Origin of the sequence: Streptomyces sp. NRRL B-24085 (assembly GCF_001282115.1) — a bacterium.
In the GTDB taxonomy this organism is placed as follows: domain Bacteria; phylum Actinomycetota; class Actinomycetes; order Streptomycetales; family Streptomycetaceae; genus Streptomyces.
Window position 1 is genome coordinate 1 of record NZ_LJBR01000125.1, and the last position, 55,924, is coordinate 55,924.

The 55,924-nt window shown below is 71.3% G+C and carries 55 protein-coding genes and 1 pseudogene; 38 read left to right on the top strand and 18 right to left on the bottom strand.

Annotation, left to right across the window (positions count from 1 at the left end):
* The first annotated feature begins 130 nt into the window (after positions 1-130).
* Both AOJ26_RS15745 and mycP read left to right on the top strand, forming a co-directional pair.
* Positions 131-934, top strand: a complete 804-nt coding sequence (locus AOJ26_RS15745; protein WP_053848959.1) for a hypothetical protein — start codon at positions 131-133, stop codon at positions 932-934.
* Positions 931-2,115, top strand: coding sequence for a type VII secretion-associated serine protease mycosin (gene mycP, locus AOJ26_RS15750; protein ID WP_053848908.1), 1,185 nt, complete (start codon positions 931-933; stop codon positions 2,113-2,115). Before AOJ26_RS15745 ends, mycP begins: the two co-directional genes overlap by 4 nt.
* 14 nt (positions 2,116-2,129) lie before the next feature.
* On the opposite strand, the gene AOJ26_RS15755 is transcribed toward mycP, so the two are convergent.
* Positions 2,130-3,134, bottom strand: coding sequence for a serine hydrolase (locus AOJ26_RS15755; protein WP_053848909.1), 1,005 nt, complete (start codon positions 3,132-3,134; stop codon positions 2,130-2,132).
* 150 nt (positions 3,135-3,284) lie between these two features.
* On the opposite strand from AOJ26_RS15755, the gene AOJ26_RS15760 reads away from it, so the two are divergent.
* Positions 3,285-4,016, top strand: a complete 732-nt coding sequence (locus tag AOJ26_RS15760; RefSeq protein ID WP_053848960.1) for an SseB family protein — start codon at positions 3,285-3,287, stop codon at positions 4,014-4,016.
* Between the two features lies 1 nt (position 4,017).
* Here AOJ26_RS15760 and AOJ26_RS15765 read toward each other — a convergent pair whose 3' ends face one another.
* Complete coding sequence (locus AOJ26_RS15765; protein WP_053848910.1) at positions 4,018-4,392, bottom strand: DUF1844 domain-containing protein; 375 nt, start codon at positions 4,390-4,392, stop codon at positions 4,018-4,020.
* A 344-nt stretch (positions 4,393-4,736) separates the two neighbouring features.
* Here AOJ26_RS15765 and infC point away from each other — a divergent pair.
* The 10 genes and pseudogenes from infC to AOJ26_RS15815 all read left to right on the top strand — a co-directional run bounded on the left by infC (position 4,737) and on the right by AOJ26_RS15815 (position 15,534).
* Positions 4,737-5,433: pseudogene (gene infC, locus AOJ26_RS15770) on the top strand (translation initiation factor IF-3).
* Between the two features lie 109 nt (positions 5,434-5,542).
* Positions 5,543-5,737: a 50S ribosomal protein L35 gene (rpmI, locus tag AOJ26_RS15775; protein ID WP_003977225.1), complete on the top strand. Its 195-nt coding sequence runs from the start codon at positions 5,543-5,545 to the stop codon at positions 5,735-5,737.
* A gap of 97 nt (positions 5,738-5,834) precedes the next feature.
* Positions 5,835-6,218, top strand: coding sequence for a 50S ribosomal protein L20 (gene rplT, locus AOJ26_RS15780; RefSeq protein WP_007380809.1), 384 nt, complete (start codon positions 5,835-5,837; stop codon positions 6,216-6,218).
* A gap of 92 nt (positions 6,219-6,310) precedes the next feature.
* Positions 6,311-7,156 (top strand): TrmH family RNA methyltransferase, encoded by an 846-nt coding sequence (locus AOJ26_RS15785; protein WP_053848912.1) that lies wholly within the window; start codon positions 6,311-6,313, stop codon positions 7,154-7,156.
* A 49-nt stretch (positions 7,157-7,205) separates the two neighbouring features.
* A complete protein-coding gene (locus AOJ26_RS15790; protein WP_053848913.1) occupies positions 7,206-8,324 on the top strand; it encodes a sensor histidine kinase in 1,119 nt (372 codons plus the stop codon).
* 139 nt (positions 8,325-8,463) lie between these two features.
* Positions 8,464-9,585, top strand: coding sequence for a phenylalanine--tRNA ligase subunit alpha (gene pheS, locus AOJ26_RS15795; protein ID WP_053848914.1), 1,122 nt, complete (start codon positions 8,464-8,466; stop codon positions 9,583-9,585).
* The gene (gene pheT / locus AOJ26_RS15800; RefSeq protein ID WP_053848915.1) at positions 9,585-12,083 is read left to right on the top strand and encodes a phenylalanine--tRNA ligase subunit beta; all 2,499 of its coding nucleotides are present in this window, start codon (positions 9,585-9,587) and stop codon (positions 12,081-12,083) included. Before pheS ends, pheT begins: the two co-directional genes overlap by 1 nt.
* A 298-nt stretch (positions 12,084-12,381) precedes the next feature.
* Positions 12,382-13,374: a PP2C family protein-serine/threonine phosphatase gene (locus AOJ26_RS15805; RefSeq protein ID WP_234358562.1), complete on the top strand. Its 993-nt coding sequence runs from the start codon at positions 12,382-12,384 to the stop codon at positions 13,372-13,374.
* Between the two features lie 204 nt (positions 13,375-13,578).
* Positions 13,579-14,919, top strand: a complete 1,341-nt coding sequence (locus tag AOJ26_RS15810) for a hypothetical protein (protein ID WP_053848917.1) — start codon at positions 13,579-13,581, stop codon at positions 14,917-14,919.
* 75 nt (positions 14,920-14,994) lie between these two features.
* Positions 14,995-15,534 carry an NUDIX hydrolase gene (locus AOJ26_RS15815; RefSeq protein WP_053848918.1) on the top strand — a complete coding sequence of 180 codons (540 nt, stop codon included), beginning with the start codon at positions 14,995-14,997 and terminating at the stop codon, positions 15,532-15,534.
* Positions 15,535-15,573: 39 nt separating this feature from the next.
* Here the strand turns inward: AOJ26_RS15815 and AOJ26_RS15820 are convergent, their stop codons facing one another.
* Both AOJ26_RS15820 and AOJ26_RS15825 read right to left on the bottom strand, forming a co-directional pair.
* Positions 15,574-15,831, bottom strand: a complete 258-nt coding sequence (locus tag AOJ26_RS15820; RefSeq protein ID WP_053848919.1) for a hypothetical protein — start codon at positions 15,829-15,831, stop codon at positions 15,574-15,576.
* A 209-nt stretch (positions 15,832-16,040) separates the two neighbouring features.
* Positions 16,041-16,940: a 3-hydroxybutyryl-CoA dehydrogenase gene (locus AOJ26_RS15825; protein ID WP_306300075.1), complete on the bottom strand. Its 900-nt coding sequence runs from the start codon at positions 16,938-16,940 to the stop codon at positions 16,041-16,043.
* Positions 16,941-17,097: 157 nt separating this feature from the next.
* On the opposite strand from AOJ26_RS15825, the gene AOJ26_RS15830 reads away from it, so the two are divergent.
* Positions 17,098-18,360, top strand: a complete 1,263-nt coding sequence (locus AOJ26_RS15830) for a glycoside hydrolase family 10 protein (protein ID WP_053848920.1) — start codon at positions 17,098-17,100, stop codon at positions 18,358-18,360.
* Here AOJ26_RS15830 and AOJ26_RS15835 read toward each other — a convergent pair.
* Both AOJ26_RS15835 and AOJ26_RS15840 read right to left on the bottom strand, forming a co-directional pair.
* Positions 18,329-18,529, bottom strand: coding sequence for a DUF1918 domain-containing protein (locus AOJ26_RS15835; protein WP_053848921.1), 201 nt, complete (start codon positions 18,527-18,529; stop codon positions 18,329-18,331). The two genes, AOJ26_RS15830 and AOJ26_RS15835, sit on opposite strands and share 32 nt — an antisense overlap.
* A 93-nt stretch (positions 18,530-18,622) precedes the next feature.
* Entirely contained in the window at positions 18,623-19,534 is a 912-nt protein-coding gene (locus AOJ26_RS15840; protein ID WP_053848922.1) for a DMT family transporter, read from the bottom strand.
* Here AOJ26_RS15840 and AOJ26_RS15845 point away from each other — a divergent pair.
* Entirely contained in the window at positions 19,533-20,966 is a 1,434-nt protein-coding gene (locus AOJ26_RS15845) for a PLP-dependent aminotransferase family protein (RefSeq protein WP_053848923.1), read from the top strand. The genes AOJ26_RS15840 and AOJ26_RS15845 overlap by 2 nt on opposite strands.
* On the opposite strand, the gene AOJ26_RS15850 is transcribed toward AOJ26_RS15845, so the two are convergent.
* Positions 20,963-21,466, bottom strand: coding sequence for a DUF6461 domain-containing protein (locus AOJ26_RS15850; RefSeq protein ID WP_143663560.1), 504 nt, complete (start codon positions 21,464-21,466; stop codon positions 20,963-20,965). The two genes, AOJ26_RS15845 and AOJ26_RS15850, sit on opposite strands and share 4 nt — an antisense overlap.
* A gap of 63 nt (positions 21,467-21,529) precedes the next feature.
* Here AOJ26_RS15850 and AOJ26_RS15855 point away from each other — a divergent pair, with 63 nt between their 5' ends.
* Both AOJ26_RS15855 and AOJ26_RS15860 read left to right on the top strand, forming a co-directional pair.
* Positions 21,530-21,970 carry a GNAT family N-acetyltransferase gene (locus tag AOJ26_RS15855; protein WP_053848925.1) on the top strand — a complete coding sequence of 147 codons (441 nt, stop codon included), beginning with the start codon at positions 21,530-21,532 and terminating at the stop codon, positions 21,968-21,970.
* A 73-nt stretch (positions 21,971-22,043) separates the two neighbouring features.
* A complete protein-coding gene (locus AOJ26_RS15860) occupies positions 22,044-22,643 on the top strand; it encodes a histidine phosphatase family protein (RefSeq protein ID WP_053848926.1) in 600 nt (199 codons plus the stop codon).
* Positions 22,644-22,714: 71 nt separating this feature from the next.
* Here the strand turns inward: AOJ26_RS15860 and AOJ26_RS15865 are convergent, their stop codons facing one another.
* Positions 22,715-23,191, bottom strand: coding sequence for a DUF6314 family protein (locus tag AOJ26_RS15865; RefSeq protein ID WP_053848927.1), 477 nt, complete (start codon positions 23,189-23,191; stop codon positions 22,715-22,717).
* Between the two features lie 140 nt (positions 23,192-23,331).
* Here AOJ26_RS15865 and AOJ26_RS15870 point away from each other — a divergent pair, with 140 nt between their 5' ends.
* The 7 genes from AOJ26_RS15870 (at position 23,332) to AOJ26_RS15900 (ending at position 33,473) form a co-directional block, all read left to right on the top strand.
* A complete protein-coding gene (locus AOJ26_RS15870; RefSeq protein WP_053848928.1) occupies positions 23,332-25,809 on the top strand; it encodes an alpha-L-arabinofuranosidase C-terminal domain-containing protein in 2,478 nt (825 codons plus the stop codon).
* A gap of 179 nt (positions 25,810-25,988) precedes the next feature.
* Positions 25,989-28,574 carry a YfhO family protein gene (locus tag AOJ26_RS15875; protein ID WP_078959912.1) on the top strand — a complete coding sequence of 862 codons (2,586 nt, stop codon included), beginning with the start codon at positions 25,989-25,991 and terminating at the stop codon, positions 28,572-28,574.
* Between the two features lie 65 nt (positions 28,575-28,639).
* Complete coding sequence (gene argC / locus AOJ26_RS15880; protein ID WP_053848929.1) at positions 28,640-29,668, top strand: N-acetyl-gamma-glutamyl-phosphate reductase; 1,029 nt, start codon at positions 28,640-28,642, stop codon at positions 29,666-29,668.
* Positions 29,665-30,816, top strand: a complete 1,152-nt coding sequence (gene argJ, locus AOJ26_RS15885; protein ID WP_053848930.1) for a bifunctional glutamate N-acetyltransferase/amino-acid acetyltransferase ArgJ — start codon at positions 29,665-29,667, stop codon at positions 30,814-30,816. Before argC ends, argJ begins: the two co-directional genes overlap by 4 nt.
* A complete protein-coding gene (gene argB, locus AOJ26_RS15890; protein ID WP_053848931.1) occupies positions 30,813-31,724 on the top strand; it encodes an acetylglutamate kinase in 912 nt (303 codons plus the stop codon). The genes argJ and argB overlap by 4 nt, the downstream gene beginning before the upstream one ends.
* Positions 31,721-32,908, top strand: coding sequence for an acetylornithine transaminase (locus tag AOJ26_RS15895; RefSeq protein WP_053848932.1), 1,188 nt, complete (start codon positions 31,721-31,723; stop codon positions 32,906-32,908). The genes argB and AOJ26_RS15895 overlap by 4 nt, the downstream gene beginning before the upstream one ends.
* A gap of 19 nt (positions 32,909-32,927) precedes the next feature.
* Positions 32,928-33,473, top strand: a complete 546-nt coding sequence (locus tag AOJ26_RS15900; protein WP_053848933.1) for an arginine repressor — start codon at positions 32,928-32,930, stop codon at positions 33,471-33,473.
* An 89-nt stretch (positions 33,474-33,562) separates the two neighbouring features.
* Here AOJ26_RS15900 and AOJ26_RS15905 read toward each other — a convergent pair whose 3' ends face one another.
* The 5 genes from AOJ26_RS15905 to AOJ26_RS15925 all read right to left on the bottom strand — a co-directional run bounded on the left by AOJ26_RS15905 (position 33,563) and on the right by AOJ26_RS15925 (position 38,427).
* On the bottom strand, positions 33,563-34,363 hold the full coding sequence (locus AOJ26_RS15905; RefSeq protein ID WP_234358564.1) for an FAD:protein FMN transferase: 801 nt from the start codon (positions 34,361-34,363) through the stop codon (positions 33,563-33,565).
* Entirely contained in the window at positions 34,356-35,147 is a 792-nt protein-coding gene (locus tag AOJ26_RS15910; RefSeq protein ID WP_053848935.1) for an FMN-binding protein, read from the bottom strand. The genes AOJ26_RS15905 and AOJ26_RS15910 overlap by 8 nt, the downstream gene beginning before the upstream one ends.
* Positions 35,148-35,175: 28 nt before the next feature.
* Complete coding sequence (locus tag AOJ26_RS15915) at positions 35,176-36,558, bottom strand: ferric reductase-like transmembrane domain-containing protein (protein ID WP_053848936.1); 1,383 nt, start codon at positions 36,556-36,558, stop codon at positions 35,176-35,178.
* Positions 36,559-36,635: 77 nt separating this feature from the next.
* The gene (locus tag AOJ26_RS15920) at positions 36,636-37,064 is read right to left on the bottom strand and encodes an FMN-binding protein (protein ID WP_053848937.1); all 429 of its coding nucleotides are present in this window, start codon (positions 37,062-37,064) and stop codon (positions 36,636-36,638) included.
* Between the two features lie 10 nt (positions 37,065-37,074).
* On the bottom strand, positions 37,075-38,427 hold the full coding sequence (locus AOJ26_RS15925) for a ferric reductase-like transmembrane domain-containing protein (RefSeq protein ID WP_053848938.1): 1,353 nt from the start codon (positions 38,425-38,427) through the stop codon (positions 37,075-37,077).
* 151 nt (positions 38,428-38,578) lie between these two features.
* Between AOJ26_RS15925 and AOJ26_RS15930 the strand changes: the two genes are divergently transcribed.
* Both AOJ26_RS15930 and AOJ26_RS15935 read left to right on the top strand, forming a co-directional pair.
* Positions 38,579-39,319 (top strand): response regulator transcription factor, encoded by a 741-nt coding sequence (locus AOJ26_RS15930; protein WP_053848939.1) that lies wholly within the window; start codon positions 38,579-38,581, stop codon positions 39,317-39,319.
* Complete coding sequence (locus AOJ26_RS15935; protein ID WP_053848940.1) at positions 39,316-40,758, top strand: sensor histidine kinase; 1,443 nt, start codon at positions 39,316-39,318, stop codon at positions 40,756-40,758. The genes AOJ26_RS15930 and AOJ26_RS15935 overlap by 4 nt, the downstream gene beginning before the upstream one ends.
* Position 40,759: 1 nt before the next feature.
* On the opposite strand, the gene AOJ26_RS15940 is transcribed toward AOJ26_RS15935, so the two are convergent.
* Positions 40,760-41,347 (bottom strand): pyridoxamine 5'-phosphate oxidase family protein, encoded by a 588-nt coding sequence (locus AOJ26_RS15940; RefSeq protein ID WP_053848941.1) that lies wholly within the window; start codon positions 41,345-41,347, stop codon positions 40,760-40,762.
* 121 nt (positions 41,348-41,468) lie between these two features.
* A complete protein-coding gene (locus tag AOJ26_RS15945; protein ID WP_053848942.1) occupies positions 41,469-42,335 on the bottom strand; it encodes a hypothetical protein in 867 nt (288 codons plus the stop codon).
* 220 nt (positions 42,336-42,555) lie between these two features.
* On the opposite strand from AOJ26_RS15945, the gene argH reads away from it, so the two are divergent.
* The 4 genes from argH (at position 42,556) to AOJ26_RS15965 (ending at position 47,207) form a co-directional block, all read left to right on the top strand.
* Entirely contained in the window at positions 42,556-43,980 is a 1,425-nt protein-coding gene (argH, locus tag AOJ26_RS15950; RefSeq protein ID WP_053848943.1) for an argininosuccinate lyase, read from the top strand.
* Positions 43,981-44,082: 102 nt separating this feature from the next.
* Positions 44,083-45,054 (top strand): aldo/keto reductase, encoded by a 972-nt coding sequence (locus tag AOJ26_RS15955; RefSeq protein ID WP_053848944.1) that lies wholly within the window; start codon positions 44,083-44,085, stop codon positions 45,052-45,054.
* An 84-nt stretch (positions 45,055-45,138) separates the two neighbouring features.
* Positions 45,139-45,687 (top strand): TetR/AcrR family transcriptional regulator, encoded by a 549-nt coding sequence (locus AOJ26_RS15960; RefSeq protein WP_053848945.1) that lies wholly within the window; start codon positions 45,139-45,141, stop codon positions 45,685-45,687.
* The gene (locus AOJ26_RS15965) at positions 45,684-47,207 is read left to right on the top strand and encodes an MFS transporter (RefSeq protein WP_053848946.1); all 1,524 of its coding nucleotides are present in this window, start codon (positions 45,684-45,686) and stop codon (positions 47,205-47,207) included. Before AOJ26_RS15960 ends, AOJ26_RS15965 begins: the two co-directional genes overlap by 4 nt.
* Positions 47,208-47,272: 65 nt before the next feature.
* On the opposite strand, the gene AOJ26_RS15970 is transcribed toward AOJ26_RS15965, so the two are convergent.
* Complete coding sequence (locus AOJ26_RS15970; protein WP_053848947.1) at positions 47,273-47,944, bottom strand: lysophospholipid acyltransferase family protein; 672 nt, start codon at positions 47,942-47,944, stop codon at positions 47,273-47,275.
* Positions 47,945-48,315: 371 nt separating this feature from the next.
* Here AOJ26_RS15970 and AOJ26_RS15975 point away from each other — a divergent pair, with 371 nt between their 5' ends.
* The 3 genes from AOJ26_RS15975 to AOJ26_RS15985 all read left to right on the top strand — a co-directional run bounded on the left by AOJ26_RS15975 (position 48,316) and on the right by AOJ26_RS15985 (position 50,607).
* On the top strand, positions 48,316-49,482 hold the full coding sequence (locus AOJ26_RS15975) for a glycerophosphodiester phosphodiesterase (protein WP_053848948.1): 1,167 nt from the start codon (positions 48,316-48,318) through the stop codon (positions 49,480-49,482).
* 75 nt (positions 49,483-49,557) lie between these two features.
* A complete protein-coding gene (locus AOJ26_RS15980; RefSeq protein ID WP_053848949.1) occupies positions 49,558-50,064 on the top strand; it encodes a sigma-70 family RNA polymerase sigma factor in 507 nt (168 codons plus the stop codon).
* Between the two features lie 45 nt (positions 50,065-50,109).
* Positions 50,110-50,607 (top strand): GNAT family N-acetyltransferase, encoded by a 498-nt coding sequence (locus tag AOJ26_RS15985; RefSeq protein WP_053848950.1) that lies wholly within the window; start codon positions 50,110-50,112, stop codon positions 50,605-50,607.
* Between the two features lie 63 nt (positions 50,608-50,670).
* Here AOJ26_RS15985 and AOJ26_RS15990 read toward each other — a convergent pair whose 3' ends face one another.
* Both AOJ26_RS15990 and AOJ26_RS15995 read right to left on the bottom strand, forming a co-directional pair.
* A complete protein-coding gene (locus tag AOJ26_RS15990) occupies positions 50,671-51,096 on the bottom strand; it encodes a hypothetical protein (RefSeq protein ID WP_053848951.1) in 426 nt (141 codons plus the stop codon).
* The gene (locus AOJ26_RS15995; protein WP_028807693.1) at positions 51,077-51,436 is read right to left on the bottom strand and encodes a hypothetical protein; all 360 of its coding nucleotides are present in this window, start codon (positions 51,434-51,436) and stop codon (positions 51,077-51,079) included. Before AOJ26_RS15995 ends, AOJ26_RS15990 begins: the two co-directional genes overlap by 20 nt.
* 69 nt (positions 51,437-51,505) lie before the next feature.
* On the opposite strand from AOJ26_RS15995, the gene AOJ26_RS16000 reads away from it, so the two are divergent.
* The 5 genes from AOJ26_RS16000 to AOJ26_RS16020 all read left to right on the top strand — a co-directional run bounded on the left by AOJ26_RS16000 (position 51,506) and on the right by AOJ26_RS16020 (position 55,922).
* A complete protein-coding gene (locus tag AOJ26_RS16000) occupies positions 51,506-52,156 on the top strand; it encodes an HAD family hydrolase (RefSeq protein ID WP_053848952.1) in 651 nt (216 codons plus the stop codon).
* A gap of 319 nt (positions 52,157-52,475) precedes the next feature.
* Positions 52,476-53,507 carry a methionine ABC transporter ATP-binding protein gene (locus tag AOJ26_RS16005; RefSeq protein WP_053848953.1) on the top strand — a complete coding sequence of 344 codons (1,032 nt, stop codon included), beginning with the start codon at positions 52,476-52,478 and terminating at the stop codon, positions 53,505-53,507.
* Positions 53,504-54,229 (top strand): methionine ABC transporter permease, encoded by a 726-nt coding sequence (locus tag AOJ26_RS16010; RefSeq protein ID WP_053848954.1) that lies wholly within the window; start codon positions 53,504-53,506, stop codon positions 54,227-54,229. The genes AOJ26_RS16005 and AOJ26_RS16010 overlap by 4 nt, the downstream gene beginning before the upstream one ends.
* Positions 54,230-54,295: 66 nt before the next feature.
* Complete coding sequence (locus AOJ26_RS16015) at positions 54,296-55,126, top strand: MetQ/NlpA family ABC transporter substrate-binding protein (RefSeq protein WP_053848955.1); 831 nt, start codon at positions 54,296-54,298, stop codon at positions 55,124-55,126.
* 157 nt (positions 55,127-55,283) lie between these two features.
* Complete coding sequence (locus AOJ26_RS16020; protein ID WP_053848956.1) at positions 55,284-55,922, top strand: GNAT family N-acetyltransferase; 639 nt, start codon at positions 55,284-55,286, stop codon at positions 55,920-55,922.
* Positions 55,923-55,924: the final 2 nt, after the last annotated feature.

Genomic DNA, 55,924 nt, shown 5'->3' on the forward strand with positions numbered 1-55,924 from the left:
GGGGCACGGAGGGCCGGGACCGCGTACGCCCCCACGGACGGCCGCCGCCCCTCTCACACCCGACCCCGCGCTCTCGTGGAGCGCCGCCGTGCCCCCGCACACCACAACTCCCGGCGGCGGGCGGCCCGTCGTGTCGTTCGGGGAGCCCGAGGTCGGGTACAGGGAGCGGTCGTGGGCGGTGCGGATCCCGCCCCGGATCGCCGCCGTGGCCGCGTGTGTCGTCCTCGGGCTGGGGCTCATCGGCGGTGCCGTGACCGGGAGTTGGCTGATCGGGGACTCCGGGGACGAGGCCGGCGGCGACACCTTCGCCCAGGCCGGCGAACTGTGGCACAGCGTGCCCGTCGACCGGCTGTTCCCGCCGACCGTGGACGGCCAGGGCGCCGGGCCCGGCGGAGCCGACCGCACCTGGACACGGATCGCCGTCGCCCCCGACAGCGGCTGCCAGGACGCCTTCGACCCCCTGCTGCGCAAGGCCCTCGCCCCCGTCGGCTGCGAACGCCTCCTGCGGGCCACCTACACGGACGCCACCCAGAGCTATGTCACCACCGTCGGCCTGCTCTTCACCGACGCCGACGCCACCGCCATGCGCGACCTGGACACCCGCTTCACCCGGGAGGGACTCGACACCCGCACCGACCTGATGCCCCTCCCGTACGCCGCGAAGGACACCCTCGCGGCGGGGTTCGGCGCCCGGCAGCGGGCCTCCTGGACGATCTCCGTCCTCACCGACGCCCCGGTCGTCGCCTACGCCGTCTCCGGCTGGGCGGACGGCCGGACGGTCGACAGCCCGGAGCCCGCCGAGAAGGCCATGCAGTCCGGCGACACCACCCCCGCCGCCCAGGCCGGCCTGGGCAACGAGGCCCAGGGCCTGGCCGACCGTGTCGAACGCGCCCTGCGCAAGACCGTCTCCTCGCCCCCGGAGCAGCCCTCATGAGCGTCACCACCCGCAGGGCAGGGTTCCTGGGCGTCCTCCTCGCCGCCTCCGTCGCCCTCGTCCCGCCCACCGCCGCCCACGCCGACGGCATCCGCGCCAAGCAGTGGGCGCTGGACGCCATGCACACCCAGCAGGCCTGGCAGACCACCAAGGGCGCCGGCGTCACCGTCGCCGTCCTGGACACCGGTGTGGAGAACGACCACCCCGACCTCGTCGGCAACGTCCTCACCGGCAAGGACATGATCGGCTTCGGCGCCACCCGCGGCGACCGCTCCTGGGCCCGGCACGGCACCGCCATGGCCGGCATCATCGCCGGTCACGGACACGGCGTCGGCAACGGCGACGGGGTCATGGGCATCGCACCCGAGGCCAAGATCCTCCCCGTCCGGGTGATCCTGGAGGACGGCGACCCGGCCCGCGCCAAGGCCCGCAACACCCGGGGCAACGCCCTCGCCGAGGGCATCCGCTGGGCCGCCGACCACGGCGCCGACGTCATCAACCTCTCCCTCGGCGACGACTCGGCCTCCGCGCACCCCGAGGCCGGTGAGGACGACGCCGTGCAGTACGCGCTCAAGAAGGGCGCCGTCGTGGTCGCCTCGGCGGGCAACGGCGGGGAGAAGGGCGACCACATCTCCTACCCGGCCGCCTACCCGGGCGTCATCGCCGCCACCGCCGTGGACAAGTTCGGCACCCGCGCCTCCTTCTCCACCCGCCGCTGGTACGCCACGGTCGCCGCACCCGGTGACGACGTGGTCATCGCCGACCCCGACCACAAGTACTACGAGGGGTGGGGGACCAGCGCGGCCTCCGCGTTCGTGTCGGGCGCGGCCGCCCTCGTCAAGGCAGCCCACCCCGAGCTGACGCCCGCGCAGATCAAGCGCCTCCTGGAGGACACGGCCCGCAACGCCCCCGCCGGCGGCCGCGACGACTCCCGGGGCTTCGGCTTCGTCGACCCGGCGGCCGCGCTCAAGGCGGCGGCCCGCCTCAAGCCGGAGGGCCTGCAACCGGCCTCCTACGGCGAGAAGTACTTCGGCTCCGGCCCCGACACCGCCGACTCGGGTGACGACACGGCCAGTTGGGCGGCCCCGCTGGCGGGCGGCTTCGGCGTCGCCCTGCTGGTCGTCGCGGTGGTCCTGTGGCGGGGCCGTCGCGGTCCCCGGCGGTCCCACGAGGGTTTCTGAGGCGGGAACGCAGCTCAGTCGGCCACCGCGGCCGCGCTGGTCGCGGAGGCGGACGTGGCCCCACCGGTGGGCTCCTCACCCGCGAACACCGACACCGCCGCCCTCGCCGCCGCCTCCACCAGCGAAATCCCCTTCGCCTGCGTGGAGTTGCCGTCGGACAGCACGGCCACCAGGCAGTCGCGCCCGGCCACCGTCACCCGCCCGATGCTGTTGACGTCCCACAGCCCGGTCGTGCTGCGTGGCAGCCACCCGTTCTTCAGCGCCCACCCGGACCCGTCGGCCGCCGCCGACACGCCCCAGCGCTGATCGGCCTCGATCTGCCCCATCAGCCCTTGGACGTACGACCGAGAGGTCTCGCTCAGCTCCGAGCCCTCCCCGAACACCTGCTGGAGCAGGGCGAGTTGGTCGGCGGCCGTGGTCCGGGTCAGCCCCCACAGCGCCCCGTCGCCGCCCTCGGTGCCGGTCAGCCCGAACCGCTCGTTGGCGGCGTCGAGCCCCGCGGCCCGCCCGATGACGTCCCACAGCGCGGACGCCGCGGTGTTGTCACTGTTCTCGATCATCGTCGTGGCGTACGCCTTCTCCCGCGCGCTCAGAGACGTTCCCGCCTCCTGGTGCCGGAGCAGCAGCGCCGCCAGGATGTCGACCTTCACGATGCTCGCCGTGTCGAAGACGCCGTCGCCGTGGACCGCGCTGTCGCCCGACTCCAGGTCGAGCACCGCCACCGAGACCCTCTGCTCGCCCGTCACGTCCACCGCCTTCATGGCGTCGGCCAGCAGTTCGTCGGGATCCACCACCGGTTCCGCCACGGCAGCCTCCTGGGTCGTGGTCGCCGACGAGGGCGAGAGCGACGGCGTCGCCGCTGACGATACGGCGCCCACCGGGGAGTGCGCCCGCGCCTTCACGTACACGGTCCCGCCGGCCGTGGCGCCCACGACGGCGACGACGGCGAGCGCGGTGTGCAGCACAGGCCGTCGACGGGATCTGCGGGCGCGGCGGCGGACGGCTCTGGAGGACTCCATGGCGCCGATGCTCGGGCCGCCGACTGTGCGGGCCGTTAGACGGACGTCAGAAGTGTGTCAACGAACGCTGAGAAACCCGTGAAAGCCGTCACGGGCCCGTTTCCGGGCCCGCACAACCGCAGCAGCAAGCCCCCTATAGGGTCGGTGACCGTGGCGAACAAGAACATTCCCGACCCCGGTTTCTCCGATGATGACGGCTCCGCCGATCCCCGGCTGAGCGCGGCGCTCGCGGCCTGGGCCGAGGACCGCGCCGCCGTGGGCCCCGTCCTGGAGGCCCTCAAGGACGCCCGGCTGCTCGTCCCCGTGGTCGCCGTGCTCGGCGAGGTCGAGGAGGACGAGAACGGACTGCGCCGCGAGAAGACCAGCGACATGGCCGTACCGACGCTGAAGGCCGGATCCCGGACCGCCCTGCCGGCCTTCACCTCCACCGACTCGCTGGCCCGCTGGGACCCCGAGGCCCGCCCCGTCGCCGTACCCCTGCACCAGGCGCTCCAGGCCGCCGCGCACGAGAAGGCCGACACCGTCGTACTGGATCTGGCGGGTCCGGTGCCCTTCGAGCTGACCGGTCCCGCGCTGCTCGCGCTCGCCGAGGGCCGCGTGGACGCCGACCCGCTGGCCGACCCGGCCGTGATCGGGGCCGTACGGGACGCCGTGGCCGCCGAGCCCGCCGTGCTCCGCGCCCACCTCGGGCCGGGGCAGGCCGACGGCACCCTGGCCCTCGTGCTGGAGCCGTCCGCCGCGCCCGCTGAGGCCGCGCGGGCCGTCGCCGAGCGCCTCGCCGCCGACGAGACACTGCGGGCCCGCCTGGTGCGCGGCCTCGACCTGGCACTGCTGCCGGCCGGGGCCACGCCTCCGGGCGAGCCCTTGTATGTACGGGGATGAGCTAGCCGTAGACCGGCCCGGTGTACTTCTCACCGGGGCCCTGGCCCGGCTCGTCCGGGACCAGGGAGGCCTCGCGGAAGGCGAGCTGGAGGGACTTCAGGCCGTCCCGGAGCGGGGCCGCGTGGAAGGAGCTGATCTCCGTCGCGCTGCCGTCCAGCAGACCGGCGAGGGCGTGGATCAGCTTGCGGGCCTCGTCCAGGTCCTTGTACTTGTCGCCCTCCTCGGTCAGACCGAGCTTCACGGCGGCGGCGCTCATCAGATTGACGGCGACCGTCACGATCACCTCGACGGCCGGGACCTCGGCGATGTCGCGGGTCATCTCGTCGAAGTCGGGGGAGCCGGGGGAGCCGGCGGACGGGGGAGGGGTGTCACTCATGCCCCACACGATAGGGCCCGGTGCACGCCGGTTCGCACCACCCCCTGGATGCTGCTAACCTTGTGTGACGACCGGCCGGACACGCATGTGTGAAAGTGTGACCGGCCCACAAGTGGAGGCTCCGATCTCCCACCCGACCGCCCCCTGGGACGGCGGGTCACCCCGGTCAGGCGGTCACCATCGTTCCGTACGGACGATGGAGTCGCCCGAAAGCGCGCCCCGCGGCATCGCGGCGGTGCTCCGGCAGTGTTTGGAGCCCCGTCTGTGATCGTCCGGGGCATTTTTTGTGCTTCGGCGCGGTTAGGTCTACGAAAAAGACATACGCGGCTGTCCGCCAGACCGCCGTGTGGTGCTAACCGAGGAGGATCCATCAGCGCCGAGCCCCGCATCAACGACCGGATTCGCGTTCCCGAGGTGCGACTTGTCGGTCCCAGTGGCGAGCAGGTGGGCATCGTCCCGCTGGCCAAGGCACTGGAGCTTGCGCAGGAGTACGACCTGGACCTGGTCGAGGTCGCGGCGAACGCCCGTCCGCCCGTGTGCAAGCTCATGGACTACGGGAAGTTCAAGTACGAGTCGGCCATGAAGGCCCGTGAGGCGCGCAAGAACCAGGCGCACACGGTCATCAAGGAGATGAAGCTCCGGCCGAAGATCGACCCGCACGACTATGACACCAAGAAGGGTCACGTCGTCCGGTTCCTCAAGCAGGGCGACAAGGTCAAGATCACGATCATGTTCCGTGGTCGCGAGCAGTCCCGGCCCGAGCTGGGCTACCGACTGCTCCAGCGGCTCGCGGAGGACGTGGCCGACCTCGGGTTCGTGGAGTCGAACCCGAAGCAGGACGGCCGGAACATGATCATGGTTCTCGGTCCGCACAAGAAGAAGACCGAGGCGATGGCCGAGGCCCGCCAGGCGCAGGAAGCCCGCAAGGCAGACGCGAAGGCCAACCCTGGCAAGTCGCAGAACGCCGCGGAGTCCGACCACGTCGAGGACGCGGCCGGAGCCGAGACCGAGGCCCCGGCAGAGGCTTCCGCCGAGGCGTGACCCCCGGGGACTCGCGTCCCCAGGACACAACCGATACAAGAGCGACGCTCACAGTGCCCGGTTCCAGGACCGGGCACCGGAGCGCCACCGACGAGGAGAGAACGGCGCTATGCCGAAGAACAAGTCGCACAGCGGTGCCAGCAAGCGCTTCAAGATCACCGGCTCCGGCAAGGTGCTCCGCGAGCGTGCCGGCAAGCGCCACCTGCTCGAGCACAAGTCGTCCCGCGTGACGCGTCGCCTCACCGGCAACGCCGAGATGGCCCCGGGCGACGCCGCGAAGATCAAGAAGCTTCTCGGCAAGTGAGGCCGGGCGCCCAGCGCCTGAAGCACCTCTAGACCGGGACCCAATCGATACCGGGTCGTGTGAGTCCAACCACGGCCCCGCTACAAGGAGTTAACAAGTGGCACGCGTCAAGCGGGCAGTCAACGCCCACAAGAAGCGCCGGGCGATCCTCGAGGCGGCCTCCGGCTACCGCGGTCAGCGTTCGCGCCTGTACCGCAAGGCCAAGGAGCAGGTCACCCACTCGCTGGTCTACAACTACAACGACCGCAAGAAGCGCAAGGGTGACTTCCGCCAGCTGTGGATCCAGCGCATCAACGCCGCTGCCCGCGCCAACGGCATCACGTACAACCGCTTCATCCAGGGTCTGAAGGCCGCGAACATCGAGGTCGACCGCAAGATCCTGGCCGAGCTGGCCGTCAACGACGCGACCGCGTTCGCCGCGCTGGTCGAGGTCGCGCAGAAGGCCCTGCCGGCGGACGTCAACGCCCCCAAGGCCGCGTGACGCTGTCGTAGGCCACGAGCCGACGTGACATGAGGGACCCGCAGGCTTTCGGGCTTGCGGGTCCTGTTGTGTAGTTATCGAAAGTGAGCGACATGCCCTCCGCCACCCCCGAGCTGATCTCCCCCCGTTCCCCTCGCGTCTCCGCCGCCAGGCGGCTCGCCAAGCGGAACTTCCGGGGCAAGGAGCGGCTGTTCCTGGCCGAGGGGCCGCAGGCCGTGCGGGAGGCCGCCGGGCACGGGCTGACGGAGCTGTTCGCCACCGTCGAGGTGGCGGAACGCTACGCCGACATCATCGGCGAGGCCCGGGCCGTGGGGGCCCGGGTGCACCTCGCCTCCGAGGACGTCATCGCCGACATCTCGACGACCGTGACCCCGCAGGGACTCGTCGGGATCTGCCGGTTCCTCGACACCCCCTTCGAGGAGATCCTCGCCGCCCGCCCCAAGCTCGTCGCCGTGCTCGCGAACGTGCGCGACCCGGGCAACGCCGGCACCGTCCTGCGCTGCGCCGACGCCGCCGGTGCCGAGGCCGTCGTACTGACCGACGCCTCCGTCGACCTCTACAACCCCAAGGCCGTACGGGCCTCCGTGGGCTCCCTGTTCCACCTGCCCGTCGCCGTCGGCGTGCCCGTGGAGGAGGCCGTCGAGGGGCTCAGGCGGGCCGGGGTGCGCATCCTCGCCGCCGACGGGGCCGGGACCGACGACCTCGACGACGAGCTCGACCAGGGCACCATGGGCGGCCCGACCGCCTGGGTGTTCGGCAACGAGGCCTGGGGGCTCCCGGAGGAGACCCGCGCACTCGCGGACGCCGTGGTGCGCGTCCCGATCCACGGGAAGGCCGAGAGCCTGAACCTCGCCACTGCGGCCGCCGTATGTCTCTATGCGTCGGCCCGTGCACAGCGCGCCCGCGGAGGGTGCCGCTCCGTCACCGAGAACCAGTAGGGTGACCAGCTCGGGGGCCCCTCAGACGCCTGAGAGGTGGGGTGCGGGGATGAGTGTCGGCACGAGGAGCGCGCGGGGCGCGTCCGAGGCCTGTGCCGGTGGTCTCGCCGAGCTCGGCATCGATCCCGACGAGCTGCCCGACGGCCTCGTCGTCGCGGACGAGCAGGGCCGTGTGATCTGCTTCAACGCCGCCGCGGCCCGGATCACCGCCCTGCCCGCCGGGGACGCCCTCGGCCAGCGGCTGGAGAAGGCCCTGCCGTTAGAGGACCTGGAGGGGCGGCGCTGGTGGCAGGTGACCGACCCGTACGGCGGGCTCGCGATCCGCAGGCGACAGCCCGAGCGGAACCTGCTGCTGCCCGGCGGCCGTGAGGTGCTGGTCGCCGCCCAGTACGTGCGCACCGAGCCGACGGGCCCCGTCCACCGGGTCGTGGTGACCCTCCGGGACACCGAGGCCCGCCGCCGCACCGAGCGCAGCCACGCCGAGCTGATCGCCACCGTGGCCCACGAGCTGCGCTCCCCGCTGACCTCCGTCAAGGGCTTCACCGCGACCCTCCTCGCCAAGTGGGAGAGGTTCACTGACGACCAGAAGCGGCTGATGCTGGAGACCGTCGACGCGGACGCCGACCGGGTCACCCGGCTCATCGCCGAACTGCTGGACATCTCGCGCATCGACTCCGGGCGACTTGAGGTCAGGCGCCAGCCCGTCGACATCGGCGCCGCCGTCGGCCGCCACATCCAGGCCTACGTCGCCGCGGGACTCGCCGCCGACCGCTTCCTGCTCCGGCTCGAACAGCCGCTCCCGGCGCTCTGGGCCGACCCCGACAAGATCGACCAGGTGCTCAGCAACCTGCTCGAAAATGCGGTGCGGCACGGCGAGGGAACCGTCACCATTGACATCACGCCCACGGCGTCCCCCCGCGAGGGGGAGGACACCGGCACGTCGGTCACGGTGAGCGACGAGGGTCCCGGCATCCCGGAGGAGTCCATGAACCGCGTCTTCACCCGCTTCTGGCGGGGCAGCAAGCGCGGTGGCACCGGCCTCGGGCTCTACATCGTCAAGGGCATCGTCGAGGCCCACGGCGGCACCATCACGGTCGGCCGCGGCCCCCAGGGCGGCGCCGAGTTCCGATTTACGTTGCCCGTGAGCGCTCCGGCCTATCTGAGCTGAGTGCCCGCGGGCGCATCCGTACATCCCCACCCCGTTAGACTCGGCCTTTGGCACCCATGTGTCCCATGGACGGCCCTCTGACCTCTGAGTGAGTCGGTGACGGGGACCTTCAGCCAGCCAATCGGAAGCACGGGAAGAGATGTCGGCACCGAACAAGTCGTACGACCCTGTAGAGGTCGAGGCCCTGAAACCGGAAGAGATCGAGCGCATGCGGGAGGAGGCGCTCGCCGCCTTCGCCGCCGCGGACTCCCTCGAAGCGCTCCAGGAGGCCAAGGTCGCCCACACCGGGGGCACCTCCCCGCTGGCCCTCGCCAACCGCGAGATCGGCGCCCTGCCCCCGCACGCCAAGGCCGCCGCCGGCAAGCTCGTCGGCCAGGCCCGGGGCGCGGTGAACAAGGCCCTCGCCGGCCGGCAGGCCGAACTGGAGGAGGAGCGCGACCAGCGGGTGCTGGTCGAGGAGGCCGTGGACGTCACCCTGCCGTACGACCGCGTACCGGCCGGCGCCCGCCACCCGCTCACCACGCTCTCCGAGCGCATCGAGGACGTCTTCGTGGCCATGGGCTACGAGGTCGCCGAGGGGCCGCAGGTCGAGGCCGAGTGGTTCAACTTCGACGCGCTCAACATCGGCCCGGACCACCCGGCCCGCGGTGAGCAGGACACCTTCTTCGTCGAGGGCCCCCAGGGCGGCACCGAGTCCGGAGTCGTGCTGCGCACCCACACCTCGCCCGTGCAGATCCGTTCGCTGCTCTCGCGCGACCTGCCCGTGTACGTGATCTGCCCCGGGGTCGTCTACCGCACCGACGAGCTGGACGCCACGCACACCCCGGTCTTCCGCCAGGTCGAGCTGCTGGCCGTCGACGAGGGCCTCACCATGGCCGACCTCAAGGGCACCATGGACCACATGGTCCAGGCCCTGTTCGGCGAGGGCATGAAGACCCGGCTGCGCCCGAACTTCTTCCCCTTCACCGAGCCGTCCGCCGAGATGGACATGGTGTGCTACGTCTGCCGCGGCGAGTCCGTCGGCAACCCCGACCGCCCCTGCCGCACCTGCTCCTCCGAGGGCTGGATCGAGCTGGGCGGCTGCGGGATGGTCAACCCCAAGGTGCTGACCGCCTGTGGCGTCGACCCGCAGAAGTACAGCGGCTTCGCCTTCGGGTTCGGCATCGAGCGGATGCTGATGTTCCGCCACAACGTCGAGGACATGCGAGACATGGTCGAGGGTGACGTCCGGTTCACCCGGCCGTTCGGGATGGAGATCTGATGCGGGTCCCGCTTTCTTGGCTGCGGGAGTACGTCGACCTGCCGGCGACCGAAACCGGCCGTGACGTCCAGGCCAAGCTCATTTCGGCCGGTCTGGAGGTCGAGTCCGTCGAGCACCTCGGCGCCGACCTCAAGGGCCCCCTGGTCGTCGGCCAGGTGCTGACCATCGAGGAGCTGGAGGGCTTCAAGAAGCCCATCCGCTTCTGCACGGTCGACGTCGGCCAGGCCAACGGCACCGGCGAGCCCCAGGAGATCGTCTGCGGCGCCCGGAACTTCGCCGTCGGCGACAAGGTCGTCGTGGTCCTCCCGGGCGCCACGCTGCCCGGCGGCTTCTCCATCTCCGCCCGCAAGACGTACGGCAGGACGTCCCACGGCATGATCTGCTCCAGCGACGAGCTGGGGATGGGCGACGACGGCACCAAGGGCATCATCGTGCTGCCGCCGGAGACCGAGGTCGGCAAGAACGCCATCGAGCTCCTGGAGCTGGTCGACGAGGTCCTCGACATCGCCGTCACCGCCAACCGCGGCGACTGCCTGTCCATTCGCGGTGTGGCCCGCGAGGCCGCCATCGCCTACGGCCTGCCGCTGCGCGACCCCGCCCTGCTCGACGTGCCGGGCCCGAACGCCTACGGCTACCCGGTGCAGGTCTCGGACCCGTTCGGCTGCGACCGCTTCACCGCGCGCACCGTCACCGGTCTGAGCCCCGAGGCCCGCTCGCCGATCTGGCTCCAGCGCCGGCTCCAGAAGGTCGGCATGCGCCCCATCTCGCTCGCCGTCGACGTCACCAACTACGTGATGACGGAGCTCGGCCAGCCCCTGCACGCCTACGACCGCTCGCTGGTCCAGGGCACCATCGGTGTGCGCCGGGCCGAGGAGGGCGAGCAGATCGAGACCCTCGACGGCGTGACGCGCAAGCTGCACACCGAGGACCTGGTCATCACGGACGAGCGCGGCCCCATCGGCCTCGCCGGCGTCATGGGCGGCGCCAACACCGAGATCGCCGACCACACCGAGGGTGAAGGCACCACCGACGTGGTCATCGAGGCGGCCCACTTCGACGCCGTCTCCATCGCGCGTACGGCCCGCCGCCACAAGCTGTCCTCCGAGGCGTCCCGGCGCTTCGAGCGCGGTGTCGACCCGCAGGCCGCCGCCGCTGCCGCGCAGCGCACGGTCGACCTGCTGGTGCTGCTCGCGGGCGGCACCGCCGAGGCAGGTGTCACCGAGGTCGTCGCCCCGTCGGCCCCGCACACCATCAGCGTCCCGGCGGACCACCCCGACAAGGTCGCGGGTGTCACCTACGGCCGCGAGACCGTCGTACGGCGTCTCCAGGAGGTCGGCTGCGACGTGTACGGGCAGGACGAGCTGATCGTCACCGTGCCGTCCTGGCGTCCCGACCTCCAGGAGATCAACGACCTGGCCGAAGAGGTCATCCGGCTGGAGGGCTACGAGAACCTGCCCTCCACGCTGCCCAAGCCGCCCGCAGGGCGCGGCCTGACCCACCGCCAGCGGCTGCACCGCCGGGCCGGACGGGTGCTGGCCGGTGCCGGGTACGTCGAGGCGCCGAACTACCCCTTCGTCGGTGAGCAGGTCTTCGACCAGCTGCTGCTGGACGCGGACGACCCGAAGCGCCGGGTCGTGAAGCTCACCAATCCGCTCAACGACGAGGAGCCCGCACTCCGTACGTCGCTGCTGCCGGGCCTGTTCGGCGCGCTGCGGCGCAACGACGGACGGGGCTCGCACGACCTGGCGCTGTTCGAGACCGGCCTGGTCTTCCTGCCGCGCGAGGAGCAGAAGATCGCCGCGGTGCTGCCGGTGGACCGGCGGCCGACCGACGAGGAGATCGCCGAGCTGGACGCCGCGCTGCCCGAGCAGCCGCGGCACGTGGCCGTGGTGCTCGCCGGTGCCCGGGAACAGGCCGGCTGGTGGGGCAAGGGCCGTCCGGCCGACTGGGCCGACGCGGTCGAGGCCGGTCGTCTGGTCGCACGGGAGGCGGGGGTCGAGCTGACCGTCCGCGGTGGCCAGTACGGGCCGTGGCACCCGGGGCGGTGCGCCGAGCTCGTCGTCGGGGACACCGTGGTGGGGCACGCGGGTGAGCTGCACCCGCGGGTCGTGAAGGCGTTCGGGCTGCCGGCGCGGACCTGTGCGATGGAGCTGGACCTGGACGTCCTGGAGGCGGCCGGCGACGACACCCCGCAGGCGCCCGCCATCTCCACGTTCCCGGTCGCCACGCAGGACGTCGCCCTGGTCGTCGACAAGTTCGTGCCGCACGCCGAGGTCGAGGCCGCGCTGCGTGCGGGCGCGGGTGAACTCCTGGAGGGCATCCGGCTGTTCGACGTGTACGAGAACGAGGAGCAGCTCGGCGACGGGAAGAAGTCGCTGGCGTATGCGCTGCGGTTCCGGGCCGGGGACCGGACTCTGACCGTGGATGAGGCTTCTGCGGCTCGGGACGCGGCGGTTGCCCTTGCCGGGGAGCGGACCGGGGCAGTGCTGAGGGCCTAGTCGCCGTGGGGGCTTCGGGCGTCTGGCGGCTGCGGCTCCATGGTGGCTTGTCGCGCGGTTCCCCGCGCCCCTGGGGGGTGTGGGGCTGCGCCCCAGCACCCCCCATATCCGGTCACCTCACTCGATAGGGTGAGTTCTCCCGGCGATCTGGCCCATCTGGGCCATGTGCTCGACAGAATCGGACCGGCCTTTCCAGGCCGGTCCGATCGCGTGTGCAGGGCCTAGTTGGGGGGCCATCGGCATGATGTGCTTCAAGGCAGCGGTTCCCCGGACGGGATCGCTGCGCCGAGTGCTCTCGATGGGGCTCCCCACCCTGTGGGGTGCCGTCGCGGTCACGTACAAACTGACCTGTCCGCTCGCCCAGCAGCACGGCCTGGGCGCGCGGGCCGTCACCAGTGCCGTGTTCTTCGCGGTGGGCACCGGGCTGATCCTCCATGTCCGGCGTGCCCTGCTGCGGGAGCTCCGGCAGGCCCGTCAGGTCGCGGGCACCGCTCAGAGCGTGCTGCTGCGGCCGTTGCCCCCGCGCATCGACGGGCTCGCCGTGGCCGCGGCCCAGATGTCCGCGGACCGGGGCGCCACCATCGGCGGCGACCTGTACGAGGCCGTCGCCACGGGCCACGGGGTGCGGGTCGTCATGGGCGATGTCCGCGGTCACGGCCTGGCCGCCATCGGTACGGCCGCCGCGGTACTCGGCAGCTTCCGCGAGGCCGTCCACGACGAGCCCGACCTCGGGGGAGTGCTGCGCCGACTCGACCGCGCCCTCGCCCGGCACCTGCGGGAGCGCGCCGAACGGGACGGCACGGCCGCCGAGGAGTTCGTCACCGTACTGCTGCTGGAGGTCGGTCCGGACGGCGAGCTGAGCGCCCTCAACTGCGGTCACCCGTGGCCGTATCTGCTCAGTGGCTCAGTGGTCGAGCCGTTGTCCTGCGCGGACCCGATGCCACCGCTGGGCCCGTTCCCGCTGCCCGCCGACCTGTCGGGGCCGGGGTGCGGTCATCTCCTGCCGGGAGAAAGCCTGGTCCTGTACACGGACGGTGCCGAGGACGCGCGGGACGCTCATGGCCGGTTCTTCTCGCTGCCGACGGTGCTTCGCGAGGCTGTGCACGGCACACCTCAGACCGTCCTGGGCGCGGTCCTCACCGCACTCCTGAACCACACGGGGCCGACACCCACCGACGACGTCGCCTTACTGGTTCTCCAGAACACACGCCGACACGGGCTGGGTTCAGGGGCGCGGGGAACTGCGCGACCAGCCACCACCTGCCCGCAGCCGACAACGCACCTCACCTGAACCCCGGTCCAGCCCACGGCCAGGCCACCGCACTGTACGAGGGGGAGCCGGCGGCCCGGCCGGCCTCTTGCGAGGCATTTCAGTCAACCGGCCGGGAACTCTCCGCAACAGTGCGCGCACGCTGCGGATTCGAGCACTCCGATCACACCCCGTGTGAAGCCGGACCCACTAATCTGACGGCACCGAGCCACCCGGGGGGCATATATGCAGCCCAACACTCTGCTCGACGCGATCCTCGACGAAGCCGGGATCTCGCACGCGGGGCTTGCCGCACACGTGAACCAGGCCGGCAGGGCACGCGGCCTCGCGCTCAGGTACGAACACACCGCCGTGGCGCGGTGGCTGAAGGGCCAGCGCCCGCGCGGCCAGGTGCCCGACCTGATCTGCGAGGTGCTCGCGGGACGCCTCCAACGCCCCGTCACCCTCGACGACATCGGCCTCGGCGTGCCCGGCGAGCCCTCCGCCCCGCACGGCACCTCGCTGTCCGGCTTCGTCGAGCGGGCCACCGCCCTGTGGCGCTCCGACGAACAGCAGCGCCCGCACATCCTGGGCGCCCCCGCGGTCACCGGGACACCCGCGGTCATGCCGGTGTGGGAGTGGGAGAACCCGCCCGAGGACGTCGACGTCTCCCGCGGCGGCCGGCACCGGGTCACCCCCGCCGACATCGAGATGCTCCGCGCGGCCCGCACCCACTACGAGCAGATGTACCGGAAGGCGGGCGGCATCGCGACCCGGACGCGGATCGTCGGCTTCCTCAACGCCGAGGCGGCCCCGCTGCTGCGCGGCAGCTACACCGACGAGACCGGCCGCCAACTGCACCGGGCCACCGGAGGACTGGTCGCCGTCGCCGGTATCTGCGCCTACGACTCCGACGCCCACGGCCTCGCCCAGCGCTACTTCCACCAGGCCCTCAGACTCGCCAAGGCCAGCGGGGACAGAGGACTCGGCGCGTATGTGATCGCGCTTCTCGTCAACCAGTCCCTGTTCATGCGGGAGCACCGCCAGGCCGTCGCCTTCGCCGAGGCCGCGCTCAGGGCCGCCGGCAAGCACATCACCCCGGCGCTCGCCTGCGACCTCTACGCGATGCAGGCCAAGGCGTACGCCCACCTCGGCGACGGCACGACCGCGCTGTCCTGCATCCGGCGGGCCGAGCAGGCCGCCGAACGCATCCGGCGCGGGTACGAGCCCGACGAGACCGGCTATGTCCAGCCGGGCCTCGTCAACGTCCAGGTGGCGGAGGCGCTCCTCAGTCTCGGCGAACTCGCGGCGGCGGCCGCGCACGCGGCGGCCGCCGTCGACAACCCGGCCCACGACCGCGGCCGGGTGCACCGGCTCGCCATGCTCAGCACGATCGAGCTGCGCCAGGGCAACGCCGACAAGGCGGTGGCCACCGCCGTGCAGATGGCGGAACAGGCGCGGGGAATGGAGTCACAGCGCCTGCGCGACAGACTCAGAGCGGTGCGCGAACACCTGGTCCGCAGCGGCTGCGCGGGCACGTCCGAGGCAGCCGAACTGATCGACGGCGCACTGCGCGTGCCCCTGTAGACCGGCACGCGGACGCCGACACCCCACAGTCCCTGCTGCGATATTGCCACTTACTCGACGGAAGGTGGCAGAACCGTGCAGTGGACGAAACAGAACGAACAAACTGTGTATGAAAACCGCTGGTTCAGCGTCAATCTCGCCGATGTCGAACTGCCGGACGGCCGGCATCTCGACCACTTCCTGATACGGCTGAGGCCCGTCGCCGTCGCCACGGTGGTGAACGAGGCCAACGAGGTCCTGCTGCTGTGGCGCCACCGCTTCATCACCGACAGCTGGGGCTGGGAACTCGCCGCGGGTGTGGTCGAGGACGGCGAGGACATCGCCGTCGCGGCCGCCAGGGAACTCGAGGAAGAGACCGGCTGGCGGCCGGGGCCGCTCCAGCACCTGATGAGCGTGGAGCCCTCCAACGGCCTCACCGACGCCCGGCACCACATCTACTGGGCCGACGCGGGCGAGTACATCGGGCACCCCGTGGACGACTTCGAGTCCGACCGCCGGGAATGGGTCCCCCTGAAACTCGTTCCCGACATGGTCGCCCGTGGGGAGGTCCCGGCCGCCAACATGGCGGCCGCGTTACTCCTGTTGCATCATCTGAGGCTCGGTCAGGACACCTAGGGCCTGCCCTGATCCCCCCCGCCCGGGTGCCCCGAGGCCTCAGTGACCGAAGGCCTGCCAGATCGCCACGACGAGCGCGCCCACGGCGGTGATCGCCGCTACCGCGGGAAGCGGCCAACGGGCGTGCTCCAGGGCGATGATCCGTGCGCTCAGATCGTCGATCTCCTTGTCCGTCTCCTCCGTACGGTGATGGAGCAGAGCGAGGCCTCCCTCGACGCGTGCGTACGCGACATCGAGGCGGCGCCGTAACTCTGCGAGTTCTCCATGGACCACGGGATGCTCCGGGTCGGCGGTCACGGGTCCGCTCCTTTCCGTAGTCGTCACATCCCTTGCATGCGCATGAAGAGTCAACTCGCCTGGTGGGCGCGTGGGGAGAGTGTGCGACAGGCATATGCGGGCCCGGCGCGCACACGGTGTGTGAATGACACGGGCCCGGCGCTCCGAGGAGTGCCGGGCCCGCGTTCGTCGCACTGTGTAATCAGCACCCTGGAACGGACAGGGTGCGGTCAGCCGTAGGTGTAGAACCCCGAGCCGGTCTTGCGGCCCAGCCGGCCCGCGTCGACCATGCGCTGGAGCAGCGGGGGAGCGGCGTACAGCGGCTCCTTGTACTCCTCGTACATGCTGAAGGCGACCGAGGCGACGGTGTCCAGGCCGATCAGGTCGGACAGCTTCAGCGGGCCCATCGGGTGGGCGCAGCCGAGCTCCATGCCGTTGTCGATGTCCTCGCGGCTCGCGATGCCCGACTCGAACATCCGGATCGCGGACAGGAGATACGGGATCAGCAGCGCGTTGACCACGAAGCCGGAGCGGTCCTGGGCGCGGATCGCGTGCTTGCCGAGCAGCTTCTCGGCGAACTGCTGGGCGCGGGCCAGGGTGCCCTCGGAGGTGGTGAGCGCCGGGATCAGCTCGACGAGCTTCTGCACCGGGGCCGGGTTGAAGAAGTGGATGCCGACGACCTGGTCGGGCCGCGAGGTGGCGACCGCCAGCTTCACCAGCGGGATCGAGGAGGTGTTGGAGGCCAGGATCGCGTCCGGGCGGGTCACCACCTGGTCGAGGACCTGGAAGATCTCCGTCTTCACCTGCTCGTTCTCCACGACGGCCTCGATGACGAGGTCGCGGTCCGCGAACTCGCCGAGGTCGGTGGTGAAGGAGAGCCGGGCCTGGGTGGCCGCCAGCTCGTCCTCCGTGATCTTGCCGCGTTCGGCGGCCTTGGTGAGGGAGTTGAACAGCCGGGTGCGGCCGATCTCCAGGGCCTCGCCGGTGGTCTCGGCGACCTTCACGTCCAGACCGGCGCGGGCGCACACCTCGGCGATGCCCGCCCCCATCTGGCCGCAGCCCACCACTCCGACGCGCGCGATGTCTCCCGCCGGGAAGTCCGTCACTTCGTCCCTTTCGCTGGTCTTCACCTGGTGGCAGTCCGGCGGTGGCCGGATCCTGCTCCGTTCGAGCACGTTACTCCCAAGTATCGATGATCGATCGTCTGGGGCCGTCCTCGTTCGTGCATTCTGGGGCGCGGAGACGATCCGTGACCGAGCGGATCCGTGGTGTAGGGGGAGTGTGCACATGGGACGTCTGTCGCGCCGGGCCTTCGCGCTGGCCGCGCTGTCCACCCTGACGACGGCCTCGGGAGCGGCCGCCGCACCGGGCCGTCCGAGGCGGCGGGCGGCGACCGAGATGCGGGGCGTGTGGCTCGCCACCGTGTCCAACCGGGACTGGCCCTCGAAGCCGGGGCTGAGCGCCGCACAGCAGCGCGCGGAGCTGATCGCCCACCTCGACCGGGCGGCGGCGGACCGCCTGAACGCGGTGATGTTCCAGGTGCGGCCCACCGCCGACGCCCTGTGGCCCTCGCCGTACGAGCCCTGGTCGCAGTACCTCACCGGGACGCAGGGCGGGGACCCGGGCTGGGACCCGCTCGGCACCGCCGTCACCGAGGCACACCGACGGGGACTGCAACTGCACGCCTGGTTCAACCCGTACCGCGTCGCCAACCACGCGGACCCCACCCGGCTGGCCGCCTCCCACCCCGCCCGCGAACACCCGGACTGGGTGGTGCCGTACGGCGGGAAGCTCTACTACAACCCCGGACTGCCCGAGGTCCGCACCTTCGTCGAGGACGCGATCCTCGACGCCGTGCACCGGTACCCGGTGGACGCGGTCCACTTCGACGACTACTTCTACCCGTACCCGGTGGCCGGCCAGACCTTCGACGACGACGCGGCCTACGACACGTACGGCGGCGCCTTCGCCAACCGGGCCGACTGGCGGCGGGACAACATCGACACGCTGGTCCTGGAGACCGCGGCCCGCATCAAGCGGATCCGGCCCATCGCACAGTTCGGCATCAGCCCCTTCGGGGTGTGGCGCAACGCGGCCACCGACCCGCTCGGTTCGGACACACGCGCGGGCGTGCAGTCGTACGACGACAACTTCGCGGACACCCGCAAGTGGCTGCGCGAGGGCTGGATCGACTACCTCGTGCCGCAGCTCTACTGGAACATCGGCTTCGCGGCGGCCGACTACGCCGAACTCCTGGCCTGGTGGGCGCAGCAGGCGCGGGGGAGCAGGACCAGGCTGTACCTCGGCGAGGCGCTCTACAAGGCCGGGGACCCGGCGCAGCCCGCGGCCTGGCAGGACCCCGCCGAGCTGTCCCGGCACCTCACACTGGCCCGCGACCACGCACAGGCACGCGGGCACGTCTTCTTCGCCGCGAAAGAGGTCGGCTCGGACCGGATCGGGGCGATGGCGCGGGTGGTCGCCGACCACTACCGGGAACCGGCGGCGCCCCCGCGCCGGATCACCGGCCCGTCTGCTGGAACCGGTGCCTGATCTCGGTGTCGGGGCCGGGTGAGCACACGCCCTCGTGCCCGTCCTCGAAGCGGACGCGGTACGGGGGGTTGCCCTCCTGGCCCATCACCTCGACGATCTCGCCGACCTTGTCCTGCTGTCCGACCACCCTGCCGTGCTGGACAAGCTGGTCGCCCACGGTTGCACGCATCGTCTGGGGCCTCCTCACCACGTGCGGGAGCAGCGGTCCGTGGCCCCGATTCTACGGCGCGGGGGCCTCGCCGGACCGGCGCGTGCACGCCGGTCAGCCCCGCGCCCGCTGGGTGACGGCGATGCACACGAGCACCGCCGCGGCCGTCAGCGGGGCGGCCACCGTCAGGTGCTCGCCGAGCAGCAGCACCGACCACACCAGTGTGAGCAGGGGCTGGGCCAACTGCAACTGGCTGGCCTTGGGGATCCCGATGGCCGCCATCCCCCGGTACCAGACGACCAGGCCGACGAACTGCGAGCCCGCGGCCACCCACAGCAGCCCGGCGACACTGTGCGCGGTGAGGTGCGCCGGCTCGTACGACAGCGCGAGCGCCGCCCCGGGCACGCTGAGCGGCAGGCACAGCACCAGCGCCCAGCCGATGACCTGCCAGCCGGGCATGAGCCGGGCCAGCCGGCCGCCCTCGGTATAGCCGGCCGCGCACACCAGCAGGGCGGCGAAGAGGTACAGGTCGGCCGTGGTCAGGGCGCCGCCGCTCTGCTGCACGGTGAACGCGACCACGGCGGCCGCGCCGGCGAGGGCCGCCGTCCAGAAGGTGCGTGAGGGGCGGGTGCCCATGCGCAGGGCCGACAGCAGCGCCGTCGTCAGGGGGAGCAGGCCCACCACGACCGCGGCGTGCGCGGTGGTCGACGTCTGGAGGGCGAGCGTGGTGAGCAGCGGGAAGCCGACGACGACCCCGGCGGCGACGACAGCGAGCCCCGGCCAGTCGCGACGGCCCGGCATCGGCACGCGCAGCACCAGCAGGCACCCGCCGGCGACGATCGCCGCGAGGACGCTGCGCACGGCGACCAGGGACCAGGGCCCGAAGCCCTCCAGGCCCCACGCGGTGGCGGGGAAGGTGAGGGAGAACGCGGCGACCCCCAGGGCGGCCTGCACGGTGCCGAAGGTCCTGGCGGGGGCGGGAACCGCTATCCCTGTCGGTGCGGTAGCGCTACTCTGTACTCTCATGCAAGAGCGTAGCAGCGTCACGGAACTGGCGGAACGTCTGCGGCAGGAGCTGGACCGCTACTCTCCCGGTGGAAAGCTCCCGTCGAGTCGGGTCCTCGTCGACCGCTTCCGGGTCAGTCCGGTGACCGTCTCCCGTGCCCTCGCCCAGTTGGCCGCGGAGGGCCTGGTGGTGACCCGCCCCGGCGCCGGCGCCTTCCGCGCGCAGAGCCGCACCGCCGCCGCCGCGGCCGGGGACACCTCCTGGCAGGAGGTCGCGCTGAGCGCGGACGGCGCCGCCGACCTCGTACCGCGCTCGGTGGACGCGTCCGGGGTCCTGGTCTCGCTGGCCGCCCCGCCGCCCGGGGTGGTCGAGTTCAACGGCGGCTATCTGCACCCCGCCCTCCAGCCGGAGCGGGCGATGTCCGCGGCCCTGGCCCGCGCCGGCCGCCGCCCCGGGGCGTGGGGGCGACCGCCGACGGAGGGGCTGCCGGAACTGCGCGAGTGGTTCGCGCGGAACATCGGCGGCGCGGTCACCGCCGCGGAGGTGCTGATCACCGCGGGCGGCCAGTCGGCGCTCACGACCGCGCTGCGCGCGCTCGCCCCGCCCGGCGCACCCGTGCTCGTCGAGTCGCCCACCTACCCCGGCATGCTGGCGATCGCGCGCTCGGCGGGCCTGCGCCCCGTCCCGGTCCCTGTCGACGCGGACGGGGTGCGGCCCGCCCTGCTCGCCGACGCGTTCCGGGCGCCCGGCGCCCGGGTGTTCGTCTGCCAGCCGCTGTTCCAGAACCCGACCGGCGCGGTGCTGGCCCCCGAACGCCGGGGCGAGGTGCTGCGGATCGCCCGCGAGGCCGGTGCGTTCGTCGTCGAGGACGACTTCGTTCGACGGCTCGTGCACGAGGACGCGGGCCCGCTGCCGCGTCCGCTGGCCGCCGACGACCCCGACGGTGTCGTCGTCCATGTGAGCTCGCTGACCAAAGCGACCTCGCCGAGCTTCCGGGTGAGCGCGCTCGCCGCGCGCGGGCCGGTGCTGGAGCGCCTGCGCGCGATCCAGGTCGTCGACACCTTCTTCGTCCCCCGGCCCCTCCAGGAGGCCGCCCTGGAACTGGTCGGCTCGCCGGCCTGGCCCCGTCATCTGCGCACGATCTCGGCCGAGTTGCGGACCCGCCGGGACACCATGACCACCGCCCTGCGCCTCGGCCTGCCCGAACTCGCCCTCCCGCACATCCCCTCCGGCGGCTACCACCTCTGGCTCCGCCTGCCCGACGGTACGGACGAGGCCGCCCTGACCGCGGCGGCCCTCCGCGCGGGCGTCGCGATCACCCCCGGCCGCCCGTACTTCAGCGCGGAACCCCCCGCGGGACACCTGCGGTTGAGCTTCGCGGCGGTGGCGGGACCGCAGGAGATCCAGGAGGGCGTACGGCGGCTCCGTGCGGCTTGCGAGGAGGTGCTCTAGCCGCGCGGCAGCGTCCCGCACCGGAACTCGGCGGTGGCGAACAGCTCCGGTGTCAGCCGGATGCCGGTCAGGCGGTGGGCGAGGGCGAAGGAGGCGCCGGTCAGGGCCGCGTAGTAGGCGTCGTGGTCGCCGTCCTCGTCGCGCTCGGCGAGGTCGAAGCCCGACTCCCGCATCTCGGCGAGGAGTTCGTCGGGGCGGCTGCCGTACCGCTCCTCGGCGAACAGGGGCTGGAAGTCCAGGCGCAGATCACCGTCCTCGTACCAGCAGAAGCGGTCCACGGCGTTGACATCAAGGAAGTGCGAGACGATCCGGCGGCCGCGGGAGAGGAGCAGCATGACCTGGTCGGTGACGCCGAGGCAGCCGTTGAACTCCACCGTCAGCGTCCAGCCATCCACGGCCGCGGCCCCGACGAACATCCGGGAGGGCCCGGAGAGTTCGTACGCCGGCCCGCTCAGCCCGTCCACCCCGACGATCCGCCCGTGCCCCATCGCACCCGGCACTGACAACGTCCTCGGGGGGAAAACCGTTCGACGCCGGTGTTCGTGGCCTGGAAACCTCCCGGCATGACCGACACCCCGCCCCTCGCCCAGGGCTACGAGATCTCCACCGACCCCGACCGCATCGACGCCGGGCGGGTGCACCACTGGCTGTCGACGGACGCGTACTGGGCGATCGGGCGGCCGAGGGAGAAGCAGGACCGGGCGATCGCCGGATCGCTCAACTTCGGGGTGTACGCGGCGGAATCGGGCGACCAGGTGGCGTATGCCCGAGTGATCACCGATCTGGCCACGTTCGCCTGGCTGTGCGATGTGTACGTCGACCGGTCGGTGCGAGGCCGGGGCATCGGTACGGCGCTGGTGGGGGCCGTGCGCGAGCACCTGCGCCCCCACGGTCTCAAGCGCGTTCTGCTCGCCACCCACGACGCCCACGACGTGTACGCCAGGCTCGGGTTCGCGCCGCTCGCCGAGCCGGACCAGTGGATGGCGCTGGCCTTCGGGCAGTGAGTCCCGAGGCACCCTCGGTAACTCCCCGGTAACGCCTCTTGACCTGCGCACTCTCGCGGCTCACGATCGCCGCATGCAACTTCGGGTCACGTTCGTCGCCGCCGCGCGCAGTTCCTCGCTGCTCGCCGAGCGGTTCGAGGACGACCGTCCGCTCGACCAAGTCGGCTGGGACGAGGTGCTGGCCGTGGCACACGACCTGCTGCCGCTCGCGGCGGCCGAGCTGCGGTACTGCTCGCCCGCGCCCCGCAGCCGTGCCACCGGCGACGCCCTCGGCTACGCACCCCTCGTCCAGCTCGGCCTGCGCGACTGCGACATGGGCCGTTGGCGGGGGCTGACCCTGGGCGAGGCGATGGCCCGCGAGCCGGAATCCGTGGACGCCTGGCTCGCCGACCCACGGGCGACCCCGCACGGCGGGGAGTCACTGATCGACTTCATCACCCGCGTCGGCGACTGGCTCGAGACCCGGCCCGTCGAGGACGGCGGCCGTGTCGTCGCCGTCGCGGAACCCTCCGTGATCCGCGCCGCGCTGGTGTACGCCCTGAAGGCACCGCCCTCCACCTACTGGAACATCGACGTGCGCCCCCTGTCGGCGACGACGGTGACCGGCAGATCCGGGCGTTGGAGCCTCCGCTTCGAGGGCGTCCCGACGCAGCCGGCGCGGACCAGGGGGTAGCTCCGCGGGGCGCCGGGTGCCGGCGTGGACCAGGAGGTAGCTCCGCGGGCACGGGGCGCCGTCCCGTCCTCTCAGTGGCCGGTCCGTCCCGCTCCCCGGCCGTCCTCCGTCCGGCGGGTGTACTCCGTCGTCAGGACCAGGTCCTTCGCCGGACCGCCGACCCGCCACACCGTGCGCCAGTGGTCCGCGTCCAGGACCGTGAACTCGCCCCGGTAGAGGTCCGCCGCGCAGGGGTGGTCGGCGACATGGTGGCCGGAGCCGAGGTCCAGCACGTGGAAGGGGCGTCCGTCGGCGAAGCGCACGTCCGCCGTGCCGCGAGTCCTGCCGGGGAGGAACCGGAGTGTGCGCTCGGCGGGGCGGGGGACGCCGTGCCAGACGAAGGTGCCCGTTTCCCGGGACAGCAGTCCGCCGCCCTCCAGCCGGCCGAAAGCAGTCGTACCGGAGAACCGCCCCTCGTCCCCGCTCGCCAGATCCCGCACGGTTCGCTCGGTCCGCCAGCTCCCCGCCAGGTACTCCAGCGCATCCGCCACTGGCCAGAACCCGCCCATCAGCCCCTGCCTTCCGACACTTTCGAAACCGCGCGACCCGTTGACGCTCCGGATCACCCTCCCTATCTTGCCGTTCGAAGTGCTGATCACCGTTTGGTATTTCGAACGTCACCGTCGACAGAGAGAGCCGCGGAGCATCCATGTCACGCACCCGCTGGAGACTCGGTCTCGGCGCCACCGCCCTCCTGGTGGCCGCCGGCCTGATCCCCGCCCCCGCCCATGCCGAGGACGTCACCGACTACGCGATCACCGTCGACCCGTCCGCCCAGGGCGCGAAGATCGACGACACCATGTACGGCGTCTTCTTCGAGGACATCAACCGGGCCGCCGACGGCGGTCTGTACGCCGAGCTCGTGCAGAACCGCTCCTTCGAGTACTCCACCGACGACAATGGGTCGTACACCCCGCTGACCTCCTGGACGGTCGACGGCACGGCCCGGGTCGTGAACGACGACGGCCGGCTCAACGCCCGCAACCGCAACTACCTCGCCCTGGGCGCCGGTTCGTCCGTCACGAACACCGGGTACAACACCGGCGTCCACGTCGAGGCGGGCAAGAAGTACGACTTCTCGGTGTGGGCCCGCGCGGACGCCGGCACCGCCCTCACGGTCTCCCTGCGGGACGCCGACGGCACCCTCGCCACCGCCCGCGAGGTCACCGTCACCAAGAGCGGCTGGGCCCGGTACAAGGCCGTCTTCACCGCCACCCGCACCAGTTCCGCGGCCCGTCTCACCGTGGCCTCGTCTGCCGCGGCTGCCCTCGACATGGTGTCCCTCTTCCCCCGCGACACCTACCGCGGTGAACCCAACGGGCTGCGCAAGGACCTCGCCGAGAAGATCGCCGCCCTGCACCCGGGCTTCGTGCGGTTCCCCGGCGGCTGCCTGGTCAACACGGGCTCGATGGAGGACTACAGCGAGGCCTCCGGCTTCCAGCGCAAGCGGTCCTACCAGTGGAAGGACACCATCGGCCCGGTCGAACAGCGTGCGACCAACGCCAACTTCTGGGGCTACAACCAGAGTTACGGCCTCGGCTACTACGAGTACTTCCGGCTCTCCGAGGACATCGGCGCCATGCCGCTGCCCGTCGTGCCCGCCCTGGTGACCGGCTGCGGCCAGAACAGGGCCGTCGTCGACGAGGCACTGCTCAAGCGGCACATCCAGGACACCCTCGACCTCATCGAGTTCGCCAACGGCCCGGCGAGCTCCACGTGGGGCAAGGTGCGGGCGAGGATGGGCCACCCCAAGCCCTTCCACCTCACCCACATCGAGGTCGGCAACGAGGAGAACCTGCCGAACGAGTTCTTCGCCCGGTTCAAGGAGTTCCGCGCCGCCGTCCAGGCGAAGTACCCGGACATCCAGGTGATCTCCAACTCCGGCCCCGACGACTCCGGGACGACCTTCGACACCGCCTGGCAGCTCAACAGGGACGCCAAGGTCGACATGGTCGACGAGCACTACTACAACAGTCCCCGGTGGTTCCTCCAGAACAACGACCGCTACGACTCCTACGACCGCAACGGCCCGAAGGTCTTCCTCGGCGAGTACGCCTCCCAGGGCAACACCTTCAAGAACGGCCTCACCGAGGCCGCCTTCATGACCGGCCTGGAGCGCAACGCGGACGTCGTCAAACTCGCCTCCTACGCGCCGCTGTTCGCCAACGAGGACTACGTCCAGTGGCGCCCGGACCTGATCTGGTTCAACAATCACGCCTCCTGGAACTCCGCCAACTACGAGGTCCAGAAGCTGTTCACGAACAACGTCGGCGACCGCGTGGTGCCCTCCACGGCCACCGGCACGCCCTCCCTGCTCGCCCCGATCACCGGCGCCGTGGGCCTGTCGACCTGGGCGACGACGGCGGCGTACGACGACGTGAGGGTCACGGATGCCGACGGGCGTGCCCTGCTCACCGACGACTTCTCCTCCGGCGCCTCGCAGTGGACGCACACCGGCGCCGGCGCCTGGAGCGTCCAGGACGGGCAGTACGTGCAGACGGACGTGAACGCCGAGAACACCATGGTCTCGGCCGGTGACCCGTCCTGGCACGACTACGACCTGAAGGTGAAGGCCACCAAGAAGGCCGGCAAGGAGGGCTTCCTCGTCGCCTTCGGCGTCAAGGACACCGGCAACTACTACTGGTGGAACATCGGCGGCTGGAACAACACCCAGACCGCCGTCGAACAGGCCGTGGACGGCGGCAAGTCCACGCTGATCTCCAAGGCCGGGTCGGTCGAGACCGGCCGTGCCTACGACATCGACGTCAAGGTGCGCGGCCGCCAGGTCACCCTCTACCTCGACGGACAGGAGTGGGGCGGCTTCACCGACGACAAGCCGGCCGAGCCGTTCCGCCAGGTCGTCACCAAGGACCGGAAGACCGGCGATCTGATCCTCAAGGTCGTCAACGCCCAGGACTCCGCGGCCCGTACGGCCGTCGACCTCGGCGGCGCCAAGGTCGCGTCCAGGGCCCGGGTGACCACCCTCGCGGCCGCCCAGGACGCCGTGAACACCGAGACGTCCACGGCGGTCGCCCCGGTGACGTCCACCTTCGACCGGGTCGCCGGGAAGTTCTCGTACACCTTCCCGGCGAACTCGGTCACCTTCCTGAGGATCAGGCAGAGGTAGCCGGTGGGGGGTGGGGTGGAGCGGCACTTCTCGTTCGCTTTCGTATAGCGCCGAATTCACCCCACCGCCATCGTCGGGAGCACAACCAAGCGAATTCACCCCCCGTCTAATTCGGCGCAGAAACAAAGCGCTGGGGCGAAGGCCCCGGACGGGGGCCTGAATTGACCAGCGACCAGGGCGTGCGACCGACCGTCCCGCCCGAACCGAAGACCCTGGACGACCGCACGGGAGAGCGGCCGCCGCCCGCCGGACCGGGGCGGGCCGCCCTGCTGGCGGCGACGATCACCGTGCTCGTGCTCTGCGCGGCCGACGCCGTCGCCCGCAGCTACCCGTTCGGCCCGCGCACCCGGAACGTCAACGACCTGGGCAACCAGTACGTGCCGTTCCACGCGCACCTGTGGGACCTGCTGCACGGGCGGGGCACCGGCGGCCTCCTCGTCAACTGGCAGTCGGGGTACGGCGCGAGCTTCCTGCCCGACCTCGGCACCTACCTCACTTGTCCGTTCGCGCTGCTCGTCGCCCTGTTCCCGAGGGACCGCATCGACCTCGCCGTGTACGTGATCACCTTGCTGAAGATCGCGTGCGCCGGTGCCGCCATGACGTGGCTGCTGCGGCGGCTGCGCCCCGGGCGCTGGTGGGCGGCGGGTCTGCTGGGCGCGTCCTACGCGCTGTGCGGCTGGACCGTGGCGACCGCCTCGTACAACCTCATGTGGCTCGACGGGCTGATCGCCCTGCCGTTGCTGTGCCTGGTCGGCGAGTGGGTCCTGAGCGACCGGCGCCCGCTTCTGGCGGTGCTGGTGGTGTCGGCCGCCTGGGTCGCCAACTTCTACACCGCCTACATGGCCACCCTGGCCGCCGCGCTGGTGTTCCTGCTGCGGCTGTGGCTGTCCGAGCTCCCGCGCCGGCGCAGGCTCACCGCGGCCGGCCGGGCCGCCGTGACCTTCGCTCTCGGCATCGGCCTGGCCGCGCCCCTGGTGACGGTCGTCTACTTCGGCAGTGCGCACGCCTCCGAGGGCCGCTTCACCCGGTTCGCGCCGGTGGGCACCGAGGACCTGCTGGCCCGGCTGCTGCCGACGACGTACAGCTACGGTTCCCCGGCGCTCTTCGTCGGCACCACGGCACTGCTGCTCGCCCTCGCCCTGCCCTTCCACCGGGCGGCGCCCCGACGGGTGCGGGCCGGATGGACCCTGCTCGTGCTCGTCGTGACCCTGTCGATGCAGTGGGGCCCGACCCACCTGATGTGGCACGCCTTCGCCGCACCGCAGGGCAGCTCGTACCGCCAGACCTTCGTGGTGTGCGCCCTGCTGGTGATCGCGGCCTGGCACACGCTGTCCTACGGCCCCCTGGACCGCCGGGCCCTGGGCGCGGCGGCCGGACTGCTCACCCTGATCGCGGCCGTCGCGAGCGGCAGCCAACTGGTCCGTTCCTACGCCTGGCCGGTGTTCCTCACGGCGGCCTTGGGCACGCTGCTCGGACTGGTCCTGCTCGGCCGTGAGCGTCCCGTGCTGCGGGTGGCCCCTGCCGTGCTCGGCGCGGTCCTGCTCGTCGGCGTGCAGATGGGCGAGGCCACCGCCACCGACGCCGTGGCCACCCGGATGCGGTTCGGGCACATGGACGACTACGCCCCCTGGGGCGACCGGCAGCAGCACCAGGCGGACGCGATCGACCGGACCGACGGCTGGCCCCGCTACCGCACCGACCCGGGCCGCGAGCAGACCGTCGGCAACGACCCGCTGGAGCTCGGCGGCCAGGGCGCCCAGTACTACAGCAGCCACACCTCCGCGGTGCTGAGCAGCACGCTCACCGCCCTCGGCTTCGGCTGGACCTCGGGCGGCCGCAGCCTCCAGAGCCTGGACAACGCGGTCACGGACGCCGTCTTCTCGGTGGGCGCCCGGGTGCACTCCCCGCCGGACCCGCACCAGAACTGGTTCCCGCAGGACGGCACCGGGGTGACCGTGACCCGCGAGGACGTCCCGCCCCTCGTGACGGTCCGGCCGTCCGCCGCGACCGGTGCCTTCGGCCCGTCGCCGTACCGCAACCAGGAGCTGCTGCTGGGCGCCCGGGTGTACAGCCTGCCCCGCGTCACCGTCCTCAACGGCGCCGGGAAGCGGCCGTACCGCAGCACCGACCGCCGCCAGGGCGTGCGGGTCGGGGCGAAGGCGACGATCACCGCCCGGTGCCGCGCGGGCAGCGAGGTCTACTTCTGGGCACCGCACTTCGCCGGCACCGCGCGGCTCTCCGGGCCCTCCGCCCATGGTCCGACCGGCCGGTTCCGGGCGGACTGGCGGCCCCTGACCAAGATCGCCGCCATGCAGCGGCTCGGCACGGTCCCGGACTCCGGGCGCCTGACGATCGAGCTGTCCGCGAGCCGGCTGGGGGTCGTGCCGGACCGGGCGGTCGGCTGCCTGGACACCGGGCGCCTGCACACCGTCGTCCGAGAGCTCCGGGCCACCGGCGCCTCGAAGGTGACCGTCTCCGGCTCCGGCGGCACGATCCGGGCGGACCTCCCGGCCGGCAGCAAGGGCGTCGCCGTCGTGGCCGCGCCCCGGATCGCCGGCTGGCGCTGCGCCGCCGGTGACGGGGTCCTCGTCCCCGCGAAGCAGTACCACGGGCTGATCGCCGTACCCCTCGACGGCACCTCGACGAGTGTGACCTGCGCCTTCCGGCCGCCCGGTCTGCGCCTGGGCACGGCGATCGGGGGTAGTTCCCTCGCGGTGCTCACCGGACTCGGCGTGTTCGGGGCGGTGCGCCGACGGAGGGCGTGAGTATGCAGTCGGTTGCATAAACGTGCAGCGAAACGTATAGTCATGCCATCCAGGAGGAGGATGACATGGCGGTACGGGCGGCAGTGGCCGGAGCGAGCGGATACGCGGGCGGTGAGGTCCTGCGACTCCTCCTCGCGCACCCCGGGGTCGAGGTCGGCGCGCTGACCGGCAACTCCAACGCCGGGCAGCAGCTCGGCGCGCTCCAGCCCCACCTGCTGCCGCTGGCCGACCGGGTGCTCCAGGAGACCACGGCCGACGTCCTCGCCGGACACGACGTCGTCTTCCTCGCCCTGCCCCACGGCCAGTCCGCCGCCGTGGCCGAACAGCTCGGACCGGACGTCCTCGTCGTCGACATGGGCGCCGACTTCCGGCTGAAGGACGCTGCCGACTGGGAGCGGTTCTACGGCTCCGCGCACGCCGGCACGTGGCCCTACGGCCTTCCCGAACTGCCGGGTGCCCGCGCCGCGCTGGAGGGGTCCAAGCGCATCGCGGTCCCCGGCTGCTACCCGACCGCCGTCACGCTCGCCCTCTTCCCGGCCTACGCCGCCGGCCTCGCCGAGCACGAGGCGGTGATCGTCGCCGCCTCCGGCACCTCCGGCGCGGGCAAGGCGCCCAAGCCCCACCTGCTGGGCAGCGAGGTCATGGGCTCCATGTCGCCGTACGGCGTCGGCGGCGGGCACCGGCACACGCCCGAGATGATCCAGAACCTCAGCGGGGTGGCCGGTTCCAGGGTGAGGGTCTCCTTCACGCCGACCCTCGCCCCGATGCCCCGCGGCATCCTCGCCACGTGCAGCGCCTCCGTGAAGCCCGGCGTCACCGCCGAGTCCGTCCGCGCCGCCTACGAGAAGGCCTTCGCCGACGAGCCCTTCGTGCACCTGCTGCCCGAGGGCCGGTGGCCCGCCACGGCGTCCGTCCACGGTTCGAACGGCGTTCAGGTGCAGGTCGCCCTCGACGAGTCCGTGGGCCGCATCATCGCGATCAGCGCCATCGACAACCTGACCAAGGGCACCGCCGGCGGTGCCGTCCAGAGCATGAACATCGCCCTCGGCCTCCCCGAGGAGCTCGGTCTTTCCACGATCGGAGTCGCACCGTGAGCGTCACGGCAGCCAAGGGATTCCAGGCGGCGGGCATCGCCGCCGGAATCAAGGAGAACGGCAACCCGGACCTGGCCCTCGTGGTCAACACCGGGCCCCGCCGCGCCGCCGCCGGTGTCTTCACCTCCAACCGTGTGAAGGCCGCGCCCGTGCTGTGGTCCGAGCAGGTCCTCAAGACCGGCGAGCTGACGGCCGTCGTCCTCAACTCCGGTGGCGCCAACGCCTGTACGGGGCCGAAGGGCTTCCAGGACACCCACGCCACCGCCGAGAAGGTCGCCGAGGTGCTGGAGATCGGCGCGGGCGAGGTCGCCGTCGCCTCCACCGGACTCATCGGGGTCCTGCTCCCGATGGACAAGCTGCTGCCGGGGGTCGAAGCGGCGGCCGCCCAACTGTCCGAGCACGGCGGTGAGAAGGCCGCCATCGCGATCAAGACCACCGACACCGTCCACAAGACGTCCGTCGTCACCAAGGAGGGCTGGTCCGTCGGCGGCATGGCCAAGGGCGCGGGCATGCTCGCTCCCGGCCTCGCCACCATGCTGGTCGTCCTCACCACCGACGCCGACCTGCCGAGTGACGTACTGGACAAGGCACTTCGGGCCGCGACCCGGACCACCTTCGACCGCGTCGACTCCGACGGCTGCATGTCCACCAACGACACCGTGCTGCTGCTCGCCTCCGGCGCCTCCGAAGTCACCCCCGAGTACGCGCAGTTCGCGGAAGCCGTACGGCAGGTCTGCGACGACCTGGGCCAGCAGCTGATCCGGGACGCCGAGGGCGCCAGCAAGGACATCAAGGTCGAGGTGATCAACGCGGCCTCCGAGGACGACGCCGTCGAGGTGGGCCGCTCCATCGCCCGCAACAACCTCCTCAAGTGCGCCATCCACGGCGAGGACCCCAACTGGGGCCGCGTGCTCTCCGCGATCGGCACCACGAAGGCCGCCTTCGAGCCCGACCGGCTCAACGTCGCCATCAACGGCGTCTGGGTCTGCAAGAACGGCGGCGTCGGCGAGGACCGCGAGAAGGTCGACATGCGCTACCGCGAGGTGCACATCGTCGCCGACCTCGCCGCCGGGTCCGAGACCGCCACGATCTGGACCAACGACCTCACCGCCGACTACGTCCACGAGAACAGCGCCTACTCCTCATGAGCAATCAGACGCGGAAGCACACCGCCCTGCCCAAGGCCCAGATCCTCATCGAGGCGCTGCCCTGGCTGGTCCGGCACAACGGCAGGACCGTCGTCATCAAGTTCGGCGGCAACGCCATGATCGACGAGGACCTGAAGGCCGCCTTCGCCCAGGACGTCGTCTTCCTGCACCACGCCGGGCTCAAGCCGGTCGTCGTGCACGGCGGCGGCCCGCAGATCAGCGCCGCCCTCGACAAGCACGGCATCGTCAGCGAGTTCAAGGCCGGCCTGCGCGTCACCACCGAGGACGCCATGGACGTCGTACGGATGGTGCTGGCCGGGCAGGTGCAGCGCGAGCTGGTCAACCTGCTCAACGAACACGGGCCGCTCGCCGTCGGACTGACCGGCGAGGACGCGCACACCATCACCGCCACCAAGCACCAGCCCGAGATCGACGGCGAGTTGGTCGACATCGGGCGGGTGGGCGAGATCACCGCGATCGACACGGGCGCGATCGAGGCACTGCTCGCCGACGGCCGCATCCCGGTCGTCTCGTCGATCGCCCGGAGCCAGGACGACGGACATGTCTACAACGTCAATGCTGACACGGCGGCTGCGGCACTCGCTGCTGCTCTTGGAGCGGAGACTCTCATGGTCCTCACGGACGTCGAGGGTCTCTACGAGGACTGGCCGCACAGCGACGAGGTGATCAGCCGCCTCACGGCTTCCCAACTGGAGAAGCTACTGCCGGAGTTGAGCTCCGGCATGGTCCCGAAGATGGAGGGCTGCCTGCACGCCGTGCGCAACGGCGTGCACACCGCCCGGGTCATCGACGGGCGGGTCCAGCACTCGATCCTGCTGGAGATCTTCACCGACGAGGGCATCGGCACGATGGTCGTGCCCGACGCGCAGGAGGGGGATGCCGTATGACCGACAACCAGGAGCTCACCCAGCGCTGGCAGGGCTCGCTCATGAACAACTACGGCACCCCGCGCCTGCCCCTCGTCCGCGGTGAGGGCCTCAAGGTCTGGGACAGCGAGGGCCGGCAGTACCTCGACTTCGTCGGCGGCATCGCCACCAACGCGCTCGGCCACGCCCACCCGGCGATCGTCGAGGCCGTGAGCAGACAGATCGCGTCCCTCGGCCACATCTCCAACTTCTTCATGGCGGAGCCGACCGTCGCCCTCGCCGAGCGGCTGCTCCAGCTCTTCGGCCGGGACGGCAAGGTCTTCTTCTGCAACTCCGGCGCCGAGTCGGTCGAGGCCGCCTTCAAGATCGGCCGGCTGACCGGGCGCACCCACATGGTCGCCACCGAGGGCGGCTTCCACGGCCGGACCATGGGTGCCCTCGCGCTCACCGGCCAGCCCGCCAAGCAGACCCCGTTCCTGCCGCTGCCCGCCGACGTCACGCACGTCCCGTACGGCGACCCGCAGGCCCTGGCCGCCGCGGTCACCGAGGAGACCGCACTGGTCGTCATCGAGCCCGTCCAGGGCGAGAACGGTGTCGTGGTGCCCCCGGCCGGCTACCTCAAGGCCGCCCGGGCGATCACTGCGGCCAAGGGCGCGCTGCTGGTCCTCGACGAGGTGCAGACCGGCATCGGCCGTACCGGCCACTGGTTCGAGTACCAGGCCCACGAGGGCGTGCTGCCGGACGTGGTCACTCTCGCCAAGCAGCTCGGCGGCGGACTGCCGCTCGGCGCGACCGTCGCCTTCGGGCGGGCCGCGGAACTGCTCCAGCCGGGCCAGCACGGGACGACCTTCGGCGGGAACCCGGTCGCCTGTGCCGCGGGACTCGCCGTTCTCGACACCATCGAGAACGAGGGGTTGCTGGAGAACGTCAAGCGGCAGAGCGAGAGGTTGCGGGACGGAATCGAGTCACTGGGACACCCGCTGGTCGCCCGTGTCCGGGGTGCGGGACTCCTCCTGGGTATCGTGCTCACCGAGCCGCTCGCACCGCAGGTGCAGAAGGCGGCTCAGGACGCCGGATTCCTGGTGAACGCGCCCGCACCCGATGTCGTACGGCTGATGCCGCCGCTGAACCTCGGCGACGACGAAGTGGACGCGCTTCTTCAGGCCCTCCCCGGCATCCTGGGTGCCGCCGAGGGAGACGGATGATCCGGAGAATGAGACGACGATGAGCCATGCGCAGGATCACGAGCACAACGGGGGCGCGGGGCCCGCGGTGCCGCAGACGCGTACCGCGCGCCACCGCCGGATCGTGGACATCCTCAACCGGCAACCGGTGCGGTCGCAGAGCCAGTTGGCGAAGCTGCTGTCCGACGACGGGCTGAGCGTCACGCAGGCGACGCTCTCCCGGGACCTCGACGAGCTGAACGCGGTGAAGATCCGCAACACCGACGGCGACCTGATCTACGCGGTGCCGAGTGAGGGGGGTTTCCGCACTCCCCGTGCTCCGCTGGGGGAGTCGGCGAAGGAGGAGCGGATGCGGCGGCTCTCCCAGGAGCTGCTGATCTCCGCGGAGGCTTCGGCGAACCTCGTCGTCCTGCGGACTCCTCCGGGGGCTGCGCAGTTCCTGGCGTCGGCGATCGACCAGGCCGAGCTGCACGACATTCTCGGGACGATCGCCGGTGACGACACGTTGATGCTGATCAGCCGGAACCCCACCGGGGGACAGGCGCTCGCTGAGCATTTGTTGCGGTTGGCGCAGAACGGGCACTAGAGGTTGTCGGTCGGGTGCGGGTCTGTGGGGGCTGGTCGCGCCCACGCGGCGGAGCCGCATATCGACACAGCCCCGCGCCCCTGACCGTCTCACCCGAGCCTCGCTGCCAAGCCCCCTGTGATCAGGACCTCGTCGCCGGCCGTGATCAGCAGGGCCTCCACATCCGGCAGGGCCTCCAGCCAGGCCAGGCCCTCCCGTGACCCCATCGCGAAAGCCGCCGTGGCCCAGCAGTCCGCCCAGGTGATCGTCGGGGCCACGACCGTCACCGCCAGCAGGTCCGTGACCGCCGAGCGGCCCGTGCGGGGGTCGATTATGTGGGCGCCTCTCTCGGCCGTGCCGGACGTCGCCACCGCCAGTTCCGTCGCGCCCGCCGCCGAGACCACCGCCGCCAGACCGCCCGGGCGCAGGGGGTCCGAGACGCCCACCCGCCACGGGCGTTCCGGGCCCGGCACGCCCAGGAGCTGCACGTCTCCGCCGCCGTTGACGCTGACGCCCGCAGCGCCCGACTCGGCGACACGGCGGGCCGCGCGTTCCACCGCCCAGCCCTTGACGATGCCGGTCGGGTCGAGGCGGCCCTCGTAGCGCGTGCTGAACCAGCCGTCGCTCAACCGCTCCGCCTCGGCGCCGAGTTCGAGGACCTCGGCGACCTTGGGATCGCAGTCGCCGAGCGTCAGCTCACCGCGGGCCAGGCGGGAGACCTGACTGTCCTCGCGGTAGGTGCTGAACACCTCGTTCACGCGGTGCAGCCCCGCCACCGCCTCCCGCAGTGCCGCCCGCACGGCAGAGGGTTCCCCGCCGCGGACGTCGAAGGAGAAGACCGTCCCCATGACCTCCTCCGCGTGACGTACCGCGGCGGGAGCTTGTGCCGGCTCGGCCACCGTGTCAGCCACCGGCCTGGTCCAGCGCGGACTGGAGCGACTTCTTGTAGCCCTCGCTGGTGTAGGTGGCACCGGACACCGAGTCGATGTCCGCGCTGCCGGCCGCCACGGCCTCCTGGTTGAGCTTCGGGATGGACAGCGCCGTCTTCTGGTCGCTGGTCCCGCCCTTCGGCGCCTGCACGGCCTCGGCCTTGGTGATCTTGCCGCCGCTGACCGTGATCCGGACCTGGACCGGACCGTACTGGGTCTGGGAGACCGCACCGGTGACCGTCTTGGCGGCCGCGGCCCCGCCACCGCCGGCGGGCTGGGAGGGCTGGGCGGAGGGCTGCGCCTGGGAGGCCGCCTCGTTCGCCTTGTCGATCGCCGACTGGAGCGACTTCTTGTAGCCCTCGCTGGTGTAGGTCGCCCCCGACACCGTGTCGATCTGCGCGCTCTGCTTGGCGACCACGTCCTGGCTGAGCTTCGGCACGGACAGGGCGGTCTTCTGGTCGCTCTCGCCGCCCTTGGGTGCCTGCACGGCCTCGGCCTTGGTGATCTTGTTGCCGCTGACGGTGATCCGGACCTGGACCGGACCGTACTGGGTCTGGACCACGTCCCCGGTGACCGCGCCGCCGGCGGCCGCCCCGGTGCCGCCCTGGGCCGACTCCTGCGCCGCCGCCGTCTGCTGCGGGATCGTTCCGCCCGCCTGGGCGGACGCCGGGTCCGAGGACGGCTTCAGCGACAGCATCAGCACGACACCGGAGACGGTGGCGGCGGTCGCGAGCACGACTCGACGGACGGGGTGACTCTTCCTCATCGCTTCAACAGCTCCTGAATTCCCGTCGTCACATCTCGAACGACTCGTGATGGATGCGGCGGGCGGGAACACCCGCGCCGCGCAGTGCTTCGTACACGGACTGCGCGAAACCGTTCGGCCCGCACATGAACACGTCGTGCTTGTCGATGTCGGGCAGCTTGCGCTGGAGGGACTCCGCGGAGATGTCCGGGCGCTCCCCGTCCGGGCTGTTCACCGCGTACATCAGCCGGGCGCCGCGCTCGTCCGCGATGGCGGCGAGCTCGTCCCACAGGGCCAGGTCCTGGGTGGTGTTGGCCCGGTACAGCAGGGTGATGTCACCGGCCGCGCCCGGCAGCGTCTCGAACAGGGCCCGCATCGGCGTGATGCCGACACCGCCGGCCACCAGCAGCACCTTGCCGCGGCTGCGGCGCTGGGCGGTCAGGGCGCCGTACGGCCCCTCGGCCCACACCTTGGTGCCGGGCTCCAGCTCGCGCAGCCGCTCGCTGTGGTCGCCGATCGCCTTCACCGTGATCCGCAGCATGCCCGGCCGGGGCGCCGCCGACAGCGAGTACGGGTGGGAGGAGAACCGCATGCCCGGCGCGAGGAACCGCCAGCGGAAGAACTGGCCCGCCTCCGCGCCCATCCGGTGCAGCTTGCGCCCGCCGATCAGCACCGACACCACGCCCGGCGTCTCCTCCACGACCGCCTCGACGTACATGCGGTGGCGCAGGTTCAGCCGGATCGGCGTGAGGATCCGGTACCAGAGCACCATCGCGGTGACCGAGCCGTACAGCGCGTACCAGACGGTCTTGGCGACCGGCTCGACCGCGAAGTCGTTGCCGGTGGTGAGCTGGTGCCAGAACGTCAGGAAGACCGCCGCGTACGTCAGCAGGTGCACGTGGTACCAGGTGTCGTACGGGATCCTCTTGCGCACCCCGCCGATCGAGATCAGCCCGATGAGGAACAGCAGACCGGTGCCGATGGCCGCCTTGCCCATGTCCGGGAGCTGGTTGATGGAGTCCGTCGTCTGCTGGACGATGTCGCCGAGGCCCTTGCCGGCCTGGAGTGCGTAGCCCCACATGATCAGGAAGACGTGGGCGACGACCAGGCAGAGCGTGTAGCGGCCGGTCATCGCGTGCCAGCGGGCGACCCGGTCGGAGCCCACCCGGCGCTCCAGCGCGGGCACCCGGGCCATCTGGAGCACCACCAGCGCCATCAGGTAGCCGGCCAGCAGACCGGTGATCCGGCCCGCGTTGAGGATCTTGCTGTTGTCGTCCGCCACGGCCGGGGTGTTGTGCCACCACAGCCACAACACCCCGGCCGCGCCCGCCCATACGGCGATCAGCAGGACGGTCGCCGGGGAACGGCGCGGGCGGATGCGGCGCATCGTCTGACGGCGGGCGGCGCGGCCGCTGGCGAGCGTGGTGGTCACGTTTCCTCCGGGGACGGGGGCAAGGGGGGTGGGCGTGGTCCCTTGGCCCTTGGATACGTGCCGTGACGCCGGTGTGTTCAGCCGTCCAGGGAGTCCAGCGCGGACTGGAGTGACTGGCGGTAACCGTCACTTGTGTAGGTGGCCCCGGAGACCGTGTCGATGTCCGCGCTCTGGGCTTGCAGCGCTTCGGTCCGCAGCCGCGGGACCGCGTAGCCGTTGATCTCCTGGTCCCGGGGGTTGTCCGTGGGGTAGAGGACGGCGGTCACGTCGGTGAGCCTTCCGTTCCGCACGGTGACACGGACCTGGACGGGACCCCAGCGGGTCTGGACGGAATCGCCGGTGACGGTCCGGGTTCCCGTCACGGCGGGGGCCGTCGACCCGAAGGTCACCGCCAGGGCCGGCGAGGTGTGCGGCTTCAGGGACAGCAGCATCACCATGCCGGAGACGGTGGCGGCGCCCGCCAGCACGATCCGGCGCAGCGGGCGGTTCTTCTTCAACGCGTGCACGGGTGAGGCCTCACAGCTCGAAGGATTCGTGGTGGATGCGGCGATCGGGAACTCCCGCGGCGCGCAGCTCCTCGTACAGCTCCCGGGCGAAGCCGGGCGGGCCGCAGAGGTAGACGTCGTGCCCGGCCAGGCCGGGGACATTCGCGCGCAGCGAGTCGGCGGTGATGCGCGGGCGTCGTCCGTCGGGCCCGTTGAGCAGGTAGTGCACCTTCGCCCCGCGCCGGCGCGCGACGGCATCCAACTCCCCGCCCAGCGCGAGATCCTGGACCGTGCGCGCCCGGTACAGCAGGGTGACCTCGCCCGGCAGGGTCTCGAACAGCGCCCGCAGCGGGGTGATGCCGACCCCGGCGCCGATCAGCAGCGCCTTGGACGAGGTCCGCCGCTCGGCGGTCAGCGAGCCGTACGGCCCTTCCGCCCACACCCGTGTGCCGGGCCGCAGCAGGGCCACGGCCGTGCTGTGGTCGCCGAGCGCCTTGACCGTGATCCGCATGCGGTCGGGGCGGGGCGGTGCCGACAGGGAGTACGGCGTCGACGTCCACCGCAGACCGTCGGCGAGGAACCGCCAGCGCAAGAACTGCCCTGCCTGCGCGCCCAGTTGATCCAGCTCGCGCCCGTGCACGACGACGGACCACACGCCCGGCGCCTCCTGGTGCACCGACTCCACCCGCAGCCGGTGCCGCAGGTTCAGCCGCACCGGGGCCAGCACCCGGAACCACAGCACCAGGGCGGCGACGCCGAGATAGAGCGCGTACCAGGCGGCCGTGGCCGCGGTGTTGCCGTTGAAGTCGTTGCCGAGGGCCAGTTGGTGGCCGAAGGCGAGGAACACGGCCGCGTAGGTGAGGAGATGGACGTAGTACCAGAACTCGTGGCCGGTGCGGCGGCGGACCGCGCGCGCCGAGGTGACGCCGACCGCGAGGAGGATCACCGTGCCGGCGGTCGCCTTGAGCATCTCCGGATAGTCCAGGACCACGGTGACGGTCTCGCGCCACAGCGAGGCGCCGTCCTGGGCGGCGTACCCGGCGAGGACGAGCCCGATGTGGGCGAGCAGCAGACAGACGGTGTAGCGGCCGGCCATCGCGTGCCAGCGCGCGACCCGGTCCGACCCGATCCGCCGCTCCAGCAGGGGCACCCGCGCCATCAGACCCACCAGCACCGCGCAGGCGTACCCGCACAGCAGCCCGGCGATCCGCCCGGCCCCGGTCAGCCACCCGGCCGCGCCGACCACGGACCCGGTGTCCGACCACCACAGGGCGATCACGGCCGCCGCCCCGGCCCACAGCAGGGCGAGCAGCGGCCCGGCCGGGGAGCGCCGGGGCGCGAACGGCACGGGCGGTGCCGCGGTCCGCTCGTACAGGGTGGTCATCTCGTGGGTCCTCTCTGCCGTCCGGGTCGCCACTGTGCGGCCCGAACTTCTCAGGACGCTCTGAAACGGCACCCCGCAGAGCGCACTCAGAGAGAACTCAGAGCTTCTCCGGGCCCCCGCCGCCCCGGCCAGGGGCGATCCTGGAGAGGACATGAACACCGCACGCTCCGGCCGCCCCGCCCTCACCCGCCCCGACGGCACCCCGCTGCGCGTCCTCGTCGTCGACGACGACCCGGACCTCGCCGAGGTCCTGACCGGCGCCCTGCGCTACGAGGGCTGGCAGGTCCGCACCGCCGGCGACGGCGCCTCGGCGGTGACGGCCGCCCGGGAACTGCTCCCCGACGCCGTGGTCCTGGACGTGATGCTCCCCGACACCGACGGCTTCGCCGTGCTGCGCGCCCTGCACACCGTGAAGTCGGACGTCTGCGTGCTCTTCCTGACCGCCCGGGACGCCGTCGAGGACCGCATCAAGGGCATCACGGCGGGCGGCGACGACTACGTCACCAAGCCCTTCAGCCTGGAGGAGGTCGTCGCCCGGCTGCGCGGACTGCTGCGCCGCGCGGGCATGGCCCGGCAGCTCGACGAGGGCCCCCGGCTGGCCGTCGGCGACCTGGTCATGGACGAGGAGGCCCGCGAGGTCACCCGCGGCGGCGAGCTGATCGAGCTGTCCCCGACCGAGTTCGAGCTGCTGCGCTTCCTCATGCGCAACCCCCGCCGCGTGCTCAGCAAGGCGCAGATCCTCGACCGGGTCTGGTCCTACGACTTCGGCGGCCGCGCCCATGTCGTCGAGCTGTACATCTCCTACCTGCGCAAGAAGGTGGACGCGGGCCGGGAGCCGATGATCCACACCGTGCGCGGGGCGGGCTACGTGATCAAGCCGGTGACGCCGTGAGGGACCTCGGGCCGTACACCCTGCGGGCCCGGCTCACCCTCGGCCTGGTGGTGCTGCTGGCGGTGAGCTGCGCCGCGGTCGGCGTCGCCGCGGTCCTCGGACTGAAGGGCTTCCTCACCAGCCGTCTCGACGAGCAGCTCACCGAGGCGGGGAACAGGTTCGCGGTCAGCCTGGAGCACAGGGACGAGCCGCAGAAGGACGACCACGACGGCGACGAGCACGCCGACACCCGCCGCCAGGCCACGGGCACCTTCGGCGCCCGGCTGGTGGACGGCACGGTCACCAACGCGGCCGTCGTCCGCTCCAGCGGCACCCTGAACGTCGACCTGAGCACCGGCGACCGGAGACGGCTCGCGGAGGTCGTGCCCGACGGCCGCGGCCACAGCGTCGACCTCTCCGCCCTCGCCGACTACCGGGTGATCGCCACCCGGGGGCTGGACGGCGACGTCCTGATCACCGGGATGCCCCTGGAGCCCGTCGAGGCCACCGTCCACCGCCTGGAACTGGTCGCCGGGATCGTCTTCGGCGCCGCCCTCACCGCCGCCGGAGTCGCGGGCGCCCTGTGGGTGCGCTGGTCCCTGCGCCCGCTCAGCCGGGTCGCCGCGACCGCCACCCGGGTCAGCGAACTCCCGCTCGCCAGCGGGGAGGTGGCCCTGCCGCCGCGGGCCCCGGAGTCCGACCCGCGCAGCGAGGTGGGCCAGGTGGCCGGCGCCTTCAACCGCATGCTCGGCCACGTCGAGGACGCCCTCACCAAACGCCACGCCAGTGAGGAACGGCTGCGCAGCTTCGCCGCCGACGCCAGCCACGAACTGCGCACCCCGGTGGCCTCGGTACGCGGCCACGCCGAACTCGCCCTGCTGCACCCCGGCCCGCTGCCGGCCGGGATCACCCGGGCCTTGGAACGCATCGCCGCCGAGTCGACCCGCATGGGCGCCATGGTCGACGACCTCCTCCTGCTGGCCCGCCTGGACGCCGGGCGCCCCCTGGAGACCGCCCCCGTCGACCTCACCCGCCTGGTCCTGGACGCCCTCACGGACGCGCGGGCCACGGGGTCCGGCCACCGCTGGGAACTGGACCTGCCCGAGGACCCGGTCACGGTGACCGGCGACGAACACCGGCTCCACCAGGTCCTGGCCAACCTGCTGTCCAACGCCCGGCTGCACACCCCGCCCGGCACCAAGGTGACGGTGACCCTGGAACGGAACGGCACCGCGGTCCTCCTGAAGGTCCACGACGACGGCCCCGGCATCCCCGAGGAGATCCGCCCCGGCGTCTTCGAACGCTTCACCCGCGCCGACCGCAGCACCAAGGCGGAGACCGGCGGCGCGGGCCTCGGCCTGTCGATCGTGGCGGCGGTGGTGGAGGCGCACGGGGGAAGCGTGGGGGTGGACAGCGCGCCGGGTTCGACGACCTTCACCGTCCGGATCGGCCAGGGGTGAGTCAGGCCGCCGACGGCGGCAACGGCAAGGGCAGCCCGGGCAGGCCGTCCAGGCTCGTCGCGATGTGCTCCTTCTTGGCGAAGTACGCGCTGAGCGACTCGTCGTCCTCGCGCGAGAACCGCCTGCCGTGCAGCTCGCGGTCGCTCTCGTACGCCATGTACGGCACCGCGTAACCGCAGGAGTCGCGGACCAGTTCGGCCGTCACGACGATGATCGCCCGCAGGCCGTGCGCGGTCGGGTCGATGTCCGGGAAGCGGGCGAGCAGTTCCCCGAAGCGCGGGTCGTCCCGGAAGACCGGCTCACCGCGCCCGTGCACCCGGACGATGTTCGGCGGTCCCTGGAACGCGCACCACATGAGGGTGATCCGGCCGTTCTCCCGCAGATGCGCGACCGTCTCGGCGGTGGAGCCGGCGAAGTCGAGGTAGGCCACGGTGAGTTCGTCGAGGATCGCGAAGGAGCCGCGCAGGCCCTTGGGGGAGAGGTTGACCGTGCCGTCCCCGGAGAGAGGGGCGGTCGCGGTGAAGAAGAGGGGCTGCGCCTCGATGAAGGAGCGGAGCCGGCCGTCTATGCGCTCATAGGTCTTTCCCATGTCTAAGCATTATGGGCGGAAACCTTTCGCCTGTCTAAGGAATTCGGGCATCCGCTTGCGCGGACATGCCCGTGGCCGCCCCGGCCGGCGCTCACACGGGGCGGCCACAGCGCCTGTCACGTCACTTGGTGAGCGTGCAGGCGGCCAGGGAGTCGAGGCCCTGCGGCTTGGCGGCGGTGCGGCCGATCGAGATGGCGATGCGGTCGATGGTCGACTTCCGCTTGTCGGCCAGCGGGCCGAGGATGGCGTTGTTGACGAAGTTGGGTCCGCCCTGGCCGACGGTGTCGACGAGCCGCTTGTTGGCCTCGTTGATCTGGGTCTGGAGGAGGGTGAGGTTGCGGGTGACCTCCGCCTGTGCGGTGGCCGGGATCGCGGGCAGCTTCGAGGCCACGTCCGGGCACGTGATCGTGCCGGCGGCGGTGGCGGCGTTGCCTCCCGCGTTGGCGTTGTTGTTGCCCGCGTTGCCGTTCGCGTTGCCGTTCCCCTGGCCCGCGTTGGCGTTGCCGCCCGCGTTGCCGGTGTTGCCGCCGGCCGCGCCGGCGCCGTTCAGCGTGCACGGTGCGAGTGCGTCCAGGCCGGTCGGCTTGGCCGCCGTACGGCCGATGGCCGTGGCGATGCGGTTGACCGTGGCGACGCGCTTGTCCTTCAGCGGGCCGAGGATGGCGTTGTTGACGAAGTTGGGTCCGCCCTGGCCGACGGTGTCGACGAGCCGCTTGTTGGCCTCGTTGATCTGGGTCTGGAGGAGGGTGAGGTTGCGGGTGACCTCCGCCTGGGCGGAGGCGGGGATCGCGGGCAGCTTCGAGGCCACGTCCGGGCAGGTGATGCTGCCGGGGGATGCGAGGGTGCGGGCGGTGGCGTTGCCGTTGCCCTTGGAGGTCTCCCCGGCGAGGGCGGTGCCGGCGACGATCGCCCCGGTCAGTGCCACGGCGGCGGCGCCGCCGATGATCGCCACGCGGCGCTTGTTGTACTTCGGAAGAGCCCTGGACATGCGGATGCCTCACTCGGGGTCGGGAGTGGTCTTCGGTGACAAACGCGGCGCCTGCGTTCGGCGTGGAATACGGGCAAGCGGTTTCTGGTGTTCAAAGGGACCGCAAATTCTCCGTGTTCTGCAGATCCTGACGGGGCACCCTCGGTCCGGATTGACGAATCATGCAGAGCTCTGCATAATCATGCATGACGATGGAGTGCAGCGGTGAGGAGCAACGCAAGTGAGCAGCAACAGCGGTGACGTCCGGCTCTGGGGCGGCCGTTTCGCCGACGGTCCCGCCGAGGCGCTGGCGAAGCTGTCCGCGTCCGTCCACTTCGACTGGCGGCTCGCGCCGTACGACATCGCCGGTTCGCGCGCCCACGCGCGCGTGCTGCACAAGGCGGGCCTGCTGAGCGACGACGAGCTCCAGCGCATGCTCGCCGGGCTCGACCAGCTCGAAGCCGACGTGGCCGACGGCTCCTTCGTGGGCACGATCGCCGACGAGGACTGCCACACCGCTCTGGAGCGCGGTCTGCTGGAGCGGGTCGGCCCCGACCTCGGCGGCAAGCTGCGCGCCGGCCGTTCCCGCAACGACCAGATCGCCACCCTCTTCCGCATGTACCTGCGGGACCACGCCCGGATCATCGGCGGTCTGATCGCCGAGCTCCAGGACGCGCTGATCGGTCTGGCGGAGGCCCACCCGGACGTGGCGATGCCCGGCCGCACCCACCTCCAGCACGCCCAGCCGGTGCTGTTCGCCCATCACGTCCTGGCTCACGTCCAGTCCCTGTCCCGGGACGCCGAGCGGCTGCGCCAGTGGGACGAGCGCACGGCCGTCTCGCCGTACGGCTCGGGTGCCCTGGCCGGTTCCTCGCTGGGCCTGGACCCGGAGGCGGTCGCGAAGGACCTCGGCTTCGAGCACGGGTCGGTCGGCAACTCCATCGACGGCACGGCCTCCCGCGACTTCGTCGCGGAGTTCGCCTTCATCACCGCGATGATCGGCGTCAACCTCTCCCGGATCGCCGAGGAGGTCATCATCTGGAACACGAAGGAGTTCTCCTTCGTGACCCTGCACGACGCGTTCTCCACGGGCTCCTCGATCATGCCGCAGAAGAAGAACCCGGACATCGCCGAGCTGGCGCGCGGCAAGTCCGGCCGCATGATCGGCAACCTGACGGGCCTGATGGCCACGCTCAAGGCCCTGCCCCTCGCCTACAACCGCGACCTCCAGGAGGACAAGGAGCCCGTCTTCGACTCCTGCGACCAACTGGAGGTCCTGCTCCCCGCCTTCACGGGCATGATGGCGACCCTCACGGTCAACCGCGAGCGCATGGAGGAACTGGCCCCGGCCGGCTTCTCGCTCGCCACCGACATCGCCGAGTGGCTGGTCAAGCAGGGCGTCCCGTTCCGTGTGGCCCACGAGGTCGCCGGCGAGTGCGTCAAGGCGGCGGAGGCCGAGGGCAAGGAGCTGAACGACCTGACGGACGAGCAGTTCGCCAAGATCTCGGCCCACCTGACCCCGGAGGTCCGGACGGTCCTGAACGTCCCGGGCGCCCTGGCCTCCCGCAACGGCAGGGGCGGCACGGCCCCGAGCGCGGTCGCGGTCCAGCTGACAGAGGTGAAGACGAACGTGGCCGCTCAACACCGGTGGGCCAATCGCCCTTAGGGGCGCGGGGAACCGGGCGACCAGCCACCACGTCGCCGCACCCGCCAGAACACCCCACAACCCACCCCTGAGGCGAAGGGCATCCCGCGTTACGTTGGCGGCATGCCCTTCGCCCGCCTCACCACAGCAACCACCCCCACCTGCCACATCGGTCTCGGCCTCGCCGCGGTCGGCCGCCCCGGCTACATCAACCTGGGCCGGGACGAGGACCTGGGAGACGACCGGAGCGTCGAGACGCTACGGGCCCGCACCCACGAACTCCTGGACGCCGCCTACGCCCAGGGCGTCCGCTACTTCGACGCGGCCCGCTCCTACGGCCGCAGCGAGGAGTTCCTCGCCGACTGGCTCGGCGGGAACCCCCGCATCGACGACGTGGTCGTCGGCAGCAAGTGGGGCTACACCTACACCGCCGGCTGGACCACCGACGCCGAGAAGCACGAGGTCAAGGACCACAGCGTCCGGACGTACGACCGTCAGCGCGCCGAGACGGCCGAACTGCTCGGCGACCGTCTCGACCTGTACCAGATCCACTCGGTGACCCCGGACAGCCCGGCCCTCACCGACAAGGAACTGCACGCGAGGCTCGCGGAGGCGGCCGCCCAGGGCACCACGATCGGCTTCTCCACCAGCGGCCCCGCCCAGGCGGACGCCATCCGCGCCGCACTGGAGGTGACCGTCGACGGCGAACCCCTCTTCCGTACCGTCCAGTCGACGTACAACGCCCTGGAGACCTCGGCAGGCCCCGCCCTCGCGGAAGCCCATGACGCCGGCCTCACGGTGATCGTCAAGGAGGGCATGGCCAACGGCAGGCTCGCCGGACCGCACGCGCCCGACGTCCTGAAGGCCGTCGCCGAGGAGACGTCACTCGGCTGCGACGCGGTGGCACTCGCCCTCGTCCTCCGGCAGCCCTGGGCCGGAGTCGTGCTCTCGGGAGCCGCCACCACCGGCCAGCTCGCCTCCAACCTGCACGCGGCCGTGGTGGACCTGGACGACGAGCAGCTGTCCCGGCTCGCGACGCTGGTGGAGGAGCCGCGGGAGTACTGGCAGCGGCGCGGGCAGCTGCCCTGGCACTGACGAAAGGCCCTGCTCGAACAGGGCGGGTGAGACGCCAGTACCTCGCGTGAGACATGTTTGTCTCACACGAGGTACTCTTGTCTCATGGCTGTCGACCGTGATCACGTGCTGCGCAGTGCCGCGGCCCTGCTGACCCGCAAATCCACCGCGACCATGGACGAGGTCGCCAAGGCCGCCGGGATCAGCCGGGCCACCCTGCACCGCCACTTCTCGGGCCGGGACGCGCTCGTCCGGGCGCTGGAGGAGCACGGCATCGCCGAGTGCGAGGCGGCGCTGGACGCCGCCCGCCTCGACGAGGGGTCCGCGAGTGACGCCGTCCGCCGGCTCGTGCGGGAGGTCGAGCCGGCCGCGGGCCTGCTGGCCTTCCTCTACGGCGAGAACGAACTCTGGGAGGACGGCGGGAGCGACCCGTGGTCCCGACTGGACCAACGGATCGCCGCCCTGTTCGCGCGCGGACAGGGGAACGGCGAGTTCCGTATCGACCTCACCCCGGCCTGGCTCACCGAAGCGCTCTACGGACTCGTCGCCTCGTGCGCCTGGGCCACCCAGGCGGGCCGCGTGGCCCCCAAGGACTTCACCCACATGGTCACCGAGCTGCTGCTCGGTGGCGCTCTACGGAGAGAGGAATCATGACCAGCACCCTGCGGCCGGCGACCACGACCGAGGCGGTGAAGCGTCCCGGCCGTTGGCTCGCGCTGTCCGTCCTGGTGCTCGCCGTGCTGCTGGTGGCCGTCGACGCGACCGTCCTCGGCCTCGCGACCCCCTACATCAGCGAGGACCTCAGGCCGACCGGGACCCAGCTCCTGTGGATCGGTGACGTCTACTCGTTCGTCATCGCGGGCCTGCTGGTGTCGATGGGCAGCCTCGGCGACCGCATCGGCCGCAAGCGGATCCTGCTCCTGGGCGCGACGGCGTTCGGCGCGGTGTCGATCCTCAACGCCTACGCGACGACACCGGAGTTGATGATCCTGGCGCGGGCGCTGCTCGGCGTCGCCGGCGCCACCCTCATGCCCGCCACCCTGGCCCTGATCCGCAACCTCTTCCACGACCCGCGCGAGCGCAGCCTCGCCGTGGGCGTCTGGGGTGCGACCGCCTCCGCCGGTACGGCGGTCGGTCCGATCGCCGGCGGATTCCTCCTCGAACACTTCTGGTGGGGCTCGGTCTTCCTGATCAACCTGCCGGTGATGGCCGTCCTGGTCCTCGTGGGCATCAAGCTGCTCCCGGAGTCCCGCAACCCGAACCCGGGCCCCTGGGACATGATCAGCGTCGTCCTGTCCCTGGTCGGCATGATCGCCGTGGTCTACGCGGTCAAGGAAGCCGCCTCGCACGGCGTCGGGTGGGAGCCGCTCGCGGTGGGCCTCCTCGGGGCGGCGGCCCTCTGGGCCTTCGTCCGCCGCCAGTTGACCCTCCCGACCCCGCTCCTCGACATGCGCCTCTTCCGCAACCGCGGTTTCAGCGGCGCCGTCCTGGCCGACCTGCTGACCGTCCTCGGCCTCTCCGGCCTGGTCTTCTTCCTCTCCCAGTACCTCCAACTGGTGCAGGGCAGGCGCCCGTTGGAGGCGGGCCTGGCGGAACTCCCCGCGGCGGCGGGCGCGGTGGCGGCGGGGCTGGTCGCGGGCACGGTCGCCCGCCGCTGGTCGGTACGCGCCGTCGTCTCCGGCGGCCTCGCGGCCATCGGCCTGGCCCTGGCCTCCCTCACCCTGCTCGACGAGTCCACGGGCTACCCGATGCTGGGCGCGGCCCTGCTGCTGGTCGGCGTGGGCGCGGGCTTCTCCTTCACGGTGACGGCGGACGTGATCCTGTCGAGCGTCCCGAAGGAACAGGCGGGCGCGGCATCCGCCGTATCGGAAACGGCGTACGAACTGGGCGCGGCCCTAGGCATCGCCGTACTGGGCTCGATCGTGACGGGCGTCTACCGGGGCTTCAGCGGCCCGACGGGTACACCGACCGGAGCGCACGAGTCCCTGGGGGGTGCGGTGGAGGCGGCGTCCGGGATGCAGGCGGACACGGCTCAGGAACTGCTGACGGCGGCCCGAGAGGCCTTTGTCGACGGTCTCGCGATCGCGGCCGGCGCGGGAGCGGCGGTCCTGCTCGCAACGGCCGTGGCAGCATGGTTCATGCTGCGGAGCCAACGGCTCGACAAGGGCTTCTAGGGGCGCGGGGAACTGCGCGAGCAACCACGATGCGCCCGCACCCGACAACGAACCCCGAAGAACCCCTACGCGGCCTTCGCCTTGGTCGCGTACATGTCTACGTACTCCTGCCCCGACAACCGCATGACCTCGGTCATCACGGAGTCCGTGACAGCCCGCAGCACATACCGGTCCCGGTCCATCCCGTCATAACGGGAGAACTCCATCGCCTCGCCGAACCGAACAGTGACCCGCCCGGGCCGGGGCATCCCCGAACCCCCCGGCTGCAACTTGTCCGTGCCGATCATCGCGAAGGGGACGACGGGCGCGCCCGTCATCAGCGTCAGACGGGCGATGCCGGTACGGCCCCGGTACAGCCGGCCGTCGGGCGACCGCGTCCCCTCGGGGTAGATCCCGAAGACCTTCCCCTCCTCCAGGACCCGCCGCCCGGTCATCAGCGCGGCCACCCCACCCCGGCCGCCGTCGCGGTCCACCGGGATCATGCCGACGCCGGTGAAGAACCACGCCATGAGGCGGCCCTTGAGGGACTTCCCGGTGACGTACTCGTCCTTGCCGATGAAGAACACCTGCCGGTCGCAGACCAGCGGAAGGATCATCGAGTCGATGAAGGTGAGGTGGTTGCCGGCCAGGATGACGGGACCGTCACCCGGGATGTGCTCCGCGCCCTCCACCTGTGGGCGGAACATCAGGCGCATGATCGGTCCGAGCACTGCCTTGATGAGCGCGAAGCGGGACAACGGGCCCTCCGGTGTCAAGAGAACGGCCAGGGAAACTGTATGAGTCTGTGCAGGTGAGGACATTACTCGCGGCTCGGGGGGTCGTGCACATCGGGCGCTCGGGGTTCACCGAGGTCTTACGCACTGTTGACACTCGTTTACCTGCGGATGGACCCCGTCTCCTCCCGGAAACCCGGGCGGAACGATGTGACGGACGTCGCCCCGACGGACGCGTACCCCGGCCCTCGGCCATGAAGCCGACGAACCATCAGACATCTGTTCCCATACGACATCCCGCGTCACCCGCGTGTTCCGCCGGAGGTCTCCCGCCCGTCACGGACCCGGACCTACGATCGGCCCGCACCGAAGAGGCGACGGCAGGAGGGGTCCACATGGGATCGCAGGACGAGCACACGGACGGCACCGGACGGCGGGCACTTCTGGGGGCCGCGATGTTCGGCGCCGGGGGAGCGGTCCTGGGCCTGTCGGGGACGGCGAGAGCGGCGACAGCGGGATCGGGCGGACACGGCGGCGGCCTGAAGAGCCTGCCGGTGCCCACGGTCATCGGTCACCGGGGGGCCAGCGGCTACCGCCCCGAGCACACCTTCGGCTCCTACCAGCTCGCCCTCGACCTGGGCGCGGACATCGTCGAGGCCGGCGACCTCGTCCCCACCAAGGACGGCCACCTGGTCTGCCGTCACGAACCGGAGATCGGCGGCACGACCGACGTCGCCGACCACAAGGAATTCGCCGACCGCAAGAGGACCAAGGTCCTCGACGGGGTCTCCACCACCGGCTGGTTCACCGAGGACTTCACCCTCGCCGAGCTCAAGACGCTCCGCGCGATCGAACGCATCCCGGCCAACCGCCCGCACAACACGCTCTACAACGGCCGCTGGGAAATCCCCACCTTCGAGGAGGTCCTCAGGTGGCAGGACGAGCAGACCCGCAGGCGCGGCAAGCAGGTGTGGATCTACCCCGAGACCAAGCACCCCACCTACTTCCGGAAGCTCGGCCTGGGCCTGGAGGAGCGGGTCGCCAAGCTCCTGCACAAGCACGGCAAGGACCGGCGGAACTCCCCGGTCATCCTCCAGTCCTTCGAGCCCACCAGCATCCAGCGGCTGAACAAGCTGGTCGACAACCCGCTGGTCGTCCTGCTGTCCGGCGCGAACACCCGCCCCTGGGACTTCGTCGAGACGGGCGACCCGCGCACGGTCGCCGACCTCGTCACCCCCAAGGGCCTGCGGGAGATAGCGGGCTACGCCCAGGGCATCGGCCCCACCCTCGACCTGGTCATCACCAGGAAGGCGGACGGCAGCCTGGACAAGGAGACCACCCTGGTCGCCGACGCCCACAAGGTAGGGCTGATCCTGCACCCCTACACCATGCGCAACGAGAACCCCTTCCTGCCGGCCGAGTACCGCAGGGGCACGGACGCGGACGCCTACGGTGACGCCTTCGGCGCCTTCAAGAGGTACTTCGCCACCGGCATCGACGGCGTCTTCACCGACAACCCGGACACCGGCCTCCTCGCCCGCCAGGACTTCGTCAACGGCTGAGCCGACAGCCCCCGATCGGGCGCACTTGCGGCCGCCCGGGCAACCCACGACCCGGGCGGCCGTGTCGTACCGCATATGACGCTCGACCTGGTCGCCACCCTGCGCCCCCTGCTCACCGCCGAGGCCTCCGCGGAGGCACATGCCTCCGGTACGGAACCGGCCGACCTGGAGCAGGCGGTCTGGCTCCGCCTCCTGGAACACCTGGAGACCCAGGGGCCGCCCCTCGACCCGCCCGGCTGGCTCCGCCGTGCCGTCCGCTCCGAGTCCCGCCGCAGCCGCCGTACGACCCGCCTCGAACGGCCGTACGCCACCGAACCGGCGGCCGACGACGAGCGCACCCCTGAACAGCTCACCCTCGCCGCCGCCCGGCGCACGGCCCTGCACGACGCGGTGCGCCGCCTGCCCGGCCGCTGCCCCTCCCTCATGGCGGCCCTCCTCTCCCCGAGGGACCTCACCTACCGCGAGATCGCGGGGGAGTTGGGTATCTCACAGGGCAGTCTCGGCCCGGAACGTTCCAGATGCCTGGGATGTCTTCGCCGATTGCTCTCACCGGAGGTTGCGACCCGTCGGGCGCGGGGATAGGAGTGGGGGACAACAGGCGATCAGGTGAGCGGGAGGCGTGCGCACATGGGCATGAGCGTGACCATCTCTGCGGCGGCCGAGCAGGACGCGGAGCAGATCTTCAGGCTGCAGTACCTGTGCTTCCAGAGTGAGGCGGCGCTGTACGGCAACTACCGCATCGATCCGCTCGTCCAGACCCTGGACTCGGTCCGCGCGGAGGTCGCCTCGGACTGTGTCTTCGTGGCCCGCCTGGGAGACGAGGTGGTCGGCTCGGTCCGCGGCCGCGTCACCGAGGACGGCTCCGCCGCCATCGGCAAACTCTGCGTCCACCCCCGCCTCCAGGGCCACGGCATCGGGGCCCGCCTCCTCCGGGCAGCCGAGTCCGCCCTCGCCGAGGAGCGCGGCGCCACCAGCTTCCGCCTCTTCACCGGCCACCGCAGCGAGGGCAACCTCCGCCTCTACCGCAAGGTCGGCTACCAGACGGTCGGCACGTCGGAGGGCGCGGACGGAGTACCGATGATCGTCCTGGAGAAGCCCGCGGGAACGTATGCGGCCACCGCATGATCTTTTAGGGGCGCGGGGAACTGCGCGACCAGCCCCCACGGACCGGATGCCGCCAGACGGACCTCAGGCGGCATCCCCCTTGGGCGCACCCTTCCGAAGCCAGTAGATGGCCGACAGGGGAAGCAGTACGGGAATGAACAGATAACCCATCCCGAAGTCCGACCACACCGTCGCATCCGGAAACGCGGACGGCTCGACCAACGTCCAGGTGCCCACGGTCAAAACCCCGAGCAGTTCGACGACACAACACACCAGCGCCACCCTGCGAGCCGTCTCTCCGCCCCGCACCAGCGTGTACGTGATGAACCCGTACACGACACCCGCCACCGCGGACAGCGCATACGCAAGCGGCGCTCGGTCGAACTCCGTGGAGATCTGGTACACCGACCTCGACACCGCGCCTACGACCATCACGCCGTACAGCCACACCAGCAGCGTCCCCGGCCCACTGATCAACCGTCGGCTCACGTCAGCTTCCCCAGATGTCATAGAGCCGCACCTCCAGAACGGCCAGCACCACACCGCCGGCGGCAACCGTCACCGATCCCCACCGCGTCCGCTCCGCGAGCGACATGAACCCCGCCGCGGGCACGCACGCGAACGCCCCCAGCAGATACGCGACGAAGATCGTCGTGCCCTGCTCCGGCTTCTCGCCCCGCGCGAGCTGCACGATCCCGACCACGAGCTGGACCAGCGCCAGCACCGACACCACGGCCATCCCGATGAAGTGCCAGTCCTTGGTGGGCTCGTCCCGGTAGGCGGCCCAGCCGCACCAGGCGGCCAGCAGCAGCGCGGCGACGCCGGTCACCAGCGTCAGGGCATCAAACATGCGGCGAGCCTATTACGGCCCAAAAGGCCTGAGGCGGCCGACCCCGCACCGCACCGTAGGGTCGAGGACATGAAGATCCATGCCGAAGCCCTCCTGTTCGACAACGACGGAACCCTCGTCTCCTCCCTGGAATCGGTCCACCGCTGCTGGACGCGCTGGGCCGGGGAGTACGGCATCACCGCGGAGGAGTTCGCCCGGGTCGAACTGCACGGACGTACGGCCGCGGAGATAGCCGCCGACCTGCTGCCCGCCGACGTGGTACCGGCGGCCGTCGCGCGGATCGAGGAACTGGAGGTGCAGGACGTGCCCAACGGCGGTGTCCGTCTGCTCCCCGGAACCCGGGCCTTCCTCGACTCCCTGCCCGCCGACCGCTGGGCCGTCGTCACCTCCGCCACCCGCCGGCTCGCCGAGGCCCGCCTCGAAGCCGTCGGCATCCTCCCCAAGACCCTGGTCGCCGCCGACGACGTGACCCGCGGCAAGCCCGACCCCGAGCCCTATCTGCTCGCCGCCCGCGAACTCGGTGTCGACCCGGCCCGCTGCGTCGTCCTCGAGGACGCCCCCGCCGGCCTGCGCGCCGGCCGGGCCGCCGGGATGACCACCGTGGCGTTGACCACAACCCACCGGGCCCACGAGCTCGACGCCGACCTGGTGGTCGAGGACCTGTCGGCCCTGTCGGCCCAGGTCACCGCCGTCGGCGTGGAGATCTCCGTCCGGGCCTGAGACCTGTCCACCGCTGTCCGCCATTCGGACAGCGGGTTCTTGGTCGCTCCCATACGTCTGCTTTACTGATCGCATGACCACGACGAGCTGCCGCACCCTTGCGACCGAGGCGACCATGACGCCCGGTGCTCGTTGTATGTGTCGAATGTGCGCCTGTTAGAGGGCCCCCGCACCACCTCTTGAGCCTCGCGCCCCGAAGCGAGCCGCCCGGCACGTCCGTACGCCGTGAACGCCGTACGTGACCCATGTGCCCGCGCACGACTTCTCTCCCGTACCAGGGCACACCCACGCCCGGGTACTCGACAGTGACGGAACCCCAGTGATCACGACAACAGGCCTGACCAAGGTCTACCGCTCGCGCGGCCGTGAGGTCACCGCCCTGGACGGCGTCGATCTCCACGTCCGCGAAGGCGAGGTGTACGGCGTCATCGGCCAGTCCGGCGCCGGCAAGTCCTCTCTCATCCGCTGCGTCAACCTGCTGGAGCGCCCCACCGCCGGCACCGTGACCGTCGACGGACTGGACCTCACCGCCCTCGCCGGCCGCGGGCCGCGCGCCGGCAAGGAGCTGCGGCGGGCGCGCAGCCGTATCGGCATGGTCTTCCAGCACTTCAACCTGCTGTCCACCCGGACCGTGCAGGACAACGTCGAGCTGCCGCTGGAGATCCTCGGCAAGTCCGGCAAGGAGCGCTCCCGCAAGGCACTCGAACTCCTCGACCTCGTCGGGCTGGCCGACAAGGCCAAGGCGTACCCCGCCCAGCTCTCCGGCGGCCAGAAGCAGCGCGTCGGCATCGCCCGCGCCCTGGCCGGCGACCCCAAGGTGCTCCTGTCCGACGAGGCCACCAGCGCCCTCGACCCCGAGACCACCCGCTCGATCCTCCAGCTGCTGCGCGACCTGAACCGGCAGCTCGGCCTCACCGTCCTGCTCATCACCCACGAGATGGACGTCGTGAAGTCGATCTGCGACTCGGCGGCCCTGATGGAGAACGGCCGCGTCGTCGAGTCCGGCACGGTCAGCGAACTGCTCGCGACCCCCGGCTCCGAGCTGGCCGCCGCGCTCTTCCCCGTCGGCGGCGCCGCCACCGGCGAGGACCGGACCGTCGTCGACGTCACCTTCCACGGGGAGGCGGCCACCCAGCCCGTCATCTCCCAGCTCTCGCGCACCTACAACATCGACATATCGATCCTCGGCGCCGCCATCGACACCGTCGGCGGCCTCCAGGTCGGCCGGATGCGCATCGAACTGCCCGGCCGCTACGAGGACAACGTGGTGCCGGTCGGCTTCCTGCGCGAGCAGGGCCTGCAGATCGATGTCGTCTCCGAGCACGAGCCGGTGAAGGAAGGTGCCAAGTGACCTGGTCCGAGATGCAGCCCCTGCTGGAGCAGGCGTGTTGGGACACCCTCTACATGGTGGGCTGGTCCACGCTCATCGCCGTCGTGGGCGGCCTGCCGCTCGGTGTCCTGCTCGTCCTCACCGACCGGGGCGGACTCCTCCAGAACGTCGTCGCCAACAAGGTCATCGGGCAGGTCGTGAACGTCGCCCGCTCGATGCCGTTCATCATCCTGATGGTGGCGCTGATGGGCTTCACCCGCTCGATCACCGGCACGACCATCGGCCGTGAGGCCGCCATCGTGCCGCTCGCCATCGGCGCGATCCCGTTCTTCGCGCGCCTCGTCGAGACGGCTGTCCGCGAAGTGGACGGCGGCCTGGTCGAGGCCGTGCAGTCGATGGGCGGCAACACCTGGACGATCGTCCGCAAGGTCCTCGTCCCCGAGGCCCTGCCCTCGCTGATCGCCAGCACCACCACCACGGTCGTCGCCCTCATCGGCTACTCCGCGATGGCCGGCACGGTCGGCGCCGGCGGCCTCGGCGACATCGCCATCCGCTACGGCTACCAGCGCTTCGAGACCCAGCTCATGTGGATCACCGTCGCGGTCCTCGCCGTCGTCATCTCGCTCATCCAGTTCGCCGGCGACTACGCGGCCCGCTCACTGTACGGCCGGGGCGGACGCTCCGGACCCGCGCCGAAACTCCGTCTGCTCAAGGCCTCCACGGCGGACACCAAGACCGTCTGACACGCCCCCGGATCTCCCGTGCACCCGTTCACGGGGTCACTGCACCCAAAAGGAAAGGCACTTTTCGTGCGTAACACCGCAAAGCTCAGCACCGCCGTCCTCGCCGCCGGAGCCCTCACCCTCGGGCTCAGCGCCTGCGGTTCGTCCGGCTCCGACTCCGCCTCCGACACCAGCGGACCGCTGGTCGTCGCCGCGAGCCCCACCCCGCACGCCGAGATCCTGAACTACGTCAAGGAGAACCTGGCGAAGAAGGCGGGACTCGACCTGGAGGTCAAGGAGTTCACGGACTACGTGACCCCGAACACGGCGACCGAGGACGGCTCGGTCGACGCCAACTACTTCCAGAACCAGCCCTACCTCGACGACTTCAACAAGAAGCGCGGCACCCACATCGTGCCCGTCGTCACGGTCCACCTGGAGCCGCTCGGCCTCTACAGCCACAAGGTCAAGAGCGCCGACGCCCTGAAGAGCGGCGCGACCGTCGCGGTTCCGAACGACAGCGTCAACGAGGCCCGCGCCCTCAAGCTCCTCGACGCCAACGGGATCATCACGCTGAAGGACGGCGTGGGCAACGAGGCGACCCCCTCGGACATCGCCAAGAACCCGAAGAACCTGAAGTTCAAGGAGCTGGAGGCGGCCCAGACCCCGCGCTCCCTCGACGACGTCGACGCGGCCGTCATCAACGGCAACTACGCCATCGAGGCCGACCTCAAGCCCGCCTCGGACGCCCTCGTCCTGGAGTCCGCCGACAACAACCCGTACGGCAACTTCCTCGCGGTCAAGGACGGCAACGAGGACGACCCGCGGGTGAAGAAGCTCGCCAAGCTGCTCACCTCCCCCGAGGTCAAGAAGTTCATCCAGGACAAGTACGCCGGCTCCGTCATCGCGTCCTTCTGAACGGCGTAACGCCACCGGCGCGTATACGACGTATCGCCACGCACGGGGTCCACTCGTTCACCATGTGTGGACCCCGTGATGCGGTTCGGCGCTTTCATGCTGCATGCTGGGCAGTTCAGCAGGCCTCGCAGGTTTTCCGACGGTTACGGAGTGGCGCATGACTGGCACCTTCCCCAACATCTCCATCAGCACGGAGCGGTTGGTGCTGCGCCCCCTCGACGAGGACGACGTGCCCGCCCTGGCCGAGATGATGAACGACGAGCAGGTCGGCGCCTGGACCGACGTGCCCCAGCCCTACACCGAGGAACAGGCGCGCGACTGGATCACCCGGTACGCGCCCTCCGAACGGGAGGCCGGGCGCGGGATCGACTTCGCCGTCACGGAGTTCCTCACCCAGCGCCTGGTCGGCGTCGTCCAGCTCACCAAGACCAACTGGCACGTCCGCTCCACGGAGTTGTCGTACGTCATCGCCCCCTGGGCCCGTGGCGAGGGCTACGCCTCCGAGGCCGCGCTCGCCACCGCCCAGTGGCTGTTCACCGACCAGAAGTTCGAGCGCATCGAGCTGCGCACGGCGGCCGACAACACCGCCTCCCAACAGGTCGCCCAGAAGATCGGCTGTATCAGCGAAGGCGTCCTGCGCGGCGCCTGCATAGCGCACGTCCGCGCCGACGACGGCACCTGGAGCGACGTCCGCACCGACTTCATCGTGTGGAGCCTGCTGCCCGAGGACCTCGACGGAGCGGGCGACCAACTGGCCGACGCGGACGGCTTCACGACGTACTCCGACTGGAACTGACC

Excerpts from the sequence above, each read along its gene's own strand:
- AOJ26_RS15940 (WP_053848941.1), bottom strand. The coding sequence starts at position 41,347 with ATGGGAAAGACCTATGAGCGCATAGACGGCCGGCTCCGCTCCTTCATC.
- argB (WP_053848931.1), top strand. The coding sequence starts at position 30,813 with ATGAGCAATCAGACGCGGAAGCACACCGCCCTGCCCAAGGCCCAGATC.
- AOJ26_RS15765 (WP_053848910.1), bottom strand. The coding sequence starts at position 4,392 with ATGAGTGACACCCCTCCCCCGTCCGCCGGCTCCCCCGGCTCCCCCGAC.
- AOJ26_RS15830 (WP_053848920.1), top strand. The coding sequence starts at position 17,098 with ATGGGACGTCTGTCGCGCCGGGCCTTCGCGCTGGCCGCGCTGTCCACC.
- AOJ26_RS15930 (WP_053848939.1), top strand. The coding sequence starts at position 38,579 with ATGAACACCGCACGCTCCGGCCGCCCCGCCCTCACCCGCCCCGACGGC.
- argC (WP_053848929.1), top strand. The coding sequence starts at position 28,640 with ATGGCGGTACGGGCGGCAGTGGCCGGAGCGAGCGGATACGCGGGCGGT.
- AOJ26_RS15790 (WP_053848913.1), top strand. The coding sequence starts at position 7,206 with ATGAGTGTCGGCACGAGGAGCGCGCGGGGCGCGTCCGAGGCCTGTGCC.
- AOJ26_RS15810 (WP_053848917.1), top strand. The coding sequence starts at position 13,579 with ATGCAGCCCAACACTCTGCTCGACGCGATCCTCGACGAAGCCGGGATC.
- AOJ26_RS15995 (WP_028807693.1), bottom strand. The coding sequence starts at position 51,436 with ATGTTTGATGCCCTGACGCTGGTGACCGGCGTCGCCGCGCTGCTGCTG.
- AOJ26_RS15865 (WP_053848927.1), bottom strand. The coding sequence starts at position 23,191 with ATGGGCGGGTTCTGGCCAGTGGCGGATGCGCTGGAGTACCTGGCGGGG.
- AOJ26_RS15955 (WP_053848944.1), top strand. The coding sequence starts at position 44,083 with ATGCCCTTCGCCCGCCTCACCACAGCAACCACCCCCACCTGCCACATC.
- AOJ26_RS16000 (WP_053848952.1), top strand. The coding sequence starts at position 51,506 with ATGAAGATCCATGCCGAAGCCCTCCTGTTCGACAACGACGGAACCCTC.
- AOJ26_RS15895 (WP_053848932.1), top strand. The coding sequence starts at position 31,721 with ATGACCGACAACCAGGAGCTCACCCAGCGCTGGCAGGGCTCGCTCATG.
- mycP (WP_053848908.1), top strand. The coding sequence starts at position 931 with ATGAGCGTCACCACCCGCAGGGCAGGGTTCCTGGGCGTCCTCCTCGCC.
- pheT (WP_053848915.1), top strand. The coding sequence starts at position 9,585 with ATGCGGGTCCCGCTTTCTTGGCTGCGGGAGTACGTCGACCTGCCGGCG.
- AOJ26_RS15840 (WP_053848922.1), bottom strand. The coding sequence starts at position 19,534 with ATGAGAGTACAGAGTAGCGCTACCGCACCGACAGGGATAGCGGTTCCC.
- AOJ26_RS15855 (WP_053848925.1), top strand. The coding sequence starts at position 21,530 with ATGACCGACACCCCGCCCCTCGCCCAGGGCTACGAGATCTCCACCGAC.
- AOJ26_RS15960 (WP_053848945.1), top strand. The coding sequence starts at position 45,139 with ATGGCTGTCGACCGTGATCACGTGCTGCGCAGTGCCGCGGCCCTGCTG.
- AOJ26_RS15985 (WP_053848950.1), top strand. The coding sequence starts at position 50,110 with ATGGGCATGAGCGTGACCATCTCTGCGGCGGCCGAGCAGGACGCGGAG.
- AOJ26_RS15910 (WP_053848935.1), bottom strand. The coding sequence starts at position 35,147 with ATGAGGAAGAGTCACCCCGTCCGTCGAGTCGTGCTCGCGACCGCCGCC.
- AOJ26_RS15980 (WP_053848949.1), top strand. The coding sequence starts at position 49,558 with ATGACGCTCGACCTGGTCGCCACCCTGCGCCCCCTGCTCACCGCCGAG.
- AOJ26_RS16020 (WP_053848956.1), top strand. The coding sequence starts at position 55,284 with ATGACTGGCACCTTCCCCAACATCTCCATCAGCACGGAGCGGTTGGTG.
- AOJ26_RS15860 (WP_053848926.1), top strand. The coding sequence starts at position 22,044 with ATGCAACTTCGGGTCACGTTCGTCGCCGCCGCGCGCAGTTCCTCGCTG.
- AOJ26_RS15925 (WP_053848938.1), bottom strand. The coding sequence starts at position 38,427 with ATGACCACCCTGTACGAGCGGACCGCGGCACCGCCCGTGCCGTTCGCG.
- rpmI (WP_003977225.1), top strand. The coding sequence starts at position 5,543 with ATGCCGAAGAACAAGTCGCACAGCGGTGCCAGCAAGCGCTTCAAGATC.
- AOJ26_RS15835 (WP_053848921.1), bottom strand. The coding sequence starts at position 18,529 with ATGCGTGCAACCGTGGGCGACCAGCTTGTCCAGCACGGCAGGGTGGTC.
- AOJ26_RS15965 (WP_053848946.1), top strand. The coding sequence starts at position 45,684 with ATGACCAGCACCCTGCGGCCGGCGACCACGACCGAGGCGGTGAAGCGT.
- AOJ26_RS15870 (WP_053848928.1), top strand. The coding sequence starts at position 23,332 with ATGTCACGCACCCGCTGGAGACTCGGTCTCGGCGCCACCGCCCTCCTG.
- AOJ26_RS15945 (WP_053848942.1), bottom strand. The coding sequence starts at position 42,335 with ATGTCCAGGGCTCTTCCGAAGTACAACAAGCGCCGCGTGGCGATCATC.
- AOJ26_RS15845 (WP_053848923.1), top strand. The coding sequence starts at position 19,533 with ATGCAAGAGCGTAGCAGCGTCACGGAACTGGCGGAACGTCTGCGGCAG.
- AOJ26_RS15990 (WP_053848951.1), bottom strand. The coding sequence starts at position 51,096 with ATGACATCTGGGGAAGCTGACGTGAGCCGACGGTTGATCAGTGGGCCG.
- AOJ26_RS15975 (WP_053848948.1), top strand. The coding sequence starts at position 48,316 with ATGGGATCGCAGGACGAGCACACGGACGGCACCGGACGGCGGGCACTT.
- AOJ26_RS15755 (WP_053848909.1), bottom strand. The coding sequence starts at position 3,134 with ATGGAGTCCTCCAGAGCCGTCCGCCGCCGCGCCCGCAGATCCCGTCGA.
- AOJ26_RS15805 (WP_234358562.1), top strand. The coding sequence starts at position 12,382 with ATGGGGCTCCCCACCCTGTGGGGTGCCGTCGCGGTCACGTACAAACTG.
- AOJ26_RS15900 (WP_053848933.1), top strand. The coding sequence starts at position 32,928 with ATGAGCCATGCGCAGGATCACGAGCACAACGGGGGCGCGGGGCCCGCG.
- pheS (WP_053848914.1), top strand. The coding sequence starts at position 8,464 with ATGTCGGCACCGAACAAGTCGTACGACCCTGTAGAGGTCGAGGCCCTG.
- AOJ26_RS15785 (WP_053848912.1), top strand. The coding sequence starts at position 6,311 with ATGCCCTCCGCCACCCCCGAGCTGATCTCCCCCCGTTCCCCTCGCGTC.